Source organism: Taylorella asinigenitalis ATCC 700933, from assembly GCF_000687755.1.
In the GTDB taxonomy this organism is placed as follows: Bacteria; Pseudomonadota; Gammaproteobacteria; order Burkholderiales; family Burkholderiaceae_B; genus Taylorella; species Taylorella asinigenitalis.
In genome coordinates this window covers 57,672-114,873 of sequence record NZ_JHXN01000004.1, presented here as the reverse complement: position 1 = coordinate 114,873, position 57,202 = coordinate 57,672, and the positions used below count along the sequence as shown (strand labels likewise).

Genomic DNA, 57,202 nt, shown 5'->3' with positions numbered 1-57,202 from the left:
AATAATTAATTTTGGATTTGTACTGAGGAAAATTTAGTAGTTTTTTCTAAGGAAAATAAAGGGTTAACCTCCAATTTACGAAATAAGATTTTTCTTTGATGTGCATGAATCTCAATTAAGTCTTTAAGATAAATCATTTCAAAAAAGCTTTTACAAATACTTGCCTTATTATGGCAATACATACTAGAGAAATGTTTGAAGGCTTTATGTAAAGGTTTTGTCCAATCTCTATTTTCTTTCATTAAATAGCTGGTATCCAAATCTATATGTGATTCAAGATCGGTGATGGAATAATAATCTATAGTATTTGTTTGAAATTTTGATAACTGAAAGTCGAAATTTTCTAGTTGATAAGCCTTAATATAAAGACAACTTTTTTTGTAATCTACAATATCAGGCTCATTAAGAGTGCTGGTTAGCAATGTACAAAATTGCTCGCTGTATTTAAACCATGCTTTTGAGAGGTCCTTTGTCTTGGATTTTTTAATCCACTTATTAAAATCAAAACGTTGGCAATTAGAATCGCACGTTAATAGAGCTTGGTCTGCTATGTTGTCTAATTTTCTGTAAATATTGATTGGAATAAAATAATAAGAAACTTCAGAATAATTATTTTTGAAAACTTTTAAAATCGAATCTATGTTCGATTCAAAGCATCCGTCCTGAGAAAAATTTTCAATTTGCTTTTCCATTTTTTTTAGTTGATCTAAATTTAACTCATAAGATCTATACATTTGATTATCATACAAATCTACAGGCTCGTCTTCATTTCTAATTAAATAGTTTAATTTGTACTTGGCTTTAATAATCAAAAAGTTTATTTTGGACAGAGCTATATTGTTTTTTTCTGAATTACAATTTTTATCTATTAAAGAATTAAGGTCTTTCTTAACGAGAGTTTTATAAAAATCCTTTTTATTATTGATAAAGCAAGACCCATAAGCATCAGCATTACTTGGATAGTCATGAATTGCTATTGAATTTGCATGATACCTACATAAAGTGTTAATAGAATTGTTATAAGCAAGAAGGTTTCTTCGAATTAGCTCATTTGACAAATTTTCAATATACTTATTTGAGAGTTTGTTAATGAAAACAGTATTATTTCTTATGCAATTACCATATCCTCCAGACCAGGATGGAATGTTACATTTGTTGTGTATAGATGAAAATAAAATATCTATACTTAAATCTGAGTTAGAGCCAAAAATAACTAAAGAGATCAATACGGAAAAAAGAAAGTTCATATTATTTTAAAAAATTCATCCTATTAAGCCATCTATTTTCGTGTGACCCCATATATTGTCTTTCTAAATAACTATATAAATATTTTTTTCGTTCATCTGAATTAACAAATTCACGCATAAAGTTACTGTAAAGAACTCCTTGGTATTTCATATCATAACCCCTTCCTATTGTTACTCCAGATTCCAAAGTAGGTTGGTGAATAACTCTTGAAAATAACACACTTGTTCTTCTGTCAATTCCTTCTTGATCAAAAGTAAGTTGTCCGCTTTTTACTGGAATAGGGGAGTCGTTGTATTGTTTTGGCTGATATTGAGGTTCAGTTGATATGTTATTTGCAATAATTTGGTTAGTGATTGGTTAATTTTAAATTTATTTTCCATAGCCCCTCCCATACTCAATTGAAGTGTATAGAATATCTATGACATAAATAAGATAAAGCCCAAAAACAAACGTTTTCGGGCTTTATAAATGTACGGTGTCTAGACACCAGATTGAACTCAAATTGACTTAATACTATCTAAGCTTTTTTATTCAATGCATCAATTGAATCTTTTTGAATTTTGCTATAGATTTCAAAAGGATCTAAAACGCTTTCACCAAGATTCTGTTCAAACAATGCTCGGTTTGAAGCTTCATCATATTCACGTTTCTCAGCGCCACCTAAATTTGATCTAAAGATACCAGCTGCCGAAACAGGAAGGAAATCTTCGTATGTGATAGGCTCTAGCTTTAGAACTCCAGATGCAACTAACTCAGATGCGTTTTCTTCAGTCACTTCTTTATCTAAAGTTGCATCATCAGCAAGTTTGTATCTGAAATACGCAAGCCCCTGCTCATGTAACTGGTCATAGCAATCAGGAATTTCATCAAAATATTTCTTAAGAACTGCGTAGTAGGATTCAGCATCTTTAGACATATCAACATTAGCTGTTTCATCTAAAACTTTTGCGAGCAGCTCATCGTATAATTTACGACCTTTTGGAGTTAGTGCTACACCGCGTTTTTCAATTTCACCAAATCGTGCAGTATGGCTACCAGGTACACGCTCTTCGCCATTTACAAATTGCACATCTTCATTTAGTGCTTTAAAGCTTGTTTGACGAAGAAGAATTAAGCATTTGCGACGTGGAGGACCTTCGATGATATCTTTTGCTGGAATACCCCTTTCGAACATGCCCTTTTGAACTGCGTCAATATCAAGAGCACGTGGAGTTAAGTGATTGATATGTGGAACTTTGAAAGCAACAATATCAGCTATTAGTCTGTGTTGATTATGAAGTGCATCATAGGTTTCTTTAGAAACTGCAGCTTCAGACTGCCAGCGGAAAGTCTCTAAAACCTCTTTAACAAACTCAACTGCGTCTGCTTGCTCAAGACCACCATCCTTCTCAAACTTCTCTACCAATTCTATTGCTCTTGGAGAGAATATATTACGTTTAGCTAGAATTTCTTCAGCTTGTTTACGTAAATCAGCATCTTCGATTAATTCAAGACGAAGTAGAGAACAGAAAACACGGAATGGACACTTAATCAAGGATTCAGGGTCAATCGGTCTGAAAGCAGTAGAGTGTACTGGAATACCAGCTGGAGCTAAATCATAGTAGGCAACTGGGTACATTCCCATAACAGCAAAAATACGTCGCATGGTATGTAGCTCTTCTTTCTTACCGATACGGATAGCTCCGTGACGTGTTTGCTCAAGACGCTCTAGCTCTCCCGTTTCTTGAAGTTTTTGCTTCAACTCAGGATCTTCCTCTAAAACTTTTGCATTTACGTCGTTTACTAGTTTAAGTAGATCTCCGAAAAGTGGCACCTCTGTCTGGTACATATCAGACATAGCTTGTGAGAATTTCAATCGGATTTCATCTTTACATACAAATTGAGACATACGAGACTTCCTTTCTTAAGTTAAGGTTTAAAGTTTGCTGTATCAGCAAAAATTTGTGTAAGAAGTTCAAGACCTTCATTGAGAACTTCAGGTTCAATAGTTAATGGAGTAAGCAAACGAATAATATTTTTTGCTTTTCCGCTAGGCATAAGTAAAAGACCACGCTCACGTCCTAATTTAAGAATTTCGGCTAACAAAGAAGTACCTGGTCCATATTCTGGATGCGATAATTCAATCCCTCTCATGGCACCAATACCAGTAAGTTTAGATATCCAAGGATTAGTATTTGATGATTTCCATTCACTAAACTTAGTTTCTAATGTATCAATGTAATTCTTTGTAGAATTTTTAAATTCTTCACTTTGAATAATTTCCAATACTTGAAGGGCAGCAGAACATGCGATTGGGTTGCCCGAGTATGTGCCTCCCAAACTACCAACATGCGGTTCGTCCACAAATTCAGTTGGTCCAACTACTGCACCAAGAGGGATGCCCCCAGCTATGCTTTTTGCTAAAAGTAATAAATCTGGTTCAACTCCAAAATGCATAAATGCAAACGGCTTTCCTGTACGCCCAAAGCCAGATTGAATCTCATCGAAAATCAAAACTATTCCATGTTCAGTGCAAAATTCACGTAAGTATTTTGCAAATTCCATATCCAAACATTGAAAGCCACCTTCACCTATAACGGGCTCCACAATAACGGCACATATATCATTTACGTCTACTTCAATTTCAATTAGACGTTTAAGGGCCGCAACAGATTCGTCCTTACTGATCCCTGAGTCCTTACTAGGATAAGGAATATGGTATACAGGCCCTGGCAACGGTCCTAGTTTTTGCTTATAAGGAGCAACTTTACCGTTTAAATTTACAGTTGCGAGAGTACGTCCGTGAAAGCCACCATCAAAAGCAATCACTGCATTTCGCCCAGTTTTAATGCGTGCAATTTTCAAAGCATTTTCCGTAGATTCAGCCCCACAATTTGTGAGCATCGCAGAGAGTTCACCTTTGATAGGTACAAAATCAGTCAAAGCTTCTACAAATTTTTTATATGGCTCATGTTCAGCCGCATTGAAAGCATAATGCGTAAGTTTGGATGCCTGCTCTTGAATCGCAGCTACTATTTTTGGGTGGCAATGCCCAAAATTAAGCACACCAATTCCACCTACAAAATCAATATATTCTTTGCCCTCAACGTCCCATACCTTCGCATTTTTTCCATGAGAAAGAGTGACAGGGTGGATTAGCCCTAAAGCTTTACTAATACCTTTTCTGCTCATATATACCTCTTAATTAATCATACCCGTGGTCATAGTCAATACCCGCTTTCAGAGCGGCTTTACGCTCAGACTGGTCAACTATTTTTGCAGCAACGAGATCTCCGGTCACATTTCCGCATGTGAAAACCATATCTACAAGTGCATTAATCCCAGCAGTAAGGGCAACAATCTCAAGCGGCAACCCTGCTTGCGTAAACACAATAGACATACCAATTAGACCGGCTCCAGGCACACCAGCAGTCCCAATCGCTGCCATAGTACCTATAACCACTATGGTCACTAAATCTCCGAAAGATATGGACATACCCATAATCTCAGCGGCAAATATGACGGCCATACCAAATCTAAGAGCCGTCCCGTCCATATTTACGGTAGCACCTATGGGGAGCGTAAGCTTAGCAACTCGCTCTCCAATACCCGCTTTTTCGGCTGCTTTTAAGGTAATTGGCAATGTGCTCAAGCTCGAGCTTGTAGCAAATGAAGTGAACACCGCATCTTTTATTCTGCTGTAGAAATCAAATACATTAACGCCGAATACTTTCAAAATAAGAGGGTAAACAAGCAGAACCATAGAAGCTACACCAATATAGGCCGTCAATATAAACATGCCTAAAGCTACAACGGTATCCATCCCCTGAGAGCCTATTGTATTCGCGGTAATTCCTATAATACCTATTGGTGCATATTGCAATATACCCGAGAGGATTTTAGAAACCACTTCATTTCCTGCTTCAGTTATCCGAAACACCAAATCGCCCATCTCACGTTGCTTAGGATCATCTGAATGTCGCATAAATAGAATTGCTAAGCCTAGTACAATCGCAACAAACACGACAGCTAAAATATCACCTTCGGAAAATGCCATATAAATATTGCTAGGCACCATATTGATAATCGTGTCGATAAAATTAGGATTCTCCGGAGGCTTCACAACCGCATCCGCTGGCAATGTCAACCCCGCCCCTGGGTTAGTAACATAAGCCACCGCAATACCCACGAATATGGCTACAGCAGTTGTCAATAAATAAAGTGGAAATATCTTCGCTCCGATGCGCCCAAGTTCTTTTGGACTAGAGTGATTTACAGCGACCATCAGCGATAGCACTACAAGTGGAATCACAATCATCTTAAGAAGATTAAGAAAAAGTTTTCCAAGTGGAGCGAGAAAACTGCTATCTTCTCCCAACAAAAACCCCAGTACAATGCCTATCACAAAGCCTGCGGTCATTTTGAACATAAAGGATTTATTAAAGTACCAAGATAGAATATTCACTTACGGTTTCCTAAAAATCCACCTCCTAGAAATCTAAAACATCCCATAACAAACTACAAACGAAAATAAATAATCTAGTTGTTACTTTTTGGAATGCATAAAAATTTTCTCTATGGGGTGGCAATGTTTACGTTTACATAAAAAATTTTTTACTAGGGAAAATCCTAGTCACTCTCCACAATTAAACAAGCGGCGGCGAGGTCTTCGAGAGCATTGCCAACTGCTTTAAAAACAGTTATTTCATCATCGGATTCTCGTCCTGAGTGCTTGCCATTACATAAATCAAAAAGAGTAGCTTTGACACGATCTTTGCTAAAAATTCCACTAGCAATAGGATTTAGAAGATCACCTGATTTCATTAATGCTTCTTCGGTATCGATAAATACAGATGTGCCTGAAAAACATGCATCATCCGTCTCACGCATATCAGGCGTATAAGAGCCAATTAAGTCTAAATGAGTTCCTGCTTTTAACCATACCCCTTTTATGATGGGCTCTGTAGATAATGTCGCACAGCTAATTATGTCTGCATATGAACATGCCTCTTTGAAATCATCAACGTAGAATGAATCGAATCCTAGGTCTTGCAAATCAGAAGCCAATCTTTCTGCATTCTCGCGAGTCGGGCTCCATACCATTACTTTTTCTAAAGGTCTTACGGCTTTTATGGCCTCTGGAACAAGACTAGCTACCTGACCAGAGCCGATAAGCAAAAGATTTTTAGAATTCTCGCGACTGAGATATTTACAAGCAAGTGCAGAGACGGCAGCTGTGCGCCTGGATGTGATTACATTGCCATCTAAAAGGGTGTGCAGTTTACCATTTGCTCCATCAAAAAGCATATAAGTTGAATGCAAGGCTGGCATACCCAATTCTTTATTACTAGGGAAAACACTTACTGTCTTAAGTCCGATCCAGTGCCCCCCAATCCATGCGGGCATCAAAATAAATGAGCCTAGAGTCTTTTGTGCATCCATGATTTCATGAATATGTCGAAGTGGGACAGTAACATCTGTCTTAAAAAAATCTTCTATTTTCTCTATCAAATATTTATATGGCAATGCTTCTTCGGTCTGGTCTTCATCGTAAATTTGCATATATCTCTCCTTTGCTTTTGAGTCTTTTTTATAAAAGAATAAGATTAAAAATTTATTGAGGATTATCCCTAATTAAGAAAAAAAGTAGTTATGTTTAGACTATTTTTCGTTTGACCGAAAAACAATATAAAAATAGTATTTATGAGTACTTTTGTAAATTGGGGCATCTATGATTAACGATTTAATGAAGAAATTTGGCGTTTCTGAGAGTAAATTTCAGGGCGGTTCACTAGCCGTAAGATCACCTATTGACGGTAAAAATATCGGAAATGTAGTTATCAACACGCCTGAAGAGGTCGATGGTATTATCGAAAAATCTCAACAAGCATTCAAAGAGTGGAGAAAAGTGCCTGCACCTCGACGCGGCGAATTGGTGCGTATATTAGGGAATGTTCTTCGTGAATATAAGGAAGATTTAGGTAAATTAGTTTCCCTTGAGGCTGGAAAAATCACTCAAGAAGGATTGGGAGAAGTTCAAGAGATGATTGATATTTGCGATTTTGCAGTCGGTCTATCTCGTCAACTTTATGGCTTAACTATAAGCTCTGAGAGAAACATGCATCATATGCGTGAGACTTGGCATCCTATAGGTATTGTTGGAATAATTTCTGCATTTAATTTTCCAGTTGCTGTATGGTCCTGGAATGCAGCACTTGCCTTGATATGCGGCGACTCTATTATTTGGAAACCTTCAGAAAAAACTCCACTTACTGCTCTTGCTTGTCAGGCATTGTTTGAGAAAGCTTTAAAAGAGTTCGGCGATGATGCTCCAGAAAATCTTTCTCAGGTCGTAATAGGAGATGCAAAAGTAGGTGATATGTTAGTAACTGATCCACGCATTCCTGTTATTAGTGCCACAGGTTCTACTCGCATGGGTCAGATTGTTGGACCAAAAGTTGCTGAAAGATTTGGACGAAGCATTCTTGAACTAGGCGGAAATAATGCGATGATTCTTACTCCTAGTGCTGATCTCGATTTAGCAATTCGTGCAATTTTATTTTCTGCTGTTGGAACTGCAGGTCAAAGATGTACTACTTTGCGTCGGTTAATCGTACATGAAAGTATTAGAGATGAAGTAGTTGAAAAACTTAAAAAGGTTTATTCATCTGTCTCAATTGGAAACCCGCTTGAAGGAAACTTAGTAGGTCCTCTTATCGATGAGCAAATTTTCAATCAAATGCAAAACATATTGAAAAAAGCCTCTGAGTCTGGTGGTCAAGTTTCTGGTGGTAAGCGCGTCCTAGAAGACAAATATCCAGATGCATACTATGTTGAGCCAGCTATTGTTGAAATGAATGAGCAGAACGAAGTAGTTAAAACAGAAACATTTGCACCTATTCTATATGTGATTCCTTATAGTGAATATGAAGATGCTGTGGAACTTCAAAATAGTGTGCCTCAAGGACTCTCCTCATGCATTTTCTCTAATGATATTCGAGAAGCTGAGGCTTTCATTTCTGCCACAGGTAGTGACTGCGGCATTGCAAACGTAAATATCGGTACAAGTGGTGCTGAAATTGGCGGTGCTTTTGGCGGCGAGAAGGAAACTGGTGGTGGACGTGAATCTGGTTCTGATGCGTGGAAAGCTTATATGCGCAGACAAACCAACACCATTAATTATTCTCGTGAATTACCTTTAGCTCAGGGAATTAACTTCGGTTAATTTTCTGTTTTAATCCCTCAACCTAACTCGTAGGAGAAAGCATTGAGCAGTTTAAACAATCCAATTCAAGCCTCGGATCCAGAAAGTGAGATCCTCCCTAGCAGCGGAAATTTTTTAATCGATATTCTTCCGCTCGTATTGACCACGATATTACTAATGATTCAGTTTTTCGTGTTCAAGGATTTTACCCCACATATACCACTAGCATTTGGTTTAGCTATTACAGGGCTATTAATCTATGTACGTAAGGGTAAGTGGATTGATATGGAGAACCACTTTCTAAAAGTGGTTCGCGTGGGCTTGCCCGCAATCATGATCTTATTAATAATCGGGATGATTATTGCGGTGTGGATTGCTGCTGGTACCGTACCGACCATACTTTACTATGGATTTGAATTTTTCACTCCATCCAATTTTCTTGTTTCTTTGACATTAATTTGTGTGGCAATATCTTTGGCGACTGGCTCATCATGGAGTACAACGGGAACCATTGGTTTAGCTATGATGGGTATTGGTACAGGTCTTAATATACCTCCTGAAGTAACTGGTGGAGCAATTGTTTCTGGTGCATTTTTTGGAGATAAGATGTCACCTCTTTCAGAAACGACTAATCTTACACCTGCAGCTACAGGAGTTGATTTATGGGATCACATTACTAATTTATTTCCAACAACTATACCTAGTTTGTTAATTTCATTAGGGCTATATGCTTGGCTTGGAAGTACTTATGATACTTCTGGGGCAAATATGTCTCTAATAACGGAAATGCAAGCCACTCTCGATAAAAATTATGATTTAGGTCTTATAACTTTAATTCCTGCAGTAGTGGTTATTGTGGCAGCTGTCACTAAATTACCAGCCGTATTTGCAGGATTTATGGGGGTGGCGAGTGGCAGTATTATTGCCATCTTTGTTCAAGATGTTAGCTTACAAGAGCTATTTACTCTTTTGCAAAATGGAGTAAAAAGTACAACAGGCATGGAGATAGTTGATAACTTACTTTCTAAGGGTGGAGTTATGTCTATGGCTTGGGTGACATTGCTTACGATTCTTGCATTGTCGTTTATCGGTGGTATTGAATACTACGGTAGTCTTAATGCGATTCTTAAGAAAATCGAAAAATGGATTACTAATAGAGTGTCATTATCAGCGGCTTCATATACGACTATTATTGGTACAGGAACTTTAATCGGAGATGTGTTCACTACATTAGTATTGCCAGCTCGTTTGTATAAAGACAAGTTTGAAGAGCTGGGCTATAAGAAAACTAATCTTACGCGTCAAATCGAGGACTGTGGTACTTTGCTGTCTCCTTTAATCCCGTGGAATATGGGCGGAAGTTTTGTAGCTGGCACCTTGGGAATCGCTACTCTTGCGTATGCACCATACGCATTCTTTTGCTGGTTGTGCCCTGTCATAGGATTTATATGGGCTTTAACGGGCATTTATTTCCCTAAAGTTAGAGATAAGGATTTGGCACGTCACCGTGAACCTGCTAAATGGGAAGGTTTGTAATTTAGGTTAATTATGGTTTTAGATAAAAATTTATGGCCTGAGATAGTTGATGCGTCTCTTGTCGAGAGCTTTCCAATTTTAACTGCGGATGAGTCGGCTCAAGTCTGTGTGATAGGTGGTGGTTATACTGGTTTATCTTCAGCAATTCATCTAGCTGAAAAGGGTTATTCTGTCGTATTGCTTGAATCTAAGATTATTGGAAGCGGTGGTTCTGGAAGAAACGTAGGATACGTGAATGCAGGCACTTGGGCTACACCAGAGGATTTAAATAAATATTTGGGAGAAACTCAAGGCGAAATTCTTACAGAAGCTTTGGGAGCCGCACCAGCTCTAGTTTGGAAAACTATCGATCGTCTTGGAATAGATGCTCAAGATGTGCGTGCTGGAAATCTTCACATGGGGCATAATGCTGAGGGAGAGGCGGATGTAGATAATCGATATCGACAATTTTCAAGCCGTGGAGTTGATTGTGAAGTTTTAACAGGTTCTAAATGTCTTGAGTATTGCGGAACTAAAGCCATTAAAAAAGCCCTTCTAGATCGCAGAGCTGGCACAATTAATCCTTACGCTTATGTAACAGGTTTAGCTAAGGCAGCTAAAAACTTAGGTGTGCGTATATATGAGCATACTCCCGTAAAATCTATTGTTAAATCTGATGGTGCTTGGCAGGTTCAAACAGAAACTAACTCTGTGACTGCGGATAAAGTGATTATTGGAACAAACGCATATACAGAGGGAGAGTGGACAGATATTCTTAAATCAATTTATTTTGTTGGGTATTATCAAATCGCAACTGAACCAATGTCTGGAGATCCAGAGGCCGATAAAGTAATGCCATACCGCACAGGTTCATGGGACACTCGATTAGCCCTTTCAACATTCCGACGGGATAAAGATGATCGAGTTTTGCTCGGGACAGTAGGTTTTCATGAAGGAAAAGAATCGCTTTACGTCTCATGGGCAAATTCGGTATTAAAAAAATATTATCCTGAACTAGCACCTAAAGCTAAGTGGCAGTATCGATGGTCGGGTCGTTTTGGTTTTACACAAGATCATATTATGAGAGTATTTGAACCCGCACCAGGAATTTTGACTGCTACAGCCTATAACGGTAGGGGCATTACTACTGGAACTATGATGGGTAAATGTTTTGCTGAGTATCTAGATACAGATAGGCGAGAAGCGATACCATTGCCATTTAAAACAATGGAAGAGAGTGAAATTTCAATGAGAGGCATGCGGTCTGGATTGTATGATGCAGGCATTGCACTATACCATGCAGGACAAATATTAAAAATAGTATCTTAATCTTTTTGAACTCGATTTAATATCCAATCCATTAGAATTTTTACATGAGGAACACCCGTCTTATTTGACGGGTGAACCATATAATAAGCCCAGTTTTTATCGAGCTTATGGTTCCAAGCTAGTTTAAGGTCACCGTTATAAAGCTCTTCACGCACTAATACATCTGGTACTAGGGCTACACCACAGCCACAAATTGCAGCATGAATTGCATCATAAAAAGAATCGAATCGTGGGCCAGTAAATAAGCCTTCCCATTTGACATTAGCGGATAGGAAATATTCATTCCATGCACGAGGACTAAGTCGTGTTTGTATAAGAGTCACACCATCAGAGCAACCTGGTTGACTAAGCTCAGTAGTCTCTATTTCTGGTGCACAAACAGGTACGAACATACAGTCAAAAAGTTTAATACTGGTCATGCCAGGCCAGTCGCCTGCACCATGCAAGAATCCCAAGTCCATATCGTTGATCATGTTTGAATCTAATTCACCTAAATGGTCATGGAATTCTAGGTGGATATTTGGATGAGCCTTCCCGAAACCTTTTAAAAGCACTACAAGCCACCGTGCACAAAATGTAGGGTTGGCAATGATATTGAGTGTAGCAACTGCATTCCCGTGTGAGAGTACATTCAGAACAGCATCCTCAATCTTTCTTAAAATATCTTGAGTATCGTAGAGAAATTTTTCACCAATAGGTGTCAATTCAATGCGTTGCTTATGTCTTATAAAAAGTTCACAATCGAGAACTCTTTCTAGCAATGCAACCTGCTTTCCGACAGCACTTTGCGTCATGAATAATTCCTTAGCGGCACTCGTAAAACTTAAATGTCGGGCGGCGGTTTCAAAACATCGTAAGGATGTTATTGAAGGCAATTGAGAAACGGCTATTTTTCGCATGGTGTCAACTATGGCAATCGTACCTAATCGAGAAACCATAATTATAAATCTACAAGCTTCTTATAAATGGACTAGTATTTGATTTCATTCAAACCAATTTCTTTGAAAATGAGTTTTCTATAAAGCGCGCGTATTTCAAATAGGTCTTCAAGAAAAATATTAAGTAATTTATTTTCGCAAATTGAATTATTTAAGCAGTAATGTTCGGAAAACTCTATGACAGCATTTTTTAATGGATTAGTCCAATCCTCTTCTTTCTTTTTAAAGTAGCTGATATCTAAATTTATGAATGGCTGTAAATTATTTATTGTGTAAATTAGAGTTTCATCAGTTTTAAATTGATTTAAATAATCATCAAAATTATTTAAACGATAGAGTTTTGAATAAGTACAACTTTTTAATTTATCCTGAGCATCAAATCCATCTAATGTATCAGTTAGAAGGGTGCAATATTGCTCGCTGTACTGGACCCAACTTTTGGAAATATTGGGATTATTCATATTCTTAACCCAAATATCAGGATCAAATTTTTTACAGTTTGAGTCACAAGGGAAGTAAAGCGGAGAGGTTATTTCGTCTAGATCTTCAAATTTATCGTTGTTCAGTAAAAATAACCCTAAACTATCATTGTAGGCATACCTCAATATATTAATCAGTGTTTCAATATTGGAATTGAAACATCCTAATTTATAGAATTTATTCAAATCCTTTTTAATATCTTCTAGATATTGAAGACTTAATTTGTAAGTTTCATACCATTCTTGATCAATATAAACATCATTGTTATCTTCATCCCTAAGAAAACCTATATCCTCAGCAATTTGAAGTTTTTCTGCATTTATCAAATATTGTATTTTGGCAATATCTTCTTTATTTTTATACGAATTGCAATTAGGGCTGAATGTAGAATCGGGATCCTTTTTGTAATTTATAAATATATTTTTTAAAAGAATCAAATTATTAGTGAAAGAACAGTTTTCATATGCATACCAGTTTGCATCGTAGCCATCTTTAGCATAGTTATTAGCATTATATTTGCAAACTATATCCAAGTTGTTTTTATAGAATTTTATAGATTCATAGTTAGGGTCATTTGTAAAAGTTGATATTTTTTCTGTATATATATTTTCAAGTAATTCGTTGTAAAAGTAGTAGCAACTGCTGTTTGCCCCTGAGTAGGGAATTTAATTGCATTGAGTATGTACTATTTGAGAAAAAACATTACTTAATCCATCTGTCCTAAGAAGGAGTGGGAGTGATAGCAAAATTTTTAAAAGGAGTCCCATATTATTTAAGCCACTTCAATCTATCCATCCATCTAGATTCGTTTTTGAACTCTAATGATAATTCTAGAAAGATAATAAAAGTATGAGTATTTAATTTGATACGCCAAAAAAGATCTAATTGATTTTTAAATTATCACTAAACTATTTAGCTAACATTAATTTGAAATAAACGGTCAAATTACTAAACAAGAAAATTGATATAATTTTTATTTCCCATAAGGTAAAGCTATGACTAAATATGTTTTTGTTACGGGTGGTGTTGTATCATCCCTAGGAAAGGGTATTGCTGCAGCTTCATTGGCTGCTATTCTTGAGTCTAGGGGACTTAAAGTTACGATGCTTAAACTTGATCCGTACATAAACGTAGACCCAGGTACCATGAGTCCCCTTCAACACGGAGAGGTGTTTGTAACTGAAGATGGGGCTGAGACGGATTTGGATTTAGGTCATTACGAAAGATTTATATCTGCAAAAATGCATAAATCGAATAACTTTACTACAGGTCAAATTTATGAGTCTGTTCTTCGCAAGGAACGTAGAGGAGACTATCTTGGGAAAACTGTTCAGGTTATTCCTCATATCACAAATGAAATTCAGGATTTTATAGAGCGTGGTGCAAAATGTGCTTATGATGGGTGTGCAGACATTGCCATCGTAGAAATAGGTGGAACTGTAGGTGATATTGAATCATTGCCATTCTTAGAAGCAGTTCGTCAAATGACTCTCCGTCTTGGCAGAAAAGGTGCTGCTTTCATTCATTTGACACTTGTTCCATATATTGCATCTGCGGGCGAACTTAAAACCAAGCCTACCCAACACTCCGTACAAAAATTACGCGAAATTGGGATTTATCCAAATGCTTTATTATGTCGTGCTGATAGGCCTATACCTGAAGATGAGCGGGCTAAAATTTCTCTTTTTTCCAATGTGCCTCAAGAGGCAGTAATTTCAGTCTGGGATTCTGACTCTATATATAAAATTCCTAAGATGTTACATGACCAAGGTCTAGATAATATTATTTGTGAGGCTCTTGATATAGACGATGCTCCAGCTGATTTGTCTGTTTGGGACAAAATAGTGCATGATTTGCAAAACCCTGAGCATACAGTACGAATTGGAATGGTTGGAAAATATGTTGATCTTACTGAATCATACAAATCTCTAATCGAAGCCTTAAACCACGCAGGGATTAAAAATAAAACGAAGGTTGCTATCGAGTATATTGACTCTGAAGATATTGAGAATTCAGGCGTTAGCATCTTAGAAGATTTAGATGCAATATTGGTGCCAGGCGGTTTTGGTAAAAGAGGGACTGAAGGAAAAATTGCCGCTATTAAGTTTGCCCGAGAAAATAATGTTCCATATCTTGGAATATGTCTTGGGATGCAGTTAGCTACTATAGAGTATGCACGTAATGTTGCTGGTCTTGAGGGAGCTGGAAGTACAGAACTAGATCCTAATACTCTTCATCCTATAGTGGCTTTAATTACTGAGTGGACAAATAAAGATGGCTCAGTAGAGCAGCGATCGCAGGAATCAAATCTTGGTGGCACTATGCGTAAAGGGGCACAGGAAGTTCCTGTAAAACCAGGGACATTAGCTCATAGTATCTATGGTGATATCGTGAATGAGCGTCATCGTCATCGTTATGAAGTTAATACGAATTACATAGAGAAGTTGGAGTCTGCAGGCTTAGTAATAAGTGCTATTACACCTAAAGATAATTTACCTGAAATTATGGAGATTCCCGGTCATCCGTGGTTTTTGGGTGTGCAGTTTCACCCTGAATTTACATCTACGCCTCGTGATGGTCATCCGCTATTTAATAGTTTTTTGCAAGCAGCACTAAAGCATCAATCAAGTTCTGAGAAGTGATGTCTTACTCTATACAACTAAACGATTTTAAAATTTCTAATGGTAGTCCATTTGTTCTTATGGGTGGACTTAATGTTCTTGAATCCCTCGATTTGGCAATGTTTACGTGTGCCCATTTTCTAGAGGTTACTCAAGAGCTTGGGATTCCATACATTTTCAAAGCATCATTCGATAAGGCAAACCGATCTTCAATTCATAGTTATCGCGGTCCTGGCTTAGATGAAGGTTTACAAATTTTTGAAAAATTAAAAACCGAATTTGGTGTTCCTATCGTTACGGATATACATGAGCCTTATCAAGCAAAAGAAGTTGCTAAGTATGTTGATATTTTGCAGTTACCAGCTTTTCTTGCCCGTCAAACGGATTTAGTTGTGGCTATGGCTAAAACTGGCAAAATAATTAATATCAAGAAACCACAATTTCTTAGCCCAGAGCAAGTACCAAATATTATTCAAAAATTTCAAGAATCAGGAAATGACAATCTAATAATTTGTGAACGTGGATCTAACTTTGGTTATGATAACTTAGTGGTAGATATGCTTGGTTTTGGAGTTATGAAAAAACTTACATCAGGAAGACCACTGTTTTTTGATGTTACGCATGCTCTTCAAAAACGTGAACCTGGTTCTTCCGCTTCAGGAGGTAGACGCGAACAGGTTCTTGACTTGGCTATGGCAGGGATGAGTACAGGTATTGCAGGTCTTTTCTTAGAAGCTCATCCAGATCCAGATAAGGCCAAATGCGATGGGCCGTCAGCATTGCCACTAAATAGATTGAAAGAATTTTTAGTACGTATCAAAGCTATAGACGATACAGTTAAGTCGTTTGGGCCCTTTGAAGTTTGATATTGTTAAAATAATCTAAATTTTTAACTAGGATTTTTAATGAGTGCAATTGTAGATATTATCGGTCGTGAGATCCTTGATTCACGCGGAAACCCAACTGTTGAATGTGATGTGTTGTTAGAGTCAGGTGCCATGGGTCGAGCATCTGTTCCATCAGGGGCATCGACTGGTTCAAGAGAGGCGATTGAACTTCGTGATGGGGATAAAAGTCGTTATTTAGGAAAAGGTGTTCTTAAAGCTGTAGAAAATATCAATGGAGAAATTTCTGAAGCCCTTATGGGTTTAGACGCTCAGGAACAAACATTTATCGATCGCACTCTTCTTGATTTGGATGGTACGGAAAACAAAAGCAATATAGGGGCTAATGCTATGCTTGCTGTAAGTATGGCTGTTGCACGTGCTGCTGCTGAAGAATCTGGGCAATCTCTTTATCGTTATTTTGGTGGTTTCGGTCCTAAGCAGATGCCCGTGCCTATGATGAATGTGATTAATGGGGGTGCACACGCAAACAATTCCTTAGATATTCAAGAATTTATGATTATGCCTGTGAAAGCTGCATCATTCAAAGAGGCTCTTCGCATGGGAGCAGAGGTTTTTCACGCATTAAAGAAAATCATTAATGATTCTGGTATGTCTACGGCTGTAGGTGATGAGGGTGGCTTTGCACCAGACCTTAGCTCACATGAAGAAGCTATTGAACTTATCTTAGAGGCTATCAAAAAAGCTGGATATGAAGCAGGAGAAGATATTGCATTGGCATTGGATTGTGCTAGTTCTGAATTCTACTCTGATGGTGTTTATAAACTTTCCGCTAATGGTGGTACTGCTTTAAATTCTGAGCAATTTGTAGATATCCTAGAACAATGGTGCGATAAGTACCCAATTATTTCTATCGAAGATGGAATGGCTGAAAACGATTGGGATGGTTGGAAAATGCTTACCGATCGTCTAGGTGATCGTGTTCAACTTGTAGGCGATGATTTGTTTGTCACCAATACCAAAATCCTAAAAGAAGGAATTCAAAAAGGCATCGCTAATTCAATCCTAATCAAGATAAATCAAATAGGCACATTGACAGAGACTTTTGCTGCAATTGAAATGGCTAAACAAGCTGGTTATACGGCTGTTATATCTCATAGATCAGGTGAGACTGAAGATTCAACAATTGCTGATATTGCTGTGGCTACAAATTCTATGCAAATAAAGACAGGTTCTCTTTCTCGTTCTGATCGTATGGCTAAATATAATCAGTTGCTTCGCATCGAAGAGGAACTATCTGAAGTGGCTGAGTATCCAGGTCGTGGGGCTTTTTACAATCTCTTTTAATATGCGACTTTAGATTTTATGCGTCGATTAATTCTTTTACTGATATTTGCATGCATTGCCATCCAGTATCCCTTATATATGGGAGAAAAAGGGTATAAAAAAGTAGAAGAATTAAAGACGCAACTGCAGGAAGAAAAGGATAAAACTGCAGCTATGACAGCTAGAAATAATGCTATGCAGGCCGAGATTGAAGATTTATCTTCAGGCACAGAAGCACTAGAGGATATTGCTCGTCAAGAGATGAATATGATTAGCGAAGATGAAGTGTATGTTAGGGTGGTTGAACCGACTAATTCAAATGTGCAAAAGCCAAATTTAAATTCTCAGAAGGAAGTTCCTCATAACAAGCCTAAAAATGATAAGGATCAGAAGAACAAACCGTAAATCAATTGTTTAGATATGAGTTTAATCTTCGATTCAGTCTGTTTAACCCCTCTCGCTTCAGTAACTGGTCACGTGTCAATTTAGGTAGGTCCAAAGAGTTGCGTTCATCAATTCCGTTCTTGACTAGTTCTGTGATTAATTCAGGATATTTATCATAGTAGGATGTCAGCAATTCATCAGGGGTGTTTAAAATTACTCGGCTTTGCTTAAGTGAAGTTCTATGAAAATCTCTCATATTCCAAGTAATTAAAACGCTGTTATTTAAACCAAATCGCTTTTGTGCAATTATTGCGGCTAATGCGACATGCCTATCTTTTTTATCTATCGAACTTAATGCCTTGGAATAGGTCTGTTCGGTGGTATCGACTTCCCCTAAATTCGCCTCTGGGCAAAGAGTATTAAAGCGATCCCATTCAGAATCAATAAATTCTTGTGGTTTTTTCCAAATTGAGGCTGCATTTCGTCGCCATTCACGTCCGATTTCTTCACTCCAAATAGGTTGGCAATGACCGTGAGAATACAGTCGCAGGAACATTGCCAACGTAAAGTAATGCATAATTACGCAAGTATCAATAACCGTAAGTGGGGGGATGTTCCCCGAAGAATCGCATATTGTCATGAAATGGGCAAAATAGTTATTTTAGACTCTTGATATATAAATAATTTCCCTTATATACATATCATAGAAAAATTTATGAGGCTATTATGCGTTTTGAAAAATTTACTACTAAGTTTCAGCAATCAATTGCGGATGCTCAGAGTCTAGCTTCTCGTAACGATAATCAGTATATTGAGGGTCATCATGTGCTCTCTGCGATGTTGGCTGATGAAGGCTCGGGCATTGCCAGCTTGCTTGCTCAGGCGGGTGTGCGCGTAAACCAGTTGCAAACTAAGTTAAACCTTGCATTGAATAATTTGCCAAAGGTAGAGGGTGCGGACGAAATTCAAATTAGTCGTGCTTTAAATCAACTTCTTTTGAAAACCGATAAAGAGTCATCTAAGAGAGGGGATAATTTTATTGCAAGTGAGTTGTTCTTGGTGGCATTGGCAGAGGATAAGGGTGAGCTTGGTACGATCTTAAAAGATTGTGGTTTAGAGAAAAAGGCTTTGCTGGCTGCTATTGAGGCGATACGGGGGGATAGCACTGTCTCTGATCAAGAAGGAGAATCTCAAAGACAGGCATTGAAAAAATACACTACTGACCTAACTGAGCGTGCTCGTATGGGCAAGTTAGACCCAGTAATTGGACGTGATGATGAAATTCGACGTGCAATTCAAATTTTGCAACGTCGTAGTAAAAATAATCCTGTTCTAATCGGTGAGCCAGGTGTTGGTAAAACAGCAATTGTTGAAGGGCTTGCTCAAAGAATCGTGAATGATGAGGTACCTGAGTCTTTACGTGGTAAACGTGTACTTTCTTTAGATATGGCTTCCTTATTAGCTGGGGCTAAGTTTAGGGGTGAATTTGAGGAACGTTTAAAAGCAGTTTTAAAAGAGCTCGCTCAAGATGAGGGAAATAATATTGTATTTATCGATGAAATACATACTATGGTCGGAGCTGGTGGAGCAGAAGGTGCCATCGATGCGGGAAATATGCTTAAACCAGCATTGTCACGAGGAGAGTTGCATTGTATAGGGGCGACCACTTTAGATGAATATCGCAAATATATAGAAAAAGATGCGGCTTTGGAGCGTCGATTTCAGAAGGTGCTTATTGATGAGCCTGATGTAGAGGCAACCATTGCCATCTTACGCGGACTTAAGGAGAGATATGAAATTCATCATGGGGTAGAAATTACGGACCCAGCTATAGTTGCGGCGGCAGAATTAAGTAATCGTTATATAACAGATAGATTTTTGCCCGATAAGGCTATTGACTTGATTGATGAGGCGGCTGCACGCATCCGTATGGAGATTGATTCTAAGCCCGAAGTAATGGATCGTTTGGACCGACGCATCATTCAACTTAAGATTGAGCGAGAGGCTGTTCGCCGCGAGGACGACGAGGCTTCTAAACGTCGGTTGCAGTTAATCGAGGATGAACTAGCTAAGCTTCAACGCGAATACGATGACTTTGAGCAAATCTGGAAAGCTGAAAAATCTTCTGTTCATGGTGTACAGTCCATTCGTGAGGATATCGATAAGGTTAAGGCACAGATGGCTGAATACCAGCGTCAGGGCGAATATGAGAAGCTATCGGAGTTGCAGTATGGAAAATTGCCAGATCTTGAGCTGCGTTTAAAATCTGCAGAAAAAGGGGAAGTGAAGAATCAGCTTCTTCGGACAGAGGTTGGTACTGAAGAAATTGCCGAAGTTGTGTCACGTGCGACAGGTATTCCTGTAGCGAAAATGATGCAAGGTGAAAGGGCGAAATTATTGACCATGGAAGATCGTTTGCACGAGCGTGTAGTTGGTCAGGATGAGGCTGTTCGCTTAGTGTCTGACGCTATTAGGCGTTCTCGTGCTGGTCTTTCAGATCCAAGTAAACCTTACGGATCATTCCTATTTTTAGGTCCTACAGGTGTAGGTAAGACTGAGCTGACTAAGGCTTTGGCGAATTTCTTGTTTGATTCCGATGATCACATGGTTCGTATTGATATGAGCGAATTTATGGAGAAGCATACTGTGGCTCGCTTAATAGGTGCACCTCCTGGGTATATTGGATATGAAGAGGGTGGTTATTTAACTGAAGCAATACGACGTAAGCCGTATAGTGTAATTTTGCTGGACGAAATCGAAAAAGCTCATCCTGATGTGTTCAATATTTTGCTTCAGGTTTTGGATGATGGCCGTTTGACTGATGGGCAGGGTCGCACAGTTGACTTCAGAAACACCGTCATTGTGATGACTTCAAATATAGGTTCTCAACATATTCAGAAAATGAGTGGAGAGCCATATGAGAAAATTAAGGACGTGGTTTGGGATGAATTGAAAAATTCGTTTAGACCTGAGTTTTTAAATCGTATAGATGAAATAGTGGTGTTCCACGGTCTTGAGCAAGATCAAATCGCAAACATTGCCAAAATACAAATTAAGCGATTAGCTCAGAGATTGGGGCAGTTTGAAATGAAACTTGAGATTTCGGTTAAAGCAATTGCTAAAATTGCTGAAGCAGGCTTTGATCCAGTGTTTGGGGCTCGTCCGCTAAAACGTGCGATACAGCAGCTAATTGAAAATCCTTTATCTAAGCGTATTTTGCAGGGCGAATTTACCGCTAAAGATACCGTGAAAGTGGATTTTGATGAGGAATCGGATCAATTCACATTTAATGCTTAACTTGGGTCGCCCTCGGGCGGCTCTAAATTTAGATTGGAGAGAGATATGAAAAATACGAATTTTTTTGATGAAATACAATCAAAGATTCAAGAATTGATTAGAAACAGTCCTGCAGCTGATATTGAGAAAAACGTTAAAGCTTTTATGGCTCAGACCTTCAGTAAAATGGATTTAGTTACGCGTGATGAATTTGATGTTCAACGTGCCATGGTTGATAAACTTCGTGAAAGAGTAGAGCAGTTAGAGGCTCAGCTTGAGAGTAAGTCTTAATTATGTTTAGTGTATGAGGGCAGATTTTTTTCTGCCCTTTTTTGGGTTAATAGTCTAAAAATCATACTTAAGGTTAAATATGGGTATAAATTTAATTAAAAATGAAGATGGCGAAATTGAATATGCTGTATTTGATAAAGATGACTACGAAAAAATTATAGAAATTATTGAATTAGTAAAAAGCCTTAATCTTTATAAGAAAACTATTTCCTTAGAAAATTTCAATTTAAATTGCTCACATTCTGATGATTTAAAAAAAGAAGATTCGCAATTTGATTATTCTCTTCCTGCGTTGTCATCTAGAGATGATGATTTCCAATCGATCCATGATATTAATTCTAATGATACGGTAAATTCGGATAGAAATCTTGATGGTCCAATTACTACATCTTATTCTAAACCAGTTAGTTTAGAAGTTAATTTTAATGAAAATAGTAGACGCTACAGTTCAAAGGTCTACGACTACAAATCAGCTAAGGAGTATTTGACCGTTGATATTCTTTTGGATGCACTTAGGGAAAGAGATTTGGAAGTATTAAAGATTGCTGGAAGGCTATGGAAGAATGATTATTTTGAATGGGATGAGAGTGATTCAGATGCCTTGATTCTTTATTATCTTTCTGGTGCTATATTTACAAAAGGATTTAATGATTTTAATGAAAATGAAAAATTGGTTAAGATGATTAAATATGCATTAAATAACTTTCATTTTAGGCCAGAGCAGCGAATTGAATTAAATTCGATTAAAGTGCTTTTAGAGGACAGAATTAATGGAGTTGAGGACCTTGAGAGAATCAATAAAGCTAGGTTTTTTAATATTTTACTAACTGGGTTTTCAAATCACTTTAATTTAGATATTAATGCAGTTATTAAGATTTTAAGAATTGGCCACAGAGAATTGAAAGAATATAGGCTTACTGGTAATTTAAGTTTTATGGATAATTAACATTTATTCAATATATTGCAAGCGAATTTTTTCTGTAATTTAATACCACTATAATCTCTACTTATTTCCAATTAAATTCCTGTACCATACCGAATGAAACCAGAAGATACACTAAACCCAGATGTTCAAACTCAACTTACTAAAGTAGTTAGTGATTTAGAGAAATTAATGAGTGTTCAGAAAGCCCATGTTTCTAAAAATGAGGCTATTCATTCTATTTGCGAGGTCATTAATTATTCTGAAGAAAATCAAACCTACTCTATTTCTTTGGATGGAAGTGACCTCCCTTGTCAAAAGGCAGCTAGTTGTTTGCTTGAGCCGTCTGTGGGCGATCAAGTACTGGTGAGCGGACCAAATAGTGATGAACTCTATATCATTGCCATCATTAAACAAATGGAATCTTCGAATTCTAAAGTAAAAATTCCTGGAAATTTGACGGTTCAGGCCGAGGAGCTTTCATTCCGTGCAAGCAAAAAAGTGGATCTAAAATCAGACCATTTACAGATGAAATCAAATTCAGCTGAGGTTGTTGTTGATTCTGCGGATTATGTTGGTCGCGAGCTTAGATCAACAATAAGTATTTTTAGATTTGTCGGTAAAGTTTATGAAATTATTACTGATAGACTGGCTCAAATGAGTAGAAATACTGTACGTATAACAGAGCAAATAGATCAAACTCGTGCAGGAACTATAGACTATCAAGCTGAAGACAGTGCACGAGTACATTCCAAATACACTATGGTCACTGCAGGCGAACTCGTTAAGGTTGATAGCGAGCAAATACATATGGGATAGCAACCCCTAACCAACCCTCCTGACATTCTATTAAATCCTCCACAAGAGGGGCTTATTTATTATCTCCCGAGACTCATTCAAACAACTGTTTTATTGAAAAATCTGTTACATATTGTTAAATTTGTTTCAGGTAAATGCTTGATTTTATTTGAATTAAATTTGATTGTAATAAAATCTTAAAATTTTCATCTTAGAATTTCTGCGTAAGTATTTTTACGGACATGTGTTTTTGTTGTCGAGAAAGAATATACAGCAAAACCGTTTTCACCTGACTCTTTTTTATATCGGCCTATATTATGTCAGAACGTCATTTAGTAGCTAACACCGTTTTCGGTGACGAATTAAAGTTTAAATCCCTAACGGGTACTGAAAAGCTATCCGAATTGTTTGATTACACTGTAGATCTTGTTTCGGAGAAAGGTGATCTTGATTTAGAGAAAATTCTCGGAACTATAATCGATATCACTGTTGAAATAACTCAAGGCAAGAGATATTTTCATGGGTTAGTAACTAGTGCCCAGTATCTACAGCCCCTAGATACTACTAAGCGTGAGCATGTTTATCGCTTTGAACTGCGTCCTTGGTTGTGGCTTGCTACGCAAACTCAAAACAATCGCATTTTCCAGAAGATTTCCGTGCCCGAAATTATTGAGGAAGTGCTGGAAAAATATCCATTCAAGCATGAATTCAAGACTATGGACAACTATAGAACATGGCCATATTGCGTGCAGTATGGAGAGAGTGATTTAGCTTTTATAAGTCGTCTATGTGAGTACGAAGGAATTTATTATTACTTTGATCATAGTGAAGATGAGCATAAGTTAATTATTGCTGATAGCAGTGCAGCCCACAAAGATATCTCAGGTGTCTCTAAATTGACTTTTCACGCGGATGATCAGGCATTGCCATCTCATGGACCTGTTATTTCGGCTTGGGGTAATGTTGATTCTCTTTATAGCAATGAGCACTCCATGGTCGATTACGATTTCGAGAAATCGACTGCAAAACTAGATGTTTCGCATTCAATTAATAAAAATAGCGGCCGTAAGATGGAGATTTACGATCCATTGCCAGGCTACATTGAGCTTGAGCATGGCGAAAAATATGTGAAGGTTGCCGCTGAGAGTGAAGCGTGGAAAGCTCGTACTGTAGAGGCTGAGACGAATTATCCACTTGTGAGTTGCGGTTCTACTTTTTCCGTGGACCGAGTGCAGGATGCTAAGAATCCTTATATTATTTTAGGTACCGAGTTTACCCTTCATGAAAATCAGTATGCTTCTTCTGGTGGCAATGCTCCCGAACTCCACCACATGCACGTAAAACTACATGCATTGCCAAAAGAGATCCAATTTAGGGCTCCGAAAATTACACCTATTCCTAAAGCTCAGGGACCAATGACAGCAAGAGTTGTCGGTGTTCAAGGCGAAGAAATTTATACCGATAAATATGGGCGCATCAAAGTTCAATTTCACTGGGACCGCGAGGGTAAATCAGATGACAATAGTTCGTGCTGGCTTCGTGTATCAAGCCCATGGGCAGGCGGTGGATTTGGCGGCGTTCAAATTCCACGTATCGGAGATGAAGTTATTGTGGGATTTGTAGGGGCACATATCGATAGACCAATGGTTATCGGCCGTGTGTACAATGCGAATAATATGCCAGCATTGGAATTCCCCGCAAACGCAACGCAAAGCGGTACTGTCACTCGTTCAAAATATGGTGATTCGTCTACTTTCAATCAGATGCTTATGGAAGATAAACCAGGCGATGAGAAGCTAAGTTTCCAAGCACAGAAAGACATGGACACATTGGTTAAAAACAATGAAGATATCAGTGTAGCGGGTGAACAGCAGGGTACTCACGGCGGTACAACTGATTTATCTGTGGGCGGTTACGACGATAACATTTTTAAAGATGCATCCACTGAAACTAATGAGGCAAATCAGGTGAGAACTATTATCGGGACATCTGATGAAATCGTTGAGGGGCCACGCTCTCACTCAATCGGGTCTAACGCTACGATCAATATGGGACGTGGGTTTGTTCAGAGTGTTGTAGGTGGTCTTGCAAATTATACGTATGGTGCGGGTAGAGATAGGACTGTTGAGACAGAATTTTCTCATGAGGCCACCAGTAGTGTTACGCGCAAGGTTTCAGGAAGTGCTAAGTACACAGTTGGGCAAAAGTATTCAAAAATTGTTAAAGGTGGTCCAATGGAAATCAAAACAGGACCTACAGTTATAGAAATTAATGGGGAGGCTTTCATTGATAGTCTAATAGACCATCACAACAAGGCTAGTGCTATTTTATCTTTTACTGCCCCTGCCCTAAATTTCTTAGCACCTATTATTCTAAATTTATTTAAATCAAAAATTTCAGTTGCTTTGATGAAAGATACTACTGCACTTACTAGTACAAGCCAAGGGATTTTAGGATTTGGATTATCTTTTGCTAGTGAATCAGCTCAGGCTGTAAAAGCTGGTGCATCGATTTTGAAGTTTTCTGGCATTAAGAGCCAGGAAGAAAAAACTCATCTTAAGGGTGAAATCAACGTAGTCAAACTCAAGAAAAATAGTACTAAAGGTCTGGAGGTTGCACAAAAGCATGAGCTTGTGGGCTTCCTTATTGATAATGCTTAATTTATAAAGGACTTAGAATGTTAGCTACAAATCAAATGGTTGGAATGGATTTTGCTTTTCCTGATCTTTGTAAAACACCTCCTTCATTAATTCCTATTCCATATCCTGATATGGCCTATCCTATGGCAGCAATTCCAGTTGCTGTAACTATCCTTTTTAACAATGCGTTTGCTCATAACCTTGTAACTCAAATTCCTATTACAGTTGGAGATTTGCCTGGTGTTGCCATGGGTTTAATCTCTCAGACAGTCGCAGCTTCTAGTAGAAGATTATTTATGAATTCATACTCTACTTTAATATTTGGTACACCAGCCAATCGTATGGGTGCTGGAGGACCCCAAAACACTATGAATACTGTAGGGTATACAGTTGTTCCTAGTTGTCCGCATATTGTGATTTTGGCACCCTGAAATTGGAGAGAAACATGAGTAGAACATACAAAATTAGTGGTCCATTTGATTCAGAAAGTTTGTTATTTAGATCGATGAGTGGCAATGAAGCCTTATCATCTATTTATGAATTCAAATTAGAGTTTGTTTCCAAAGATAAAAATTTCGATGCACGAACTCTAATAGGTAAAGAATTAACATTAACAGTTAATAATGGAAATAAAAATAGATACCTCAGTGGTTTGGTTACTCAAGCAAAACGTGTAGGTCAAGAAACTACTACTGAAAGATATTTTATTTTCGAGACTATTGTTAGACCATGGTTGTGGCTTGCTACTAAAACTAATCATTACAAAATTTTTCAAAAGAAAAATATTCCTCAAGTAATTAAAGAAACTTTTGAAGACTATCCATTTGAGTTAGAAATTAAAACTGAAGAAAGCTATCGAGAATGGGGATATTGTGTTCAATATGATGAGACTGATTATGAATTTGTTTCTAGACTTATGGAACATGAGGGCATGTACTTTTGGTTTGAACATAGTGATGGAAAGCATAAACTAATTATCACAGATAGTAAAAATTCTCATAAGCCAGTAGATGCATTTGATAGCTTAAGCTTTTATGATCAGGGTCTTGGTTTAGATCATACTGAAGAACATTTTTATGAATGGCAACCTAAATTAAGCATCACACCTACTAAATTTAGTTCTGTTGATTACAACCTAAATAAGCCCGATGCTAGTTTGTATGTAGAGAAAGAATCAGCTATTAAAAATAATCATGGAGTTGATCTCGAGTTTTATCATTCAATTGGGGATTACACAGAGACTTCTGAGGGTGAGAGATACGCTGATATAAATGTTGAAATTTTTGAAGCTCAGTGCAAAAAGTATTTTGGTACAGCAAATAGCCCTATGCTTTCAGTGGGTAGCACCATATCTTTAAAAAAACATCCAAATAAATCACAAAACCAAAAGTACCTAATCACGAACATTTATTACGAATTTTCTGAAGCTTCTTATGCAACAAATGAAAGTCAGAAAACTTATGCAATATCTAAGGTTTTAATGATTCCTGCATCGACCCAGTATCGCCACCCCAAACTTACGACAGTTCCTTTCACATATGGTCCTCAAACAGCTGTAGTAATGGGTCCTGAGGGTGAATCAATTCATACCGATGAATATGGAAGAGTTAAAGTTAAATTCCATTGGGATTCAGCTGATATCGAGGATGGGGATAGCTCTTGTTGGGTGCGTGTATCAAGCCCATGGGCTGGTGGCGGATTTGGAGGTATGCAAATCCCTCGTGTAAATGAAGAAGTAATAGTTGATTTCTTAGGAGGTCATCCTGACAGACCTGTAATTGTTGGTCGTCTTTATAACGCAGACAATATGCCACCTGTTGAATTACCAGCCAATGCAACAGTAAGTGGTTTTCATACACGCACAAAAGACGGAACTTCAGATCAAGCCAATTCTTTGTTATTTGAGGATGCTTTAGGTAAAGAACTCTTAAAAATGGTCGCACAGAAAAATATGGATTACTACGTTAAAAATGATAGCAATCATTCTGTAGGCGGGGCATCAGCTACTAATATCGTAGGTGCTCATACTTGGAGTTACGGTGGTTTACTGAATAAAAAAGTCACTGGAAAAGCCTCTTATCAACATGAAAATGGACATACCTTATCTGTTTCTGGAGATAGTAAAGACACTGTTCATCAACGTCAAACACGTACCTATACAGGACCGAACACAGAAACTACTAGCGGTTCAGAGAAACTAACAATTTCTTCTGAACCTGCAATCCATAATTATCAAACTGGCTATAAACAGTCAATAACAGGTTTATTGAAAGATACTATTGCAAATAACCGATTTCATCAGTTTAAGGATTCAGAACTAGTAGAGGTTGGTGGAGCAGTTGACCTTGATGCTTCATCTGAAATTGTCCAAGTAGCTCAAAATCTAAAGTTTGACGTATCTAACTATAACTTTAATTCTTCTGGACCTTACTTGGATACTTGCAAAACAAACTATTATGATTCTGGTTCAATGCAAAAATTATTCAGTTTGCAAGTTTCAGTAGATGGCCCTACATACAATAATAAAGGGAGCATTATTCAATTTACAGGTGCTGTGTTTGATGAGAAGGTGCAACTAATGTATACAGATAAATCGGTAATTAAGATTAATGTAGTTTTAGGAACCGATTTGTCACAACAGGGCTTTAAAGGTAGTGCATCTGCTATTTCTATCAAGGCTGTTTCCAAAACTAACGATAAAGAAAATATAGCGGGCAATATTATTGGCGTAGATTTGTCTAAAGCAAATTTTGAAAGCCTTGATCGTATCATTCAAACGAGATTGTAGTTTAGTATGAAAATTTCTAAACCCAATTGCTTAAGTCTTATGGTCAGGCCTTACAGGTGGAGAGGTGAATCTCGCATTGGTCTTAGCATTATTGCACTTGTTGATGCTAGTAATCCTGCCCCTATTTTAGAGTCTGAAACTGCAATTTGGGATTTAGCTAAAACTTCACTCGATTGTGGTGGTGCAATTGAATATGGCATACCTAAAGTTTGTCCTGAATTTTTGGTCTCTGGTAAGGCTTATTCGAAATTTACAAAAAATAAAAGAGTAGTCGATATTACTGTAACCGTTCACGATAAGATTCGTCAGCTGCGAGTGTTTGGCGACAGAAAATTTATAAACAAACAGATTACTGAACCTAGCGAATTTGAAACGATTTCAATGAATTGGTCCAATAGTTATGGCGGTGAAAAGTTTGATAATAATCCTTCAGGTAAGGGTTTTATAGGAATAAATAATATTGATTTTCTCAGTTCAATTGATTTACCAAATATTGAGGACCCCAGACATTTGATTGTTGATCCTAGCGATGAGCATAAGGCTTATAATTTGGGACCTCAATCCATAGTTTGGCCTGTAAGATTTAGCAAAGTAGGAAATTATTCTGAGGAATGGAAAAAGCGAGATTTTCCTGGCTTCTTCCCTGACATGGATCCCACCATATTTAATTCTGCTCAGGAAGGTCAGATATTTGAAGAACTAGATTTTTTTCCAAATAATACTAAGTTTTCAGTTGTTAACATGCATCCTGATAAAGAAATATGGAAGGGTATTACCCCTGCATGGCATGGAAAATGTATTGTAGTACTCCAAAAAACTCCTGAAGATGAAGAAGTACTTGTTGAATCATCTTTGAAACTCAAAACACTTTGGCTTGTACCTGAAATTGAAAAATATTTATTAATTTTTCAAGATTCTATTCCAGGTTGGTTTGAAGACGGTTCTGAGATAAATCATGTATTGGCAGCTCTTGAATGGACACATTCTCCAAAGGATATATACCACTACAAAAAATTTATTCAATTAAGAAATGATCATTACACATCTGCTCTAACAGCATATTCTGATGAAGATCTTCTTCCTGAGAATGTTCAATTCAAAGGCATAGTGCCTAAAGCTGAAGATATCGGGGATTTGAGTGAAAAAATGATTAAATATCAGGAATACATTCAAAAAATTTCTAGAGAGCATCTCAAAGAAATGGGACTTAATCCTCATCATTATATACCTCAGAGTATGGGTCCGCATCCACGCCCGAATCTTAGATTTTTACCTGAAAAGCAAATTTGGCTTGATGAGAAAGTTGCTGAAATGCGTGAGCATTTCAAGGAAATCAAAGAGGCTAAAAAGAAATTTTTGTTGAGTAAAGGCAAAAATAATGATTTTGATTCGCTTACTCGAGGTGATGAGTTTTTTGAGAGTTTGAAGACAGATTCTGAGAAGATTGATTTAGAAAAAAATCTTAATGATACTAAGCTGAGCAAACTGAACAGGATGTATCAAGATAGTTATAAAGAAGATGATCCAAGGTTGGTCAAGCTTGAAAAGCGAATGGTCACTATGTCAGCTCAATTTGATCAAAGCAAATATCTGCTTAGAGATAATCAAACAATTCATAATAAAGAGTCTCTAAATGAAATTATTAAAAAGGGAAATTCTGTCGAAGGTTTAAATCTTTTAAATGCGAATCTTTGTAATACAAAATATAAGGACTTAGATTTTTCATTAACTAATTTCTCTAGAACTAACCTATCAAATGCCCATTTTACTAATTGTATTTTTAATGAGGGTGCTTTATCTCATGCTGAATTGAATAATACTCACTTTGAAAATTGTTCATTTATAAGTACAAATTTCAACGAGTCTAAAATTAAAAACTCTAAATTTTTTAACTGTAACTTTGAAAAAAATATTGTCTTTAATCATAGCATTGAGGGTTCTGAATTTATAGATTGTAAATTCAAAGATTGCATGTATCAAAATATTCAAATATTAAACTCAGTTTTTAAAGGATCAGGCTTTGACGGATTCTTATTATTGCAGGGTAATATCAAAAAATCTGACTTTACAGAAAGTGAGTGGGTGAGATGTGCTTTTTCAGAAATCGAAATCAAATCTAGTTTATTTAATAACGCTTATTTTTTAAGAATGGCTTTCACAAACGTAAAACTTATTGGTATTGATTTCAAATCATCATGGATTGAAGCTATGGCTATAGTTTCTGATGATTCTTTAAAAGATATTGATTTCACAAATTCATACATTAAGAATAGTAATTTTAGAAATCTTAATTTTTTATCTTGTAAGTTTGATAGTTCTATCATTGAAAATACAGAATTATCTAAATCAACTTTCATAGATTTATCTGCTAGAAGTATAGAAATTCCTGATGCGATTTTTAGAAGATCGAAATTTAAAAGATGTGATTTTTCAGAATCTAATTTCATGTCTGGAACTTTTACCTATTCAGAATTTTCTGAAGTTAACTTTACACATGTAAATTTCTTCAGATGTGAAATGGGGCAAACTGTCATTAAAGATGATTGCATTGAACATGAGAACTATATCGTTCAAATTCAATTAGAGCCAAGTGAAAGAGGGGTGCAAGATGCTACTTGACATACAACTCCTCAAAGAGTGGATTGATAATGGTGTACCTCTTAAAGGTTTAGATCTTTCAGGGTGTGATTTCAAACATTGGGATTTCTCTGGGGTCACATTCGATCAAGTTAATTTCGAAGGCTCTTTTTTTAGTGATACTAAATTTGGACAAAGTATTTTTAATGAATGCAACTTCGATAACACAACATTTTCTGATTGCTATCTAACTGAGACAGTTTTCAATGATTCTGAATTCAAGGGTACTTTTTTTGTAGATTCATTTTTAAACGATGTTAAGTGGATTGGAACAAATTTTAAAGATTCAAACTTTAAGAATTCACATGCTGCTGAATGTGGTTTTGTTAACTCAACTATATCAAAAACCAACTTCACAAATGTTGATTTAAGGGAAGCTGTCTTCACCAATACTATTTTTGACTTTATTAAATTTGAAAACTGTCAGCTTTACAAATCGGTTTTGTTTGAGCTTGATTGTCGTTCTTTAGAAATATTAAATAGCATACTTAATCATATTGTTTGGACCAAATCGATACTCTCTGATATGAATTTTGATTTTTATGATTTAAGTCTTTGCATGTTTTCAGATTGTGATTTAAGTAATACAACTTTTAAGAAAGCAAATCTCACTCAATGTTCTTTTAATGGGTCAAAATTAGATAATGTGATTATGGATGGTGCAAATGCTAAATTTTGTGTGTTTGTAGAAGCTTTTGGACATAATTTCTCTGCACAAAATACAGACTTCAAACAGTCTGTGTTCTCAAATGCTAATTTTGAGAATTCACATTTTGACCGTTCTGATTTATCGCTAACGCATTGGAAAAAAGCCAGTGCAATTAAGTGCAGTTTCAACAATTGCAATCTCTATTACACGGATTTTTCTTACTCTAATTTAAATGAATCAACTTTCGATGAAGCGAAGCTTAGTGAGACACGATTTCATCGAGCATTAACAGAACAATCTGATCTTAAAACAGCTCCTGGAGCCATTGAAAAGGATGTTGCATTATTTGAGGCTGAACTATGGTCAGAACAATTTAGAACCAATTCTCAAAATACATCACAAGTATCCGATACTAAAGGGCCACTATCATGAATCGTATCGTTAATTTAAAAACTGTATTAGGCGATAGCCTAAGATTTTTATCTCTTAAGGGTAAAGACGAACTTTCGAATTTATTCGAGTACCATGTTCAGGCAGTTGCTGAAGATAAGCCAATTGATCAAACACAACTTCCAGGCACAGACGTAAGTATAGAAATAGATGCTGAGAAGTTCGTAAGGTACATAAACGGTATGATTAACTCAGTGCGTAAGGTAAGTGAGAAAATTGAAGATTCACGAAAATACTTTATTTACGAGTTCACAGTAGTTCCGCATTTATGGTATAGCACACAGACTAACAACAGTCGCATATTCCAAGAGATGACTGCGGTGGATGTAGTCAAAAAGGTTCTTGAAGAATACAATGTAAATATTGAGAATAAGTTATTTGAAAACTATAGGAAGTGGAATTACTGCGTTCAGTATAACGAGACAGATTTTTCTTTTGTAAGTCGTCTATTAGAGCATGAGGGGATTTATTATTGGTTCCGACATGATGATAAAAAACATTATTTAGTACTTACGGACTCTAAGGATACTCATCCAAAACTTCCTGTAAACGGAGTAGCTTATTTTTATCATGAAGATAAAATGGCTTATGCTCACGATCAACATGTGTTTGATTGGCAAACTGGTGGTCAAATCACATCAAGTTCATATTCAACACAAGACTATAATTTTGAAAATCCTCGTGCTGATTTATCTGGAGAAAGCAACTTAGGTAGTAAATATTCTCCAGGAAGAGAATTAGATATTTACGAGCCATTTGGTGGTTATATTTCAGCTGATGAGTCCGAGCATTATGCAAAAGTGCATTTAGAATCTTTGCAAGCTCTTCAGGACTATGCAGAGGCTCGCACACGGCTAAGAGACATTTCATCAGGATATAAGGTAGAACTAAAACAAGCACCATACGCAGGAGATGATGGTGAATATCTTGTAGTTAAGACTGAGTATGACATATCAGTACAATCTTACGTTTCAGGAGATGACGTTAACTTTAACCTAGAGACATCAGCTCTCGTTATTCCAGCTGATGTTCAATATCGAGCACCCAGGGTTCATAAAGAACCTAAGATGGGCGGTCCTCAAACGGCAGTTGTTACAGGCCCTGCAGGCGAAGAGATTTGGACAGATAAATATGGTCGAATCAAAGTACAGTTTCACTGGGATAGGGACGGTAAGAAAGATGAGAATAGTTCTTGCTGGGTACGTGTATCAAGTCCATGGGCTGGATCTGGTTTTGGTGGTGTTCAAATTCCACGTGTAGGTGAAGAGGTAGTTGTTGACTTTGTAGACGGTCAGCCTGATCGTCCTGTGGTAATTGGACGTGTTTACAACAATGAAAATCTGCCTCCTGTTAACCTTCCAGATGATGCTACTCAAAGTGGATTTTTTACAAGAAGTAAAAATGGTGATGCTAGCAATGCAAACCGCATGATGTTTGAGGATAGTCCAGGCAAAGAACTATTATCCTTTGTAGCTGAACGTGATATGAATACTCACGTTAAGGATAAGCAAACACAAACAATTGATGGCAATGTAACTTCTTCAATATCAAGTTTCCGTTCTCATACTACACATAGTACTTCAGACGTAACCCTACAAAGTGGTCGTGAAGCAGCCTATGATGATAATCATCAACGCATAATTAAAACTCAGTTAACTGAATCTATATCTGGTAATTTACAAGAAGATTATCTCGATGGAGTTGATGAATCTATCGTGGGTACTTTTGATAGTACTGTCTCTGGACCTGCTACACATACTGTAAAAGGTTACCACTTAATAACTCAAACATCTGACGATTCAGAAATAACTGGAAGTGTAGAACAAAACGTGGGACAAGATGAAGTATATGATATTGCAACTTCAGCTAAGCTGACATCAGCATCTTTAAATTGGAAGACACCAACATTTAAAATGAAGGCCAGTACAACTGACACAAATCTTACTTCATCATCTAATATTGCACTGAGCTCTGGTGCTGAAGTGAAGAGTCAGTCTGAAGTCCAAATTAAATTTACTACTCCATTCTCCTTAGAGGGGCATCTAATCCAGTCTAAGAATACTAAACATTACACTAAAGATGTACCGTTTTCTTTTTCATTTACGGGTTTTAAAGACAGCATTGGGGCTGCTAGCTTTGGTTTGAATGCAGCTGATATAGGTATTGTTAATAATTCTAATGGTTTGCAACCTTTAGCAGCCAATGCCTTAGGAGTTAATCTTCAATTAATAAAACATGAAAGCAAAGCTGGTGCTACTTCTGGCGATTTAGTAGGTTTTAGATACATCAAAGGTTTTAAAAAGTGGATGGCTGGATTAAGTTTTGGTGGTGGAAGCGGTTCTGGCGGAAGTGGCGATGGGAATAGTGATAAGTCCAATGGCCAAAATGGTGATGGCAATGGTAATAAGTCTAATAAGGACCCAAATAAATCTCCTGCAAAATGTAAAGAGTGCCAAAAATTAACGAGTTCAGCAGATTGGTTCGGACTGACAATGGCTGCTGTGGGAGCTGGATTAAGCTTATTAAATACTGGTGAATCAGAACATTCTATTAGCTTCTCTCTTGGTGATGAAAAAGTTCTACATACAGACTTCTCTTTACCAGGTATTAAACCAATAGTTTGGACTAGATTCTACCGTTCAAATAACTATGCTTTCGATATACAAAGCCCTTTAAGCGGTCTTGGTCCAAGATGGATGACCCCGTACATGCAATATGTATATGTTGATGGAACAAATTTAGTATACGTTTCGGACGAGGGTAGAGAAGTTAAATGCCCAATTTCATTTCCCTTGAGTGAGGAATTTTACGATAGAAAAGAGGAATTATTCTGGTCACAACCTCAGTCTGACATGGTTCAAATCAGGTATAAGAATAATCACAAGCTAATTTTTAAACAAATCGGTTCAGTTTATAGATTAGTTGAGATTCTAGATGCTCAAAATAATTTCATTAGAATTAAGTACGATACTAATTCTTATCTCGAATCACTTGAGAACGAGCTCTATACAATATTCTTCCGCTATGATGATTTTGACAGAATCAAAGAAATTTATTATTTTGAAATTGATCCAGTAACATCGGAAAGCAGGGAGCAACACCTTGCTAAGTATACATATGATATTGATGGAAACCTTGTTCTCTTTACTGATAGATTTAATCTAACAAATAAATACAAATACCAATCTCACCATTTAATTACTCGATACGAAGATAAGACGGGTCGTGGCGTTAATTTAGCATGGGAAATGGATGCTAATGAGGGTCGATGCGTTCATGAGAGCCTAGATGATGGGTCTGAGGCGTTATCGATAAGGTACGATATCGAAAACCGTTCAACTTACGTCACAGATGCCTTAGGTCAAACAACAAAATATGTTTTCAATGATGAATTCTATTTGATGGGTATCTATTATTGTGATGGTACTAAGCGAATAAACGAACGCGATCAATATAACAATATCACTCAAGTTAGATTTCCTGATGGCACAACTAGCAATTTTATATACGATGCATTTGATAATTTAGTAAAAGTTATTCAACCTGATGAAACTACTATAAGATATGATTATGACTCAGATAATAATCTAATAACACTAGCAGATCCAATGGGTAATGAGTGGCATAGAGCGTACGATGACCAAAATCAGGTTATTTTAGAGATTGACCCTCTAGGCCACAAGACTGAGTATCAATACAACACTAAAGGGCAAGTAATTCGAATTAAAGATGCTAAAGGTGGAAACAAACATATCGGATATCACATAACAGGTGAAGTTGCATCATTTAGGGACTGCTCAGGTAAAACTACTAAATGGGATTATGACCTATTAGGACGTGTGGTCAAGATGACGGAACCTTGCGGTACCACAGAAATCTACACTTATGATTATAACAGCTATATCTGCAAAGTAGAAAGAAGTGGAACCAACCCCGTATACCTAGAGCATGATGCTGAAGGGCGTCTACTCAAATTTATAGACGGTCTTGATCGTGAGACACGTTATAAATATAACCCTGCAGGTCGAATTGAAACTCGTGTTGATGCTCTTAATCATGAAGTTGGCTATAGATACGATGTGCTTGGTAGGCTATCTAAGCTTATTAATGAAAACAATGACAAATACCTCTTTGAATACGATCCGCTAAGTAGGCTGGTTTATGAAAGAGGGTTTGACGGCAAAGAGAAGCGTTATCAGGTCAATAAGTTAACAGGGCGTTTAGATAGTGTTACGTTTGTAGATCAAACCCTAAACTTCCAGTACGACATTATGGGTCGTATGACTAAGACTTCTAGTGCAGATGAAGTTCGTGAGTATGACTATGACTTAAATGGGCGACTCACCTTAGCGAAAAACCCAACATCAGAGAATCAGTTTGAGCTAGATGCATTGGGTAATGTGTTAAGGGAGATCCACTCATATGACATCTTTGATCATCATGTTACCAAGCTATGGAGGTTTGAATACGATGAGCTATCTAACCTTATCAAGACAGTAAGACCTGATGGAAAAGAGGTTGATTATTTAAGATATGGTTCAGGTCATCTTCATGGAATGTTGCTTGATAAAGAGCGAATCGTAGACTATGAACGAGATGACAATCACCGTGAAGTAAAACGCCATTGGGCTCAGGATATGCTTCAGACCACAGCATATGATGCAGCAGGTCGTCTAGCTAATCAACACACTCAAAGTGGCAAATACGTTAAGAAAAGCATACTCAATCGAGACTATCAGTATGATGGAGCTAATCAGTTAATCCACATTAAAGATAGTCGCAAAGGTGAGCTTAGCTATCGTTATGACCCGATAGGAAGATTAATCAATGCTAAGGGACCATTAGGAGAGGAGACCTTTAGCTTTGACCCAGCACACAATATCTTAAGTAAAGAGCATACTGCTTTAAGCACATATCAACATCAAACTGAGAATACATTGCCAAAAAATGTATCTAAAGTGATGGGCAATCTGCTAAGGCACATCTCAGGCTCACACTTTGATTATGACCAAAGAGGTAATTTAATCAAAAAAGAGAGTGCTAAGGGAATACAGACATTTGATTGGGATGGATTCAATCAGATGAAGTCTACAACATTTAGAGGTTTGGGTCTAGCAGCAGGAAGTAAGCTTGATACTCAGTACCGCTATGATGTGTTTGGCAGAAGGATAGGTAAGCGAGTAGTAGATGTAAGGACTAAAGAGGTATTAGAGCAGACGCTTTATGACTGGGATGGTTTAACAATTGCATCTGAGGATAGGATTGGGGAGCAGTTAGCAGTTCAGGCTCAGATAAGAAAAGAATCAGGCTCAGAGACAAGAAAGTTAAGCTCGGAAGTTCAGTACTTGTATGAGGATGGAGAGTTTGTACCGCTTGTGCAGTATACGAATTCTGCTACCGTTGGGCTTGGTTATGGTAGCTCTGGAGGGGCAGGCAGCTTAGGCGGTGGTTCGAAGGGTGTTGCTCCAGCCATCTATCACTATGTGAATGATCAGATAGGCACTCCACAAATTCTGATGAATTCAGAACAAGAAGTGGTGTGGGAAGCACAAGCTAAGGCATGGGGAGATACGATAATCTCAGCTCCTGTATCTGAGGATGGTGTAATAAACAACCATAGATTCCAAGGTCAGTACTTTGATGCAGAAAGTGAGCTTCACTACAATACCTTCCGCTACTATGACCCTGAGATTGGTAGGTTCATTTCACTGGATCCGATAGGATTGTGGGGTGGGTTGAATAATTATCAATATGCACCAAACCCTGTTGAGTGGTTTGATCCTCTAGGTTTATCATTTAGTAACAGGCTTGGTGCGTTCGGAGAGCAACGTGCAATGCAAGCACTGATTGATCGTGGAATCTATGATAAAGTATTTAGTATTCAAAATGCCTCGGGTCATGGTATAGATTTGGTAGGTCTAAGACCAGATGGAAAATTTGATGTATTTGAAGTCAAAACAACCACATGTTCTAAATCACCTGATCTTTCTAAGCGTCAGAAAGAAGGAAAGGGATTTACAGATGATGTTTTAGGTGAAAATAAAGCTGGCGGGGGACACGGGGGCTTTATGGTTGATGGTATGCCTTTGCCTAAAGATATGGCTTTACATATTAAAGACAATATTGGTGATAGTGAAGTTATAAGGGTATTTGTTGATTGGGCTGATAATGGAAAATGGTTTGTTAAAGATATGAATTTTTCCAAATGGTTTTAGAGGATTATTAAATGAATAATATTAAAGTAGACATTAGCAAAATTAACTATATCAGGGATGAGATTCTAAAAGCTAGTAAAGTTCCCACAGATATAAGTCCCGAATTAATAATTTCAAATCTGAAAAATGGTGTAAGAAATTTTGATTATGAAGTGAATAATTCAATTATTAGCTATAGGGTTAATTATGACGAATTTAAAATGACAAGATTTCTTGTAGCATTAGTTTCAAATTATGCCGCCCCTTTTATTGAGGAAAACAATCCCGTAAATTTTAATCAAATGATTAGTGGTTTGTTTTCTTTTATTTTAAATATCAAAACTCTAAAACATGATAAACAAAAATATGGAGGTAGTATAGTTGATATATTATTTATCATTATTTTTGGTAAACTTTGCCTCAGCAAGGATAATTTAACTGAAATCATAGACATTTCATTAACTATTTATAAGGACAAATTGTCTTCATTTGTATCAACCCCAAATGAATCTAGATTAGTTTTTGAACTTTTAAGTTTAATAGAATGTTTTGACACTAAAGAATTTAAACTAAATAAAGCAGATTTTATAAATGCAGTGGATGATGAATACGTATCTGTATACAGAAAAAATTTCGAAATCATATGTTATGTTGATGAAAATAAATTAATCCAAAATATTTTTGAACTTTGTAATTTTCGTTTAAGTTTGATTGAAACAAATATTTCAAATCAATCCTACAATCCAATTTGGAATTACTTTCCCATTGATATTATCTATTTATTAACTCATAGAATGAGTTGTAATCTGGATATTCCTAAAAAAATACATCCCTATATTGATGATTTTATTCCGTATTTAAAATGTAATTTTGAACTTTCCTCTGAAAATAAGTTAATTTATAGCAATTTAGATTAATTTAATATATTTTAAGGATTTTCTAGAACTTTGTTAAAACCACATTAATTATTTGTGCTCATATATTGAATCAACCACAACATATAAGTTCGAAAAATCTTGAAGTTTAACTTACTATTGATTAGGCGTTGGATTATAGAAAATGTTAAAAGTTCCATCAATTAACAAAAATACACTTAACCATAGCCAAAGTAATAGATAATATTTATATCCATCACCCTCTAACATACAACTGAGGGTGTTGAGCCCAGTTCTTTAACATTGTCAAAGTAAATAAAAGCTAAACGAACCCCGTATATCTAGAGCATGATGCTGAAGGGCGTCTACTTAAATTTATAGACGGGCTTGTTCGTGAGACACGATATAAATATAATCCTGCAGGTCGAATTGATACACGAGTTGATGCTCTAAATCATGAAGTTGGCTATAGATATGATGTGCTCGGTAGGCTATCTAAGCTTATTAATGAAAACAATGACAAATACCTCTTTGAGTATGATCCGCTTAGTAGGTTGGTTTATGAAAGAGGGTTTGACGGTAAAGAGAAGCGTTATCAGATCAACAAGTTAACAGGACGAGTAGATAGTGTTACGTTTGTAGATAAGACATTAAACTTCCAGTACGACATTATGGGTCGTATGACTAAGACATCTAGTGCAGATGAAGTTCGTGAGTATGACTACGACTTAAATGGGCGACTCACCTTAGCGAAAAACCCATTATCAGAGAATCAGTTTGAGCTTGATGCATTAGGTAATTGTCCCCGGCTATTTAAAATTACCCCTTCAAACAAAATCGGCATTCTATAATAGCCCCATCGCTTTATGAATAGCAAATTTCGAAGTTGGTATTCTTATTAGATAATGGGAAGAGTTGGAATATTTGAAATTACAAATTCTAGACTATTCGATAAAAGATCTAAAAGAGCAAAGAAATATCGATATTCGGTGATTTTTAAGTAAGTTATAAACGGTGTCCCTGACTATCTCTCTATTTTTAAGGGTTAAATTAATCTACTTCATCATAAAATAAGCTAAATAGAAATAATGGGAATTAAGGAATTTTTAAAATATGAAGTTAGAAATTAAAAATGGATGTTTGAATGGTTTATGTTTGGGCACCTCAAAATCCAAATTTGATAAAAATACTGCAACATCATCTGGTGTGCTTTATGAGTTAGAGGATTTTGAAGGAGAGGAGTACATTGCCACCCTTTCTGCTAGGGACGTTAAAAGTTTTATTCTCGACGGTCAGGAAATAAATTTTGATAATCTAACTAAATTTCTTGAGAGCGAAAATCCTTTAGTTGATGATGAAATTTACGTTTTTCCAAATCACAATCTTACATTAATACCTGATTTTGAAGATGAAATTTTCTCAGAGGTTTTAATTTACCATGAAAGAGTTAAAGATTTATTCGTGGAATCTTACGATGATTACTACTTGAATCTCAAAAGATGACGTGTTTGGCAGTTTAAAATCGACCCCCACTAACATCAAAACCTTGACTAATAATTAAAATTTTTAAGTTAGGAAAGAGTACTATTTCTACTAATTCAAATGAGCGAAAACCTATTCTTTGAATTAGATGTAGAAGATGGATATCCACCTGGGGCACAAGAGAGCTTATGGGTGGAAAAATTAGACAATAGTGTGTTATGTATAGATAACATACCTTTTTACACTTATGAAGTATCCCTTGGGTGATATAGTTTCCTACACAATTAAAGATGGTGTGTATTATTTCAATAGCTTTGTTAAGCATTCCGATAATTCAACTATTAGAGTTGTATATCTAAATAAGACAGTCGATATAGATGTAATTTACAGAATTATGGAAAAATGCGGTTGTGAGATAGAAAAGATGTCCACAACTTTTTGCAATATTTTGAACTCATAATATGTCCTTATAACGAGCAATGGGCTAACAAAACTCTAATTTGAAGAAACAAATCCAGTAAACGTTTGGAGTATTTATGAGAAACATAAAATTGAATTAGTAAAATTGATACCCTTTACATTATTATTGGTTTACGTTTGCTAATTATTAAAGTAAAAAATCTATACCTGGCCACACCCTAACTAGTTAACGCTCATACCTCTTCAAATAAGCTTTTGTATACCCACAAGTAGGTCGAACTTCCCAATTATTTTTTCTAGCTAAATCCAAATCAAATTTAGTCAATTCAGCAGCTACACCCCGTCCGCCGATCTCTGAGGGGACTTGAGTTGAGAGGATATCCATGACATTGCCATCCAATGTATATTTAATAAATGCACGCAGGCCGTCAACATCTGCAAATATAATTCCCGCATCTAAGTCGTTTTTAATTTCCATTGCCATCCAAAACTTGAAATAAGCCACTAAACCCTTATAGTATAAGAGATAGAAATGAGGAGATAATATGAAGTTAATATATGTGTGGGATGCGATTTGTGGTTGGTGTTATGGGTTTGAATCTGTGCTTACCAAATTTGTGCGAAATCATCCTGAGCTTGAATTGAAGATGGTTTCGGGGGGTCTGGTTACGGGGGACCGCATAAAGCCTATTAGCGAGTATAACTATATAAAAAATTCGAATGCTCAAGTATCTCAGATTTATGGTGTGGCATTTTCCGATGCGTACAATTCAATGCTAGATGAAGGGTCGACCATTCTGAATTCTAATCAACCTGGACTAGTGTTTAGTTTATTGCGAGAAGTGGTCCCATCAGAAAAATGGGTTGAATTAGGATGGGATATTCAAAAACTTATGTATCTCGAGGGCAAGTCTTTAGGCGATTTTGAGGCGTATAAAGAGATTTTTGAGAACTATGGCATTGCCACAGAAATAATAGAGAAAATTCGTGCAAATTGGAATGATACTTCGATTCCTGAAAATGATTTTAATCAAGCTCGGGAGTTGGGTGTAAGTTCGTATCCTACTTTACTGATTGAGCACGATGGGAAATATTTCGATATTCGCACAGGTACAGAAACGCTTGAAGAGTTAGAAGCCAATTATCGGAAAGTTCTCACAATACAGGGCGATCATAAAGCTAGTAAATAGAATGCCATCATCTAAGGACGTTGCGAAGAGAGCGGGAGTGTCACACGATATTAGTAAAATAACGAGGCGGCACATCAAGGTTCAAATTTTAGAGGGTAGCATGAAATTCAATTCATTAATATTCAAACAGCAAGTACTTATCGGCGATCAATGGATGGATGCCTATAGCGGCGAAACCATTGAAGTCTCTAATCCAGCCACAGGTGAAACAGTAGGCACAGTTCCGAAAATGGGGACAAAAGAGGCGGAACAAGCTGTGGAGGCGGCTCAGAGGGCATTGCCACAATGGTCTGCTATGTCTGCGAACGAGCGCTCAGATTTACTACGTAAATGGTACGACCTAATTATTGAACATAAAGAGGATCTCGCACGTTTGCTCACTATCGAGCAAGGCAAGCCGCTAAAAGAAGCTGAGGGCGAGATTTTGTATGGGGCCGCATACATCGAATGGTTTGCGGAAGAGGCTAAGCGTGTCTATGGTGACACTATTCCTGCTCCAAGCGGCGATAAACGCATTGTGGTCATAAAGCAGCCTGTTGGTGTGTGTGCTGCGATTACTCCTTGGAATTTTCCGAATGCTATGATTGCCCGCAAAGTGGCTCCAGCTCTTGCTGCAGGGTGTACATTTGTTTCACGTCCTGCATCTCAAACTCCATTTTCTGCATTGGCTATGGCATCGCTCGCTCTCGAGGCTGGCATCCCGCCTGGCGTGTTCAATGTGATCACAGGAAAATCCAGCGAGATCGGTAAGGTGCTCACTGAAAGCCCTATCGTTCGCAAATTCAGCTTCACGGGCTCTACTGAAGTTGGGCGTTTATTGATGCAGCAATCCGCTTCGACCATTAAGAAAATTTCCCTCGAATTGGGCGGAAATGCTTCTTTTATCGTGTTCAACGAAGCTGACGTTGATGCTGCTGTTGAAGGTGCCGTTGCCGCTAAATTCCGAAATGCAGGGCAGACATGCGTATGTGCAAATCGCATCTATGTGCAGTCTAAAATTTATGATGAATTCTGCGATAAATTGGCTGATGCCGTTGCAAATCTTAAAGTTGGCAATGGTCTCGCCGAAGACTCTATCATCGGTCCTATGATCAATCAAGATGCTGTCGATCATTCCAAAGAGCTTTTGCAGGATGCGGTAGAGAAGGGTGCGCAGGTGACCACAGGTGGCTCTTACAATGAATTATTTTTCGAACCGACTGTAGTCAAAAACGCCACCACTGATATGCGATTTTCTACAGATGAGATATTCGGGCCCATTGCCCCCGTATTTAAGTTTGAAACGGAAGAGGAAGCTTTAAAACTAGCAAATGACACCATTTACGGCCTTGCATCCTACATCTATACGGAAAATTTAAATCAAACTATTCGTGTATCTGAAAAACTTGAGTATGGCATTGTTGGGGTTAACACAGGATTGATTTCTAACGCTGCGGCTCCGTTTGGCGGAGTAAAACAGTCAGGGCTAGGTCGGGAAGGCTCAAAATATGGTATCGAAGACTATCTAGAGATCAAATACATTTGCGTGGGTAATGTTAAATAGAGACTAAGATCTTAGGGATAAGAAATAATCGAGCCTCTTATTTAAATATTGTGCAAATAGAAGCTCCATGCAATCGTAAGATCCGCTTGTACGGAACTTTTCAAAAGCATCATAGTATTTCACTCTATCTGTAAATTTAATATCAATAGGTGTGAATCCAGATTTCATCAATTCTAAATTTACAATTAGGCGTCCGGTCCGCCCATTCCCATCGATAAAGGGATGGATGCATTCAAAATCAACATGAAATTTTGCTAATTTTTTTAAGATATGCTCTTGTGATTTCTTATAATCCAAAAGTAATTCTTGCATCTTAGTTTCAATCAAATATGCTTTGGGCGGCTCATACTCTGACCCCAAAATACGCACAGGAAGTTTACGATATATACCACTAAATTGTCGCTTATGTGCAAGCACAAGTGAATGGACTTTCTTAATGATCCCTTCATCAAGTTCAAAGCCTTCTTTTACTAATTCACACACAAAATCAAAAGCTTCACGGTGATCTACAGCTTCCAAATGATCTTTCAGAGGTTTTGAATCTATTGTTAGCCCTTCAAGAACCAATGCAGTTTCACGAAGTGTAAGCGTGTTTCCCTCGATAGCATTGGAGTTATAGGTATATTCAATCGTAAAGTCACGATGTAAACGCTCAAGCTCGATTTCATCAAGTGGTCGCATTGCATCTAGATCCACTTTCTTTTTATCTATCTCTGTGACTAAATTTTCAAGTTTCATAAAAACAAGAAAGCCCCACTAATGCAGGGCTTAAAATCGATTCTATCCTAATGCTCTTAGAGCATTAATAAACCCAAATCCTATAATTTATTTAAGCAAATCAGCCACGCCTGCTCGTTCTTCTTCAAGCTCGGCTAATGTAGCATCCATGCGTGCACGTGAAGCTTCATCAATCTCTAAGCCTTGTACAATTTTGTATTCACCGCCTTCAGTCGTAACTGGGAAGCCATACACAATACCCTCAGGAATACCATAAGATCCATCAGAAGGAACGCCCATAGTAACCCATTTTCCGTTTGTGCCTAACACCCAATCGTGAATATGGTTAATCGCTGCATTAGCCGCAGAAGCTGCAGATGAAAGACCGCGAGCTGCTATGATAGCGGCACCACGTTTAGCTACTGTCGGGATAAAATCATTTTCTACCCAATTATCGTCGCCGATTTTCTCTTTTAATTTAACACCACCCGCTTCAGCAAATCGAATATCAGGATACATGGTTGATGAGTGATTACCCCATACCACAAATTTATCGATATCTTCAATGTCCACACCAGCTTTGCGTGCCATTTGTGTCAATGCGCGATTATGGTCTAAACGTACCATAGATGTGAAGTTTTTCGCAGGTAAATCGGGAGCTGATTTCATGGCAATATACGCATTTGTATTTGCTGGGTTTCCTACCACTAAAACTTTAACGTCGCGGCTAGCTACTTCATTTAAAGCTGCCCCTTGTACTGTGAAAATTTGTGCATTAGCTTGAAGTAAATCTTTGCGCTCCATACCGGGCCCTCTCGGGCGAGACCCTACTAGGATGGCAATGTCCACGTCTTTAAACGCTGTCTTAGGATCACTGTGTGCAGTTACTTCTTTAAGTAATGGGAATGCACAATCGTCTAACTCCATCATTACGCCTTTAAGTGCGTTTTGAGCTTTTTCATCTGGAATTTCTAAAAGCTGAAGAATAAGAGGTTGGTCTTTACCCAACATTTCACCAGCAGCAATTCTAAATAATATTGAATATCCAATTTGACCAGCCGCACCTGTAACGGCTACACGAATAGCAGGTTTTGACATTAATAACTCCAATTTTTATAGAATAACTTTGAAATTGTAAACCTTTTTAATTAAAGGAATAAGAATCGCCTATTTTTGAAATATCAAAAAGCAATAGAAATATAAGCCAACAAATTCCTCAAGCTTACCTAATCCCCTAAAATCCGCAATCAATCTCAAAAGTTTGATTAAAAATATTATAATCTTACAAGTTTTATATTTAATCATAGGTATCAATTCATGTCTGATGTCACTCAAAAGCCTCGCCGAGAGTTTAGAAACATTGAATTCGATAAAATTACTAGGGCTTATAAGCTTCCGCTTCCTGCGATTTTATCGATTTTGCACCGCGTTAGTGGTGTTTTAATTTTTCTAAGCCTTCCTATTCTTATTCATTTATTCCGTAACAGTCTAGCTGGGCCTGTTATGTTTAATAGCTTGGCTACAGGTTTCTCAGGTTTTTTAATTAGAGTTGTCTGTATTGTGGCATTATGGGGATTTATGCACCACCTTTGTGCTGGTATTCGTTTCCTTATTCTTGACTTACATATTGGTATGGATAAGGTTTCAGCTAATAAAAGTGCAAAAATTGTGTTTATTGTGAGTTTGGCTTTAACTGTTATTTTTGCAATTAAATTATTTGGAGTTCTGTAATGCCTGATCAATTTGGTACTAATCGTCGTGCAGTAGGAGCTCATTACGGAACAATTGGATTTATTGTTCAACGCTTAACTGCTACTCTTTTAGCAATTTATTCTGTTTTCTTTCTCCTCACATTGTTATTTACACCAGTAACTTATGAGAATTGGTTGCACCTATTCACTTTTACTGTTTTGAGTATCCCTGCTGGTCAAATCTGTGTAACTTTGGTGTTTTTCACACTTGCATGGCACGCATGGATTGGAATTCGTGATGTTTGGATGGACTATATCGATTGCTGGAAGCTTCGTCTAATTCTATTTATATTTACGATATTTTGGCTTATTTCCATGTCTATTTATTTCTCATTTGTCGTTTGGAGTCTTTAATGTCTACTGTTCTTTCTTCTTTACCTCGTCGCAAATTTGATGTTGTGGTAGTAGGGGCAGGCGGTTCAGGCATGCGTTGTTCCTTACAACTTGCTCAAGCAGGTCTTAATGTCGCTGTACTCTCAAAAGTATTTCCAACTCGTTCTCATACAGTTGCAGCTCAAGGTGGTATTGGTGCTTCTTTAGGAAATATGTCTGAGGATAATTGGTATTGGCATATGTACGATACTGTAAAGGGTTCTGATTGGCTCGGAGATCAGGATGCTATTGAATTTATGTGTCGTCAGGCTCCCGAAGCCGTTTATGAATTAGAGCATTATGGAATGCCTTTTGATCGCAACCCAGATGGCACAATTTATCAACGTCCGTTTGGCGGTCATACAGCTAATTTTGGTGAAAAACCTGTTCAAAGAGCCTGTGCAGCAGCTGACCGTACAGGTCATGCCTTGCTTCATACTTTGTATCAACGAAATGTAGCCTCACGTACACACTTTTTTGTTGAATGGATGGCCCTTGATCTTATTCGCAATGATGACGGAGATGTCTTAGGTGTCACAGCTTTAGAGATGGAGACAGGGGATATATACGTTCTAGAAGCTAAACGTACAGTTTTAGCCACAGGGGGAGCCGGTCGTATTTGGGCTGCATCTACGAATGCATTTATTAATACAGGTGATGGGCTTGGTATGGCTGCACGCGCGGGCATTGCCCTCCAAGATATGGAATTTTGGCAGTTTCACCCTACGGGCGTTGCTGGTGCGGGCGTACTTATTACTGAAGGGGTTCGCGGAGAGGGCGGCATTCTCTTAAATAAAGACGGAGAGCGTTTTATGGAACGATACGCTCCGACTCTAAAAGATTTAGCACCACGCGATTTTGTATCTCGTTCTATGGACCAAGAGATTAAAGAAGGCCGCGGTGTAGGTGATGGAACACACGTTGCTCTTAAACTAGACCATTTAGGTGAAGATGTCATTAAAAAACGTCTTCCATCTATTCGTGAAATTGCTATTCGATTCGCAAATGTGGATCCAATTAAAGAACCAATTCCTGTTGTTCCTACTATTCACTATCAAATGGGTGGTATTCCTGCAAATTATCATGGCCAAGTAGTTGAATGGAAAGACGGAGAGGAAAAAATCGTTAACGGTTTATATGCAATTGGTGAATGTTCTGCGGTTTCCGTCCACGGTGCAAATCGCTTAGGCACAAATTCACTTCTAGATTTAGTTGTGTTTGGGCGTGCAGCTGGAAACCATATCATTGCCGACAAATTGCATGAACAGAAGGCTCATGCGGACCTTCATAAAGAGAGCGTTACAAAATCTATGGATCGTTATAACGCACTTGAAAACCGCTCTACAGGCCTAAAAGTCCAAGATGTTGGGAATAAAATTCGCACTACTATGCAAAGTCACTGTGGTGTATTCCGTACTAAGGAGCTCCTTAACGAAGGTGTTCGTGAAATTGCTGAATGTGCAGAACAAGTTAAGCAAATTCATTTTAAAGATAAATCGAAAGTCTTCAATATGGCACGACAAGAAGCTCTTGAAATCGAAAATATGATTGAAGTTGCAAAAGCTACTATTAAATCAGCAGCTAATCGTGACGAGAGTCGTGGAGCTCATGCTCTTAATGACTTCCCAGAGCGTGATGATATTAATTGGTTGAAGCATACACTTTGGTATTCAGAGACAGATTCTCTTGAATATAAACCTGTGCATATGAAGCCATTGACAGTTGATTCATTCCCTCCTAAACCTCGTACATTCTAAGTTGGATATCATGACTAAACGCATTGTTAAATTTGAAATTTACCGCTATGACCCAGATAAGGACGAACGTCCTTACATGCAAAAGCTTGATGTAGAGCTTGGCCCAAACGATAAGATGCTTCTTGATGCATTAGTACGCATCAAAAATGATGTGGATGATAGCTTATCTATTCGTCGCTCATGTCGCGAGGGTGTATGTGGTTCAGATGCGATGAATATTAACGGTAAAAACGGGCTTGCATGTATTACTAATCTTAGAGATTTAAAAGAGCCTATAGTTTTAAGACCTCTGCCAGGGTTACCTGTAATTCGTGATTTGATTGTAGATATGACTTCGTTCTTTAATCAGTATCACTCAGTAAAGCCATATTTAATCAACGAGGATCATCCTCCTGAAAAAGAGCGTTTGCAATCTCCAGAAGCACGTGAGGAATTAGATGGTTTATATGAGTGTATTCTTTGTGCTTGTTGTTCTACATCATGTCCATCATTTTGGTGGAATCCTGATAAGTTCGTAGGTCCTGCTGGTCTGCTTCAAGCTTATCGCTTTCTTGCAGATAGTCGTGATCAGGCGACCTCAGAGCGCCTTGATAATTTAGAGGATCCATATCGACTATTCCGTTGCCACACAATTATGAACTGTGTGGATGTCTGTCCTAAGGGGTTAAACCCCTCAAAAGCTATCAGCAAAATTAAAGAAATGCTTGTGAGACGTACTGTTTAGTATGGGTACGTTATCCGATAGTGAACGCGATCTTCTTAGATGGAGGTCGCGTCGCGGACTACTAGAAAATGATCTGATAATCACAAAATTTTTAGATCAATATGAGAGTTCATTAACTCAGGACGATGCTCGAAATTTAATGACTCTTTTTGAACTAGACGATAATACCCTTTTGCAAGTTTTGTTAGGGACTGAAGTTCTTGAAAGCCCCTATGATAGCCCCGAAATACAAAGGCTTGTTAAACTTATGCAATCTTAATGGGGTATATTACACAAAATACTGAGGAGTATAAAATGAAAACATCAGATAAAAAGGCCGTATTAAGTATTGATGGTCAAGATAGCATTGAACTACCTATTTATGATGGTTCGGTTGGTCCAAGTGTTATCGATATCCGCAAACTATATGCTCAGACAGGCATGTTTACTTATGACCCTGGTTTTGTCTCGACTGCTTCATGCGAATCTGAGATTACATACATTGATGGCGGGAAAGGGGAGTTGTATTACAGAGGCTATCCGATAGAAGAACTTGCTGTCAAATGTGACTATTTAGAAGTGTGCTATTTGCTTCTTAAAGGTGAACTTCCTAATCAGGCTCAAAAAGATGACTTCGAATATCGTATCCTTCACCACAATTTAGTTCACGAACAAGTTCATATGCTACTTCGTGGTTTCCGTCGTGATTCTCATCCGATGGCTATTTTAGTTGGCCTAACAGGTGCAATGGCTGCATTCTACGATAATGGATTAGATATCAAAAATCCAGAGCATCGTGAAATTGCTTCTATTCGTTTGATTGCGAAGATGCCTACATTAGTTGCTATGGCTCATAAATACTCTATCGGTGAACCGTATGTACACCCTAATAATAAACTTTCTTATTCTGGTAATTTTCTACGTCAGATGTTCGCAAATCCATGCGAAGAATATGTAGTAAACCCTGTTATTGAAAAAGCCATTGACCGTATTCTTATTTTGCACGCAGATCATGAGCAAAATGCTTCTACGTCAACAGTTCGTTTATGCGGCTCTTCAGGTACTAACCCTTATGCAGCGATTTCTTCTGGTATTTCTTGCCTATGGGGTCCAGCACATGGTGGTGCGAACGAAGCATGCTTAAGAATGCTTGAGCAAATTCAAGCAGACGGTGGTGTTGCAAAAGTTGGCGAATTTATGGAGAAAGTTAAAGACAAAGAATCTGGAGTTCGTTTAATGGGCTTTGGACATCGTGTTTATAAAAACTATGATCCTAGAGCTAAACTTATGCAAGAAACTTGCAAGGAAGTGCTTGCAGAGCTTGGACTTGAAAATGACCCACTATTTAAGCTTGCGATGGAACTTGAGCGTATTGCTCTAGAGGATGATTATTTTGTAGAGCGTAAGCTTTATCCTAATGTTGATTTCTACTCTGGTATCGTGCAAAGTGCAATCGGTATCCCAACCCAATTGTTTACTGCGGTATTTGCATTAGCACGTGTTGTAGGTTGGATATCTCAATGGAGTGAGATGATCTCTGATCCAGACTACAGAATTGGTAGACCTCGTCAATTGTACGTTGGAGAAACTAAAAGATCTGTTCCAGATATAGCCAATCGCAAGTAAAAAATTATAATTTTGAGGGTCGCTTTTGGGCGTCCCTTATTTGATTATGACACTATACGATAGGATAGGGTTTAGTTGGGAAAAAAATTCTGATATTGTTATTCCATCAGAAAAAGAACCACTTAGCACTCTAATTTTCAAACTAAAAAAGAGATTTCCTGAATTCGTTTGGGATGCATCACAATTAGAAAACAATCCGATTACATTTCCTGAGATTAAAACTCTACTTGATGGAATAACAATTGGTGGTCATAAATTGTCTGATGTAGAACAAGTTACAAATCTTGCTGACAGTCTAGAATACTTAATTAAGACTCTAAAAAACGATTCTTTCAAGTTGGATCGAGATACTTTCTGCAAATTTAATTCAATTATTTCTAGAAATGAATCTTTAGAGTGGGGTGTTTTTAGAGGCGAGGGTTCAGAAATTAATTACACTCCAAATGTAGCACTTGGTGAAAGGGGCGTTTATATGCCATTGCCCACAGTTGCAGGTGCGAAAGAATTGATTCTTAGATTTAATGATGGAGTACTAGCTCTAGAATCTTCATTTAAAGAGCATGCAATCTCTACCCACGAACTAGCTTTTGCATTCTTTCTTTTTGGTGCATTAAATCAATTTTTCTTTGACGGAAATAAACGCACCTCACGCCTTATGATGAATGGGATTTTAATGTCTAATGGATATGAGGCAGTCACTATTCCTGCTTCTAAAGCTATAGAATTCAATAGAAATATGGTTGATTTTTATGCTTCTAAAAATGCAACAGACATGATTAAATTTTTGTTTGAATGTGCCCAAAGCTAATTAATCAGGTCGCTATTGGGTGGCCTTTATTTTATAAAGTTGCGAATTTCATCTACATCTTCTGACATATCATCCCATAAGAATAGAAGAAGGCTTAGAGATAAATTATCTGTGGAGAAGGGCTGGGACATTGCCACCCCCCAAAAAAGGCAAGAAAGAATTATGGAACAACGCACAAACATCACTGTCCTCAAGGTTATTTGAAATCATAGTTACACATTACACACATAAAATGACAGAAATTTTATGGAGATATTTATGATTAAAAAATTACTTCCACTAGTGGTTTCTAGTCTTTTTGCAGTTGCTGCTGCTCAAGCTCAAAATCTTACTCTTTATACTTCTCAGCCTGTAGCAGATGCTCAAATGACTGTTGAGGCATTTGAAAAAGCTAATCCAGGCGTTAAAGTTGAATGGGTTCGCGATGGTACTACTAAGCTTATGACAAAATTCCGTGCTGAACTTGAAGCTGGGGTTACTAAGCCAGATCTTCTATTAATTGCTGATAGTGTGACTCTTGAACAGTTGAAAAAAGAGGGTCTGTTGGTGGCCCATGATTCTAAAGAGAAGTCAAACTATGATGAGGCTTTATATGATAAAGAAGGTTACTACTATGGTACTAAGCTAATCACAACTGGTATCGCATATCACAAAGATGCAAAAGTAAAACCTACTTCATGGAAAGATCTTGTAAAACCTGAACTTAAAGGTCAAGCAGCTATGCCTAGTCCTCTATATTCGGGTGCGGCATTAATCCATCTATCTGCATTAACTACAAATCCTGATTTCGGATGGGATTACTATAAAGCTCTTAAAGAAAATGGCATGAGCCCAATCAAGGGTAATGGCAGTGTTCTTAAAGCAATTGCTACAGGTGAAAAGCCTTACGGTGTGCTTGTTGATTACATGGCTATTCGCGAGAAAGCTAAAGGTTCACCTGTAGAGTTTGTGTTCCCTGCAGAAGGTGTGTCTATGGTGACAGAGCCAGTTGCAATTCTTAAAAGCTCTAAAAATCAAGAATTAGCTAAGAAATTTGTTGATTTCTTACTTTCAGCTGAGGGACAAGAGCTTGTGGTTAAACAAGGCTATCTTCCTGCACGTAACGGTGTAACTCCACCTGCGGGCTTCCCTGATCGAAAAGATATTAAATTATTGCCGTTTGACTCAGCTAAAGCTTTAGAAAACACAGAAAAAGATAAAGAAGGTTTCTCTAAAATTTTTAACTAATTAATAGATTAGATTTAGATTGAATCGAAAAACATTGCCAACTCCCATTATATGGGGGTTGGTTTTTATTATTCTCATTATCTCGATTCTGCCAACTGCACGTCTTGTGCTACAAGTAGTGTTCGATATAACAGAGTCCGAAAAATCCTCGCTCTCAAAGGTTCTTACTCAGAGTTCTACATGGACTGCGACCTTTAATAGTCTTTATACGTCCTTTGTGTCTATGCTGTTGTCGCTTATCATTGGCGGCTCACTCGCATTGCTTATTACACTTACAAATATCCGTGCGAAAAGTGTATTTGTCATGCTTTTTATGCTACCGATGATGATACCGCCGCAAGTAATGGCTTTAAGCTGGCTTCAGTTAATGGGGCCAAACAGTGCCCTTCTCAAGATGATAGGACTTGCCCCACTGCTAGGATCGCCGCAGCCTCTATATTCGGATTGGGGCATTATCCTGCTTCTTGGAATACAGAGTGCACCGCTTGTATTTTTAACCATTCGCACGAATATCCTTAATATTCCTAAAGAATTGATAGAAGCTGCCCGCCTTAATGGGGCTTCTATGAGGGAAGTTTTAGTAGATATGGTATTGCCACTTTGTAAGAATTCCATCGCTGCAGCTGCTGCTATCGCATTTATATCGTCGCTTGGAAATTTTGGCATTCCTGCTATGTTGGGCATTCCTGCGTCATATTATGTGCTCCCAACACTCGTGTATCAAAAGATGGCTGATTTCGGGCCGACTATGATTGATCAAGTGGCTGCATTGTCAGTGCTTATTGCAGTGCTGTCGCTGTTGGTGGTGTGGATGCAGAAACATTATCAGCGGAAGATGCAGATTATGGGCCTGCCTGGAAAGCCGCTATCCTTCAGGCTCGGACGCAGTCGCAAATTTTGGGAGCTTGCTCTAACTTTATTTTTAATAGCGATCCTTGTTATCCCACTTATTGCACTTATTGTTAGTTCTCTTGTTCCAGCTCAGGGCGTAGTCCTTACGTGGGACACACTAAGTTTTAAAGGGTACGAAAATCTATTTATGCCTCAAAGCGTTACCTGGCGTGCTTTTAAAAATAGTTTCTTTTTATCGTTAGGGGCAGCTGGTGCTATTGTGATTATTGGAATGCCTCTTGCTATGTGGTTTAGCAAGTCGGATAATCGTTTCAAAAAATGGTTGCAGATTGGGATGGATGTGCCGTATGCATTGCCAGGGGTGGTGCTGTCGATTGCCGTGATTTTGATATTTGCGAGACCATTGCCACTTGTGGATATTGTTTTATATGGCACGATTTGGACTATATTTTTTGCATATTTATCGCGCTTTTTTACGGTCGGTTTTAAGCCAATTCAAAGCACAGTGATGCAGATGGATGATTCTTTTGAGGAGGCGGCACAGCTTTGCGGAGCAGGGCAGATGCGGCGTTTGCTTGATATAGTGTTTCCACTGCTTGCTCCTTCTGCTTTTGCGGGCGTTATTCTTGTGTTTTTGCTCGCTTTTAATGAGTTGACTGTGTCTGCACTTCTTTGGAGCTCTGGCAATGAAACCGTAGGTGTCCTCATTTTCAATATGGAAGAAAGCGGTGATGGCATCATGGCAGCGGCTATGTCAGTGGTGGTCGTCTTTATTGTGATTTTGCTGATGTTTGTTTTGAATCTGTTTTCAGAGAAAATTCCGCGGGGCGTAATTCCGTGGAAAAACTAAGATTTAAAATAGGCTTATATTAAGTAATTGATTTTAATGGATAATTTCAACTGTACGATAATATCGTACAGTTGAAATTGCAGGACTATTTTATCCACCTTGGGTTTATTTTTTCTTTTTGATTGTTATTTTATGGAATACTTTCAAGGAGAAATTATGAATATTAAAAAGTATGAAGGTTATATGATCAGATCCACCTGGGTTCAAGAAAAAGAAGAATGGTATTTCAGCATCATAGATGTTGTTAGAGTGCTTACGGAAAGTAGTAATGCTCGACGCTACTGGAGTGATCTAAAAGTAAAAATTCGTGATATTGAAGGGGGAAATCAACTGTACGATAATATCGTACAGTTGAAAATGAAGACCCCAGATGGGAAATACAGAACAACGGATGCCTCTGATTTAAAAGGAATTTTCCGAATTATACAGTCAATTCCTTCCCCTAAGGCTGAGCCATTTAAATTATGGCTTTCAGAGATGGGTAAGGAGAGATTTGATGAAATCGCTGATCCAGAGTTGATTATCGATAGAGCCCTACAGACTTATCTCTCAAAGGGTTATACAAGAGAGTGGATTAATCAAAGACTGCAGGCAATTCAGGTTCGCAAGGAATTGACTGATGTGTGGAACGACCATGGGGTGTCTGCAAGCAAAGATTATGCAATACTTACGAACTTAATAACGCAAGCCTGGTCTGGAATGAATACTCGCGAATACAAAAACCTTAAAGGTCTAACAAAAGAGAGTCTTCGAGACAATATGACCACGACTGAATTAGTGCTAAATATGCTTGCTGAAACTGCGACTAAGGATATAACCACTGCTACTTCTCCAAGCGGAATGGATGAGCACAAGAAAGTTGCTATTAAGGGAGGCAATGTAGCCAAAATCGCTAGGGAGTCCCTTGAGAGCGAGACTGGTAAACCAGTTATTTCGAGCAAGAACGCACTAGATTTGGGGAGGATATTAGCAAATGTTCTTGAAAATAAATCAGATGATTAACTTAATTTCAACTGTACGATAAAATCGTACAGTTGCCCGAAACCTATGTCTAGACTCATTCTTCAGAATATCTCTAAGTTTTACGACCAAAATCAGGTCGTTAAAAATGTCTCACTAGAATTCGAAGAGGGTGAATTCATCGCTCTTCTTGGCCCGTCTGGGTGCGGCAAAACCACCTTGCTTCGAATGATTGCTGGCTTTGAGCCTGTCTCTGAGGGTGAGATTCGCTTTGGTTCAAAAGTGCTCTCTAGCGCCCAATCTACTAATGTCGTTCATGTCCCTCCAGAAAAACGCGAGATTAGTATGGTGTTCCAATCCTACGCACTGTGGCCACATATGAAAGTGCGAGATAACGTAGGTTATGCCCTTAAACTTAAGGGAATTAAGGGTCAAGAGTATAGGTCTCGCGTTATCGAAGCCCTTAAGACAGTCGATCTTGAGAATTTTGCAGACCGCTATCCCAATGAGCTTAGTGGCGGCCAAAGACAGCGCGTTGCTTTGGCTCGGTGCCTCGTGTCGTCCCCTAAAATCGTACTCTTGGATGAGCCGCTTGCTAATCTTGATCAGCATTTGCGTGGTTCAATGGAGCGCACTTTCCGCGAGTTTCAGCGCCGCACGAATGCAACATTTATTTATGTAACGCACGACCAAGCAGAGGCGATGGCCCTTGCGGATAAGGTTGCTGTTATGAATGCTGGCTGCGTTGAGCAGTTCGACACTCCCGAAAATATCTATAATCGCCCGCGTACAGAGTGGGTCGCTCGGTTTATTGGGAGTGGGACAATATTGGATTTATCGCGGCTTCATTGCCATCAAGGTGGCAATGTCCTCGTCCGCCCTCAGCATGTGCGCATAAGTGAACATGCGGATTTACAAGCAGTCATTAAAGAACGTATATTTAAAGGAGCCCATTATGCATATCATGCAGAGCTAGAAGATGGGCAGGAATTACTGTTTTATGCAGAAAATTTAATAGATATAGGGGCAAGCGTCAGATTAGAGATTGAGAAATATTCCGAACCTCTATAACGAGTATCTCCAAAATTTGAAAATATTCACTTGGGTAAATCTAAAGGTTCTGAAAGAAGAATAGTAATTTATTCTAATAAGAACGATAAAAAGCAAATCAAAATAGTAGAAATTGTAAGTAATAGAAAAAAAGAATTAATTGTAGTAGGTGGTTTTTATGTAGAGAAAAGAACTCGTCCGCTAGATGTCACTAAAAGCCCCCTAGCTGAACGTCCGAAACGAGAACGAGGATTTAGTATAAGTATAGAAAATAATTTTTTAATGGTCAATAAGGTATATTACGTTTTCGGTTATATTAAACCAATCTAATTTAAACAATTCATATTATTCAAATATTCCGAACCTCTATAAATAGTATTGACGTCATATCTTGGTGGTATCATAAAAATATATCTTTACAAGGAGAACATTATGAGTAAAGAAATTTTCGTATCATTTGGAATTGACGTAGATGCCGTTGCAGGTTGGCTCGGCTCTTATGGTGG

The 57,202-nt window shown here is 37.7% G+C and carries 48 protein-coding genes (1 of these 48 running past the window's edge); 36 read left to right on the top strand and 12 right to left on the bottom strand.

Going from position 1 to position 57,202, the window contains the following annotated elements; all coding sequences use genetic code 11:
- Window positions 1–5: 5 nt before the first annotated feature.
- The 6 genes from T432_RS0103925 to lhpI form a co-directional block, all read right to left on the bottom strand.
- Window positions 6–1,247, bottom strand: a complete 1,242-nt coding sequence (locus T432_RS0103925; protein ID WP_028884273.1) for a hypothetical protein — start codon at window positions 1,245–1,247, stop codon at window positions 6–8.
- 1 nt (window position 1,248) lies between these two features.
- The gene (locus T432_RS09100; protein WP_500797340.1) at window positions 1,249–1,527 is read right to left on the bottom strand and encodes a DUF8812 domain-containing protein; all 279 of its coding nucleotides are present in this window, start codon (window positions 1,525–1,527) and stop codon (window positions 1,249–1,251) included.
- Window positions 1,528–1,765: 238 nt separating this feature from the next.
- Window positions 1,766–3,136: a 2-oxoadipate dioxygenase/decarboxylase HglS gene (hglS, locus tag T432_RS0103915; protein ID WP_028884271.1), complete on the bottom strand. Its 1,371-nt coding sequence runs from the start codon at window positions 3,134–3,136 to the stop codon at window positions 1,766–1,768.
- 20 nt (window positions 3,137–3,156) lie between these two features.
- On the bottom strand, window positions 3,157–4,419 hold the full coding sequence (locus T432_RS0103910) for a 2-aminoadipate transaminase (RefSeq protein WP_028884270.1): 1,263 nt from the start codon (window positions 4,417–4,419) through the stop codon (window positions 3,157–3,159).
- Window positions 4,420–4,432: 13 nt separating this feature from the next.
- On the bottom strand, window positions 4,433–5,656 hold the full coding sequence (locus T432_RS0103905) for a cation:dicarboxylate symporter family transporter (protein ID WP_028884269.1): 1,224 nt from the start codon (window positions 5,654–5,656) through the stop codon (window positions 4,433–4,435).
- 200 nt (window positions 5,657–5,856) lie between these two features.
- Window positions 5,857–6,789, bottom strand: a complete 933-nt coding sequence (gene lhpI, locus T432_RS0103900) for a bifunctional Delta(1)-pyrroline-2-carboxylate/Delta(1)-piperideine-2-carboxylate reductase (protein WP_028884268.1) — start codon at window positions 6,787–6,789, stop codon at window positions 5,857–5,859.
- A 169-nt stretch (window positions 6,790–6,958) separates the two neighbouring features.
- Between lhpI and amaB the strand changes: the two genes are divergently transcribed.
- The 3 genes from amaB to amaA are packed head-to-tail and all read left to right on the top strand — an operon-like array spanning window position 6,959 to window position 11,275.
- Window positions 6,959–8,452: an L-piperidine-6-carboxylate dehydrogenase gene (gene amaB / locus T432_RS0103895; protein ID WP_028884267.1), complete on the top strand. Its 1,494-nt coding sequence runs from the start codon at window positions 6,959–6,961 to the stop codon at window positions 8,450–8,452.
- A 42-nt stretch (window positions 8,453–8,494) separates the two neighbouring features.
- Window positions 8,495–9,967 carry a Na+/H+ antiporter NhaC gene (gene nhaC, locus T432_RS0103890; RefSeq protein WP_028884266.1) on the top strand — a complete coding sequence of 491 codons (1,473 nt, stop codon included), beginning with the start codon at window positions 8,495–8,497 and terminating at the stop codon, window positions 9,965–9,967.
- Window positions 9,968–9,979: 12 nt separating this feature from the next.
- Complete coding sequence (amaA, locus tag T432_RS0103885; RefSeq protein ID WP_028884265.1) at window positions 9,980–11,275, top strand: L-pipecolate oxidase; 1,296 nt, start codon at window positions 9,980–9,982, stop codon at window positions 11,273–11,275.
- Here amaA and T432_RS0103880 read toward each other — a convergent pair.
- The gene (locus T432_RS0103880) at window positions 11,272–12,213 is read right to left on the bottom strand and encodes a LysR substrate-binding domain-containing protein (RefSeq protein WP_028884264.1); all 942 of its coding nucleotides are present in this window, start codon (window positions 12,211–12,213) and stop codon (window positions 11,272–11,274) included. The genes amaA and T432_RS0103880 overlap by 4 nt on opposite strands.
- Window positions 12,214–12,245: 32 nt before the next feature.
- Window positions 12,246–13,226, bottom strand: coding sequence for a hypothetical protein (locus T432_RS07930; RefSeq protein WP_248646271.1), 981 nt, complete (start codon window positions 13,224–13,226; stop codon window positions 12,246–12,248).
- Between the two features lie 462 nt (window positions 13,227–13,688).
- On the opposite strand from T432_RS07930, the gene pyrG reads away from it, so the two are divergent.
- From pyrG to ftsB, 4 genes are read left to right on the top strand one after another with little or no spacing between them, the layout of a single operon-like run.
- Window positions 13,689–15,335, top strand: coding sequence for a CTP synthase (gene pyrG, locus T432_RS0103870; RefSeq protein ID WP_028884263.1), 1,647 nt, complete (start codon window positions 13,689–13,691; stop codon window positions 15,333–15,335).
- Window positions 15,335–16,180, top strand: a complete 846-nt coding sequence (gene kdsA / locus T432_RS0103865) for a 3-deoxy-8-phosphooctulonate synthase (protein WP_028884262.1) — start codon at window positions 15,335–15,337, stop codon at window positions 16,178–16,180. The genes pyrG and kdsA overlap by 1 nt, the downstream gene beginning before the upstream one ends.
- A gap of 39 nt (window positions 16,181–16,219) precedes the next feature.
- Window positions 16,220–17,506, top strand: a complete 1,287-nt coding sequence (gene eno, locus T432_RS0103860) for a phosphopyruvate hydratase (RefSeq protein WP_014111702.1) — start codon at window positions 16,220–16,222, stop codon at window positions 17,504–17,506.
- Between the two features lie 18 nt (window positions 17,507–17,524).
- Window positions 17,525–17,890, top strand: coding sequence for a cell division protein FtsB (gene ftsB, locus T432_RS0103855; protein ID WP_014111701.1), 366 nt, complete (start codon window positions 17,525–17,527; stop codon window positions 17,888–17,890).
- A 1-nt stretch (window position 17,891) separates the two neighbouring features.
- On the opposite strand, the gene T432_RS0103850 is transcribed toward ftsB, so the two are convergent.
- Window positions 17,892–18,425 carry a hypothetical protein gene (locus T432_RS0103850; protein WP_248646270.1) on the bottom strand — a complete coding sequence of 178 codons (534 nt, stop codon included), beginning with the start codon at window positions 18,423–18,425 and terminating at the stop codon, window positions 17,892–17,894.
- A 170-nt stretch (window positions 18,426–18,595) separates the two neighbouring features.
- On the opposite strand from T432_RS0103850, the gene clpB reads away from it, so the two are divergent.
- The 14 genes from clpB (at window position 18,596) to T432_RS08790 (ending at window position 41,330) form a co-directional block, all read left to right on the top strand.
- Window positions 18,596–21,166 carry an ATP-dependent chaperone ClpB gene (gene clpB, locus T432_RS0103845; RefSeq protein ID WP_028884260.1) on the top strand — a complete coding sequence of 857 codons (2,571 nt, stop codon included), beginning with the start codon at window positions 18,596–18,598 and terminating at the stop codon, window positions 21,164–21,166.
- A gap of 45 nt (window positions 21,167–21,211) precedes the next feature.
- Window positions 21,212–21,436, top strand: a complete 225-nt coding sequence (locus tag T432_RS0103840) for an accessory factor UbiK family protein (protein ID WP_014111699.1) — start codon at window positions 21,212–21,214, stop codon at window positions 21,434–21,436.
- 79 nt (window positions 21,437–21,515) lie between these two features.
- On the top strand, window positions 21,516–22,382 hold the full coding sequence (locus T432_RS0103835; protein WP_028884259.1) for a hypothetical protein: 867 nt from the start codon (window positions 21,516–21,518) through the stop codon (window positions 22,380–22,382).
- Between the two features lie 93 nt (window positions 22,383–22,475).
- Window positions 22,476–23,177: a DUF3540 domain-containing protein gene (locus tag T432_RS0103830; RefSeq protein ID WP_028884258.1), complete on the top strand. Its 702-nt coding sequence runs from the start codon at window positions 22,476–22,478 to the stop codon at window positions 23,175–23,177.
- 296 nt (window positions 23,178–23,473) lie between these two features.
- Window positions 23,474–25,816, top strand: a complete 2,343-nt coding sequence (locus T432_RS0103825; protein WP_028884257.1) for a type VI secretion system Vgr family protein — start codon at window positions 23,474–23,476, stop codon at window positions 25,814–25,816.
- Window positions 25,817–25,833: 17 nt separating this feature from the next.
- Complete coding sequence (locus T432_RS0103820) at window positions 25,834–26,226, top strand: DUF4150 domain-containing protein (protein WP_028884256.1); 393 nt, start codon at window positions 25,834–25,836, stop codon at window positions 26,224–26,226.
- Between the two features lie 14 nt (window positions 26,227–26,240).
- The gene (locus T432_RS0103815) at window positions 26,241–28,583 is read left to right on the top strand and encodes a type VI secretion system Vgr family protein (RefSeq protein WP_028884255.1); all 2,343 of its coding nucleotides are present in this window, start codon (window positions 26,241–26,243) and stop codon (window positions 28,581–28,583) included.
- A 6-nt stretch (window positions 28,584–28,589) separates the two neighbouring features.
- Entirely contained in the window at window positions 28,590–31,202 is a 2,613-nt protein-coding gene (locus T432_RS0103810; protein ID WP_028884254.1) for a DUF2169 family type VI secretion system accessory protein, read from the top strand.
- Window positions 31,192–32,301 (top strand): pentapeptide repeat-containing protein, encoded by a 1,110-nt coding sequence (locus T432_RS0103805; protein WP_028884253.1) that lies wholly within the window; start codon window positions 31,192–31,194, stop codon window positions 32,299–32,301. The genes T432_RS0103810 and T432_RS0103805 overlap by 11 nt, the downstream gene beginning before the upstream one ends.
- The gene (gene tssI, locus T432_RS08745; RefSeq protein WP_282705279.1) at window positions 32,298–38,534 is read left to right on the top strand and encodes a type VI secretion system tip protein TssI/VgrG; all 6,237 of its coding nucleotides are present in this window, start codon (window positions 32,298–32,300) and stop codon (window positions 38,532–38,534) included. The genes T432_RS0103805 and tssI overlap by 4 nt, the downstream gene beginning before the upstream one ends.
- Window positions 38,535–38,545: 11 nt before the next feature.
- Window positions 38,546–39,430: a hypothetical protein gene (locus T432_RS0103795; RefSeq protein WP_028884252.1), complete on the top strand. Its 885-nt coding sequence runs from the start codon at window positions 38,546–38,548 to the stop codon at window positions 39,428–39,430.
- 437 nt (window positions 39,431–39,867) lie between these two features.
- On the top strand, window positions 39,868–40,239 hold the full coding sequence (locus tag T432_RS0103790) for a hypothetical protein (RefSeq protein ID WP_028884251.1): 372 nt from the start codon (window positions 39,868–39,870) through the stop codon (window positions 40,237–40,239).
- A gap of 262 nt (window positions 40,240–40,501) precedes the next feature.
- Window positions 40,502–40,891 (top strand): hypothetical protein, encoded by a 390-nt coding sequence (locus T432_RS07920; protein WP_044971100.1) that lies wholly within the window; start codon window positions 40,502–40,504, stop codon window positions 40,889–40,891.
- Between the two features lie 226 nt (window positions 40,892–41,117).
- Window positions 41,118–41,330 carry a DUF4265 domain-containing protein gene (locus T432_RS08790; RefSeq protein WP_156026335.1) on the top strand — a complete coding sequence of 71 codons (213 nt, stop codon included), beginning with the start codon at window positions 41,118–41,120 and terminating at the stop codon, window positions 41,328–41,330.
- 186 nt (window positions 41,331–41,516) lie between these two features.
- Here the strand turns inward: T432_RS08790 and T432_RS0103775 are convergent, their stop codons facing one another.
- Entirely contained in the window at window positions 41,517–41,768 is a 252-nt protein-coding gene (locus tag T432_RS0103775; RefSeq protein ID WP_248646269.1) for a GNAT family N-acetyltransferase, read from the bottom strand.
- A gap of 67 nt (window positions 41,769–41,835) precedes the next feature.
- On the opposite strand from T432_RS0103775, the gene T432_RS0103770 reads away from it, so the two are divergent.
- Window positions 41,836–42,480, top strand: a complete 645-nt coding sequence (locus T432_RS0103770; RefSeq protein ID WP_028884249.1) for a DsbA family protein — start codon at window positions 41,836–41,838, stop codon at window positions 42,478–42,480.
- Window positions 42,481–42,580: 100 nt separating this feature from the next.
- Window positions 42,581–44,023, top strand: a complete 1,443-nt coding sequence (locus T432_RS0103765; RefSeq protein ID WP_028884248.1) for an NAD-dependent succinate-semialdehyde dehydrogenase — start codon at window positions 42,581–42,583, stop codon at window positions 44,021–44,023.
- Between the two features lie 3 nt (window positions 44,024–44,026).
- Here T432_RS0103765 and T432_RS0103760 read toward each other — a convergent pair whose 3' ends face one another.
- Window positions 44,027–44,761 carry a Fic family protein gene (locus tag T432_RS0103760; protein ID WP_028884247.1) on the bottom strand — a complete coding sequence of 245 codons (735 nt, stop codon included), beginning with the start codon at window positions 44,759–44,761 and terminating at the stop codon, window positions 44,027–44,029.
- An 87-nt stretch (window positions 44,762–44,848) separates the two neighbouring features.
- On the bottom strand, window positions 44,849–45,838 hold the full coding sequence (locus T432_RS0103755) for a malate dehydrogenase (protein WP_028884246.1): 990 nt from the start codon (window positions 45,836–45,838) through the stop codon (window positions 44,849–44,851).
- Window positions 45,839–46,057: 219 nt separating this feature from the next.
- On the opposite strand from T432_RS0103755, the gene sdhC reads away from it, so the two are divergent.
- From sdhC to T432_RS0103690, 13 genes are all read left to right on the top strand, one after another.
- A complete protein-coding gene (sdhC, locus tag T432_RS0103750) occupies window positions 46,058–46,471 on the top strand; it encodes a succinate dehydrogenase, cytochrome b556 subunit (protein ID WP_014111677.1) in 414 nt (137 codons plus the stop codon).
- Window positions 46,471–46,845 carry a succinate dehydrogenase, hydrophobic membrane anchor protein gene (gene sdhD, locus T432_RS0103745; RefSeq protein WP_028884245.1) on the top strand — a complete coding sequence of 125 codons (375 nt, stop codon included), beginning with the start codon at window positions 46,471–46,473 and terminating at the stop codon, window positions 46,843–46,845. Before sdhC ends, sdhD begins: the two co-directional genes overlap by 1 nt.
- Entirely contained in the window at window positions 46,845–48,620 is a 1,776-nt protein-coding gene (gene sdhA / locus T432_RS0103740) for a succinate dehydrogenase flavoprotein subunit (protein WP_028884244.1), read from the top strand. The genes sdhD and sdhA overlap by 1 nt, the downstream gene beginning before the upstream one ends.
- A gap of 7 nt (window positions 48,621–48,627) precedes the next feature.
- Window positions 48,628–49,344 (top strand): succinate dehydrogenase iron-sulfur subunit, encoded by a 717-nt coding sequence (locus T432_RS0103735; RefSeq protein ID WP_028884243.1) that lies wholly within the window; start codon window positions 48,628–48,630, stop codon window positions 49,342–49,344.
- A gap of 1 nt (window position 49,345) precedes the next feature.
- Complete coding sequence (locus T432_RS0103730; protein ID WP_028884242.1) at window positions 49,346–49,603, top strand: FAD assembly factor SdhE; 258 nt, start codon at window positions 49,346–49,348, stop codon at window positions 49,601–49,603.
- Between the two features lie 35 nt (window positions 49,604–49,638).
- On the top strand, window positions 49,639–50,949 hold the full coding sequence (gene gltA / locus T432_RS0103725; protein ID WP_028884241.1) for a citrate synthase: 1,311 nt from the start codon (window positions 49,639–49,641) through the stop codon (window positions 50,947–50,949).
- Between the two features lie 46 nt (window positions 50,950–50,995).
- Window positions 50,996–51,757 carry a Fic family protein gene (locus tag T432_RS0103720; RefSeq protein WP_044971097.1) on the top strand — a complete coding sequence of 254 codons (762 nt, stop codon included), beginning with the start codon at window positions 50,996–50,998 and terminating at the stop codon, window positions 51,755–51,757.
- A gap of 258 nt (window positions 51,758–52,015) precedes the next feature.
- On the top strand, window positions 52,016–52,984 hold the full coding sequence (locus tag T432_RS0103715) for an ABC transporter substrate-binding protein (RefSeq protein WP_044971095.1): 969 nt from the start codon (window positions 52,016–52,018) through the stop codon (window positions 52,982–52,984).
- Window positions 52,985–53,003: 19 nt separating this feature from the next.
- Window positions 53,004–54,686 carry an ABC transporter permease gene (locus T432_RS0103710; RefSeq protein ID WP_028884238.1) on the top strand — a complete coding sequence of 561 codons (1,683 nt, stop codon included), beginning with the start codon at window positions 53,004–53,006 and terminating at the stop codon, window positions 54,684–54,686.
- Window positions 54,687–54,842: 156 nt separating this feature from the next.
- Window positions 54,843–55,688 (top strand): BRO family protein, encoded by an 846-nt coding sequence (locus T432_RS0103705; protein ID WP_028884237.1) that lies wholly within the window; start codon window positions 54,843–54,845, stop codon window positions 55,686–55,688.
- Window positions 55,689–55,733: 45 nt separating this feature from the next.
- The gene (locus tag T432_RS0103700; protein WP_028884236.1) at window positions 55,734–56,717 is read left to right on the top strand and encodes an ABC transporter ATP-binding protein; all 984 of its coding nucleotides are present in this window, start codon (window positions 55,734–55,736) and stop codon (window positions 56,715–56,717) included.
- A gap of 30 nt (window positions 56,718–56,747) precedes the next feature.
- Window positions 56,748–57,026 carry a hypothetical protein gene (locus tag T432_RS0103695; RefSeq protein ID WP_028884235.1) on the top strand — a complete coding sequence of 93 codons (279 nt, stop codon included), beginning with the start codon at window positions 56,748–56,750 and terminating at the stop codon, window positions 57,024–57,026.
- A 102-nt stretch (window positions 57,027–57,128) separates the two neighbouring features.
- Window positions 57,129–57,202, top strand: the start of a protein-coding gene (locus tag T432_RS0103690; RefSeq protein WP_015551368.1) for a polysaccharide deacetylase family protein. The gene runs 808 nt beyond the window's last position; the window shows 74 of its 882 coding nt (coding positions 1–74); its start codon is at window positions 57,129–57,131; its stop codon lies beyond the right edge, outside the window.

Excerpts from the sequence above, each read along its gene's own strand:
- T432_RS0103925 (WP_028884273.1), bottom strand. The coding sequence starts at position 1,247 with ATGAACTTTCTTTTTTCCGTATTGATCTCTTTAGTTATTTTTGGCTCT.
- hglS (WP_028884271.1), bottom strand. The coding sequence starts at position 3,136 with ATGTCTCAATTTGTATGTAAAGATGAAATCCGATTGAAATTCTCACAA.
- T432_RS0103910 (WP_028884270.1), bottom strand. The coding sequence starts at position 4,419 with ATGAGCAGAAAAGGTATTAGTAAAGCTTTAGGGCTAATCCACCCTGTC.
- T432_RS0103905 (WP_028884269.1), bottom strand. The coding sequence starts at position 5,656 with ATGTTCAAAATGACCGCAGGCTTTGTGATAGGCATTGTACTGGGGTTT.
- lhpI (WP_028884268.1), bottom strand. The coding sequence starts at position 6,789 with ATGCAAATTTACGATGAAGACCAGACCGAAGAAGCATTGCCATATAAA.
- amaB (WP_028884267.1), top strand. The coding sequence starts at position 6,959 with ATGATTAACGATTTAATGAAGAAATTTGGCGTTTCTGAGAGTAAATTT.
- amaA (WP_028884265.1), top strand. The coding sequence starts at position 9,980 with ATGGTTTTAGATAAAAATTTATGGCCTGAGATAGTTGATGCGTCTCTT.
- T432_RS0103880 (WP_028884264.1), bottom strand. The coding sequence starts at position 12,213 with ATGGTTTCTCGATTAGGTACGATTGCCATAGTTGACACCATGCGAAAA.
- pyrG (WP_028884263.1), top strand. The coding sequence starts at position 13,689 with ATGACTAAATATGTTTTTGTTACGGGTGGTGTTGTATCATCCCTAGGA.
- kdsA (WP_028884262.1), top strand. The coding sequence starts at position 15,335 with ATGTCTTACTCTATACAACTAAACGATTTTAAAATTTCTAATGGTAGT.
- eno (WP_014111702.1), top strand. The coding sequence starts at position 16,220 with ATGAGTGCAATTGTAGATATTATCGGTCGTGAGATCCTTGATTCACGC.
- ftsB (WP_014111701.1), top strand. The coding sequence starts at position 17,525 with ATGCGTCGATTAATTCTTTTACTGATATTTGCATGCATTGCCATCCAG.
- T432_RS0103850 (WP_248646270.1), bottom strand. The coding sequence starts at position 18,425 with ATGTTCCTGCGACTGTATTCTCACGGTCATTGCCAACCTATTTGGAGT.
- clpB (WP_028884260.1), top strand. The coding sequence starts at position 18,596 with ATGCGTTTTGAAAAATTTACTACTAAGTTTCAGCAATCAATTGCGGAT.
- T432_RS0103840 (WP_014111699.1), top strand. The coding sequence starts at position 21,212 with ATGAAAAATACGAATTTTTTTGATGAAATACAATCAAAGATTCAAGAA.
- T432_RS0103835 (WP_028884259.1), top strand. The coding sequence starts at position 21,516 with ATGGGTATAAATTTAATTAAAAATGAAGATGGCGAAATTGAATATGCT.
- T432_RS0103830 (WP_028884258.1), top strand. The coding sequence starts at position 22,476 with ATGAAACCAGAAGATACACTAAACCCAGATGTTCAAACTCAACTTACT.
- T432_RS0103825 (WP_028884257.1), top strand. The coding sequence starts at position 23,474 with ATGTCAGAACGTCATTTAGTAGCTAACACCGTTTTCGGTGACGAATTA.
- T432_RS0103820 (WP_028884256.1), top strand. The coding sequence starts at position 25,834 with ATGTTAGCTACAAATCAAATGGTTGGAATGGATTTTGCTTTTCCTGAT.
- T432_RS0103815 (WP_028884255.1), top strand. The coding sequence starts at position 26,241 with ATGAGTAGAACATACAAAATTAGTGGTCCATTTGATTCAGAAAGTTTG.
- T432_RS0103810 (WP_028884254.1), top strand. The coding sequence starts at position 28,590 with ATGAAAATTTCTAAACCCAATTGCTTAAGTCTTATGGTCAGGCCTTAC.
- T432_RS0103805 (WP_028884253.1), top strand. The coding sequence starts at position 31,192 with ATGCTACTTGACATACAACTCCTCAAAGAGTGGATTGATAATGGTGTA.
- tssI (WP_282705279.1), top strand. The coding sequence starts at position 32,298 with ATGAATCGTATCGTTAATTTAAAAACTGTATTAGGCGATAGCCTAAGA.
- T432_RS0103795 (WP_028884252.1), top strand. The coding sequence starts at position 38,546 with ATGAATAATATTAAAGTAGACATTAGCAAAATTAACTATATCAGGGAT.
- T432_RS07920 (WP_044971100.1), top strand. The coding sequence starts at position 40,502 with ATGAAGTTAGAAATTAAAAATGGATGTTTGAATGGTTTATGTTTGGGC.
- T432_RS08790 (WP_156026335.1), top strand. The coding sequence starts at position 41,118 with ATGAAGTATCCCTTGGGTGATATAGTTTCCTACACAATTAAAGATGGT.
- T432_RS0103775 (WP_248646269.1), bottom strand. The coding sequence starts at position 41,768 with ATGGAAATTAAAAACGACTTAGATGCGGGAATTATATTTGCAGATGTT.
- T432_RS0103770 (WP_028884249.1), top strand. The coding sequence starts at position 41,836 with ATGAAGTTAATATATGTGTGGGATGCGATTTGTGGTTGGTGTTATGGG.
- T432_RS0103765 (WP_028884248.1), top strand. The coding sequence starts at position 42,581 with ATGAAATTCAATTCATTAATATTCAAACAGCAAGTACTTATCGGCGAT.
- T432_RS0103760 (WP_028884247.1), bottom strand. The coding sequence starts at position 44,761 with ATGAAACTTGAAAATTTAGTCACAGAGATAGATAAAAAGAAAGTGGAT.
- T432_RS0103755 (WP_028884246.1), bottom strand. The coding sequence starts at position 45,838 with ATGTCAAAACCTGCTATTCGTGTAGCCGTTACAGGTGCGGCTGGTCAA.
- sdhC (WP_014111677.1), top strand. The coding sequence starts at position 46,058 with ATGTCTGATGTCACTCAAAAGCCTCGCCGAGAGTTTAGAAACATTGAA.
- sdhD (WP_028884245.1), top strand. The coding sequence starts at position 46,471 with ATGCCTGATCAATTTGGTACTAATCGTCGTGCAGTAGGAGCTCATTAC.
- sdhA (WP_028884244.1), top strand. The coding sequence starts at position 46,845 with ATGTCTACTGTTCTTTCTTCTTTACCTCGTCGCAAATTTGATGTTGTG.
- T432_RS0103730 (WP_028884242.1), top strand. The coding sequence starts at position 49,346 with ATGGGTACGTTATCCGATAGTGAACGCGATCTTCTTAGATGGAGGTCG.
- gltA (WP_028884241.1), top strand. The coding sequence starts at position 49,639 with ATGAAAACATCAGATAAAAAGGCCGTATTAAGTATTGATGGTCAAGAT.
- T432_RS0103720 (WP_044971097.1), top strand. The coding sequence starts at position 50,996 with ATGACACTATACGATAGGATAGGGTTTAGTTGGGAAAAAAATTCTGAT.
- T432_RS0103715 (WP_044971095.1), top strand. The coding sequence starts at position 52,016 with ATGATTAAAAAATTACTTCCACTAGTGGTTTCTAGTCTTTTTGCAGTT.
- T432_RS0103705 (WP_028884237.1), top strand. The coding sequence starts at position 54,843 with ATGAATATTAAAAAGTATGAAGGTTATATGATCAGATCCACCTGGGTT.
- T432_RS0103700 (WP_028884236.1), top strand. The coding sequence starts at position 55,734 with ATGTCTAGACTCATTCTTCAGAATATCTCTAAGTTTTACGACCAAAAT.